Origin of the sequence: Streptomyces pyxinae (genome assembly GCF_024756275.1) — a bacterium.
GTDB lineage: Bacteria > Actinomycetota > Actinomycetes > Streptomycetales > Streptomycetaceae > Streptomyces > Streptomyces pyxinae.
This window is the reverse complement of record NZ_JANUGQ010000015.1, coordinates 57672-115342: the sequence shown is the minus strand read 5'-3', so window position 1 is coordinate 115342 and position 57671 is coordinate 57672. Positions and strand designations below refer to the sequence as shown.

Genomic DNA, 57671 nt, shown 5'->3' with positions numbered 1-57671 from the left:
CGGGCTCACCGCGCCCCGGCCCTGGCCGGACGGGGGCGGGACGCGCTCCCGGCTGGCCGTGGTGATCTCCCGGCTCGCCGCCCGCACCGGCCGGCCGACCGGCGCCGTGGCGGCCGAGTGGTTCCTGCGCTACCTGGACCACGTGGTGCGCCCCGTCCTCTGGCTGGACGGCCACGGAGGCGTGGCGCTGGAGGCCCACCAGCAGAACACCCTGGTGATCCTCGACCCCGAGGGCTGGCCGGCCGGCGGCCGGTACCGGGACAACCAGGGGTACTACTTCCGCGAGTCCCACCGGGCGGCCCTGGAGCGGCGGTTGCCGGGGATCGGCACCGTCAGCGACACCTTCGTCTCCGACGAGGTCACCGACGAACGGTTCGCCTACTACCTGGGGATCAACAACGTCCTCGGGCTGATCGGTGCCTTCGGGGCCCAGCGGCTCGCGGACGAGCGGGTGCTGCTGGCCGCCTTCCGCCGGTTCCTGACCGCCGCGACCGGCCTCGGCTCCCCGCTGCCCGCCCGGCTGCTCGACAGCCCGACCCTGCGCTGCAAGGCCAACATGCTGACCAGGCTGCACGGTCTGGACGAACTGGTCGGGCCGGTCGACACCCAGTCCGTGTACGTGACCCTGACCAATCCGCTCCAGCTCTGACCCCGCCCCGCCGGACGGGGCCGCCCTCCGCCGGGTGCGGCCCCGGTCCGCACGGATCCGTGCGGGGCCGTACGGGGCCGTACGGGTCCGTGCCCGCGACGGGCCGCCCCGCGCGGCCCGTCACCACCCCGGCACCCCGACGCACCACTCGTTCCACCCGCCGCACAGAGCGGCCGAACCGCTGAGAGGAGCGCGCCCCGTGCCTCCCACCGACACCGGCACCCCGACCGGCGGCCCCGCCGGCACCGGCGGCGGGCCCGGCCCCGCCCCCGGCACCGAGGACGTACCGGGCCCGCGACCGTCGGAGACCGGGGGCGGCACCTTCGACGCCACCCTGCTGGACGCGGTGGCCGACTGGCGCCCGGCCACCACCCGGCTGGGCGTCTTCCGGCTCGTCCCGGTCCGGCTGGAGCGCGACCTCGCCCAGCTCAGCCGGTGGATGAACGATCCGGCTGTGGCGGCCTTCTGGGAGCTGGCCGGCCCGCCGTCCGTGACCGAGGCCCATGTACGCGCCCAACTCGACGGCGACGGACGGAGCGTGCCCTGTCTCGGGGTGCTCGACGCCACGCCGATGAGCTACTTCGAGATCTACCGGGCCGATCTCGATCCGCTCGCCCGCCACTATCCGGCCCGCCCGGACGACACCGGTGTCCATCTGCTGATCGGCGGGGGCGCCGACCGGGGGCGCGGGGTCGGGGCCACCCTGCTGCGCGCGGTGACCGATCTCGTACTCGACCACCGTCCCGGCTGTGAACGGGTCGTCGCCGAGCCCGATCTGCGCAACACGCCGTCCGTGTCGGCCTTCCTGACCGCCGGCTTCCGGCTCTCGGCGGAGGTCGACCTGCCCGAGAAGCGAGCCGCTCTGATGATCCGCGACCGTGCCCTGCGACACCTGCTGTGAACGGCGTCCCGCCGGCCGTGCCCGTGGTGAACGGCGTCCCGCCGGCCGTGTCCGTCGTGCACGGTGTCCTGGTGGCCGCACACCGCTCCCAGCCCCGCGCCATCCGTAACCGGTCCATACCCGAGGAGCCCCGTGCCGAAGTTCCCCGCCAGCCATGACGCCACCGCCCTGCCCCCGGCCCAGCCGCCGCTGGCCGCCCCGCCCGAGCTGAACCCGCACACCTGGGAGCGGGTCTCCCGCCGGCTGCTCGCCAAGATGCTGGGCGAGTTCGCGTACGAGGAGATCATCGAGCCCGTACGAACCACCGGCTCCGACCCGGACCCGGACTCGGACCCGGACTCGGGCTCGGGGTCTGGCTCCGGCTCCGGCGCGGGCCCCGGTTCCGGCGCGGACCGGGGCTCCCGCTCCGGTTCCGTTCCGGACGCGGACTGTGGCTCGGACTCCGGCCCGGGCTCCGGCTCCGGGAGCGGGTCCGGCGCCGGGCCCGGGGCGGCGGCCGTGGCGGAGCGGGCGCCCGGGCGGTACGCCATCGAGCTGGACGACGGCTCCCGGCTCGCCTTCCACGCCCGCCGGGGCTGCTACGGGAGCTGGCGCGTCGCGGCCGACTCGATCACCCACGACGGACGGCCCTTCACCGATCCGCTGCGCTTTCTCGTCCTGGCCCGCCGCCTTCTCGCGCTGGACGGCGCCACCCTCGGCCATCTGGTCCGCGAGCTGACCACCACGCTCGCCGCCGACACCCGGCTCGACCACACGGTCCCCACCGCCGCCCGGCTGGCCGACCTCGACTACGCCGAGCTGGAGGGCCACCAGACCGGCCATCCGTGGATCGTCTTCAACAAGGGGCGGGTCGGCTTCTCCGCGACCGACGCCGACCGCTGGGCCCCCGAGGCGCGCCGCCCGGCCCGGCTGCCGTGGATCGCGGTCAGCACCGAACTCGCCGTCTACCGGGGGGCCACCGGTCTGGCGACCCCGGAGGACCTCTACGCGGGCGAGCTGGACCCGGATGTCCGCGCCGCCTTCGACGCCGAGCTGCGGGCCCGGGGCCTCGACCCGGCCGGGTACCTCTTCCTGCCCGTCCACCCCTGGCAGTGGGACGAGGTGCTGCTGCCGCTGTTCGCGCCCGCCATAGCGCAGAACGCCATCGTGCCGCTGCCCGCCGACAACGACCTCCGGCTGCCCCAGCAGTCGATCCGTACCTTCCTCAACACCAGCCGCCCCGAGCGGCACACCGTGAAGCTGCCGCTGTCGGTGCTCAACACGCTGGTCTGGCGCGGGCTCCCGACCGAGCGCACGCTGGCGGCGCCCGCCGTCACCTCCTGGGTGCACGCGGTGCGGGACGCCGACCCGTTCCTCCGCGACGAGTGCGGGGTGATCCTGCTGGGCGAGGTCGCGTCGGTCACCGTCGAGCACCCGCTCTACGACCAGTTGCCGGAGGTGCCGTACCAGTACAAGGAACTGCTGGGCGCCATCTGGCGGGAGCCGCTGCGGCTGCCGGCCGGTGAACGAGCCCGGACGCTCGCCTCGCTGCTGCACACCGACGCCGAGGGCCGGGCCTTCACCGCCGAGCTGGTGGCCCGCTCCGGGCTGGCGCCCGAGGTCTGGCTGAAGCACCTCTTCGCCGCCCTGCTGCCGCCGCTGCTGCGCTTCCTCTACCGGTACGGAACCGTCTTCTCGCCGCACGGGGAGAACGCCATCGTGGTCTTCGACGAGCAGGACGTGCCGGTCCGGCTGGCGATCAAGGACTTCGTGGACGACGTCAATGTGAGCGCCCGGACACTGCCCGAGCACAGCACCATGTCCGAGGAGGTCCGGGAGATCCTGCTCACCGAGGAGCCCTCCTTCCTCACCCAGTTCATCCACTCCGGCCTCTTCGTGGGGGTGTTCCGCTATCTCGCCCCGCTCTGCGAGGAACAACTCGGCGTCAGCGAGGATGACTTCTGGTCACTCGTCCGGGCGGAGATCGTGCGGCACCACACCCGCTTCCCCGAGCTGAAGGAGCGGTACGAACTCTTCGACCTGCTCACCCCCCGGATCGACCGGCTCTGCCTCAACCGCAACCGGCTCCATCTGGACGGCTACCGGGACCGCCCCGAGCGCCCGCACGCCGCCGTCCACGGCACGGTGCCCAACCCGCTGGCCTGAACCGGCCCGGCCCGTCCGGCGCCGAGGGCCGCGTGGCCGGGGCCCGGCGGCCCCGGAAGCCGGGCTCTGCCTGCCCCGCCGGCGCCCGGACCCGGGGTGGCTCCGGGGTCCTCGCGGGCTTCGGGAGCGGGCTGTCGGTGGTGCCCCGTAGGGTGGTCGGACCATGACGAAGCCATCCCTCCCCGAGCTCCTCCATGCCGCCGTCTCCGCTGTCGGCGGCATGGAGCGGCCAGGCCAGACCGCCATGGCCGAGGCCGTGGCCCAGGCGATCGACGACGGTTCCCACCTGCTGGTCCAGGCGGGCACCGGCACCGGCAAGTCGCTCGGCTATCTGGTGCCCGCCCTGGCCCAGGGGGAGCGGGTGGTGGTGGCGACGGCGACGCTCGCGCTCCAGCGGCAGCTGGTCGAGCGGGACCTGCCGCGCACGGTGGAGGCCCTGCACCCGAAGCTGCGCAGGCGGCCGGAGTTCGCCATGCTCAAGGGCCGCTCCAACTACCTCTGTCTGCACCGGCTCCACGAGGGCATGCCGCAGGACGAGGAGGACGGCCTCTTCGATCAGTTCGAGACCGCCGCGCCCACCAGCAAGCTCGGCCAGGACCTGTTGCGGATGCGCGACTGGGCGGACGAGACGGAGACCGGTGACCGGGACGACCTCACCCCGGGCGTCTCCGACCGGGCCTGGGCCCAGGTGTCGGTCACCTCGCGGGAGTGCCTGGGCGCCACCAAGTGCGCGTACGGCGCCGAGTGCTTCGCGGAGGCCGCGCGGGAGCGGGCCAAGCTGGCCGATGTGGTGGTGACCAACCACGCGCTGCTCGCCATCGACGCGATCGAGGGCGCCCCGGTGCTGCCGCAGCACGAGGTGCTGATCGTGGACGAGGCCCATGAACTGGTCTCCCGGGTGACCGGGGTGGCCACCGGGGAACTCACGCCCGGCCAGGTCAACCGTGCGGTGCGCCGGGCGGCCAAGCTGGTGAACGAGAAGGCGGCCGATCAGCTCCAGACGGCCGCCGAGGGGTTCGAGCGGCTGATGGAGCTGGCGCTGCCCGGCCGGCTGGAGGAGATCCCGGAGGACCTGGGATACGCCCTGATGGCGCTGCGGGACGCCGCCCGGGCGGTGATCTCGGCGCTGGGCGCCACCCGGGACCGCTCGGTGCAGGACGAGGACGCGGTGCGGAAGCAGGCGCTGGCCTCGGTGGAGAGCATCCACACGGTGGCGGAGCGGATCACCCAGGGCTCCGAGTGGGACGTGGTCTGGTACGAGCGCCACGACCGCTTCGGCGCCTCACTGCGGGTGGCTCCGCTCTCCGTCTCCGGGCTGCTGCGGGAGAAGCTCTTCGCCGAGCGGTCCGTGGTGCTCACCTCCGCCACGCTCAAGCTGGGCGGCGACTTCAACGGGGTGGGCGCCTCGCTGGGGCTGGCCCCGGAGGGTACGGCGGGCGAGGAGCTGCCGGTCTGGCGGGGCATCGATGTGGGCTCGCCGTTCGACTACCCGAAGCAGGGCATCCTCTATGTCGCCCGGCATCTGGCCACCCCGGGCCGGGAAGGCAGCCGCACCGACATGCTCGACGAGCTGGCGGAGCTGGTGGAGGCGGCCGGCGGGCGGACGCTCGGGCTGTTCTCCTCGATGCGGGCGGCCCAGGCCGCCGCGGAGGCACTGCGCGGCCGGTCCGAGAAGCCGATCCTGCTCCAGGGCGAGGACACCCTGGGCGAGCTGATCAAGACCTTCGCGGGCGACCCCGAGACCTGTCTCTTCGGCACCCTCTCGCTCTGGCAGGGCGTGGACGTGCCGGGGTCCAGCTGCCAGCTGGTGGTGATGGACCGGATTCCGTTCCCGCGCCCGGACGACCCGCTGATGAGCGCCCGGCAGAAGGCGGTGGAGGAGGCCGGCGGCAATGGCTTCATGGCGGTGGCGGCGACCCATGCCGCGCTGCTGATGGCCCAGGGCGCGGGCCGGCTGGTGCGGGCGACCGGGGATCGGGGTGTGGTCGCCGTGCTGGACCCCCGGCTCGCCACCGCCCGGTACGGGAGCTATCTGCGGGCCTCGCTGCCCGACTTCTGGTACACCACCGACCGCAACCAGGTGCGCCGCTCGCTGGCGGCGATCGACACGGCGGCCCGGGAGGCGGCCTCCTGAGCCGCCGGGGCGCCGTTTCCTCGGGCCGCCGGTTCCGTGGGACCGGTGCGCGGTGCTTCGGTCCGGGACCCGGCTCGCTGGTTCGCCGGTCCGGTGCGGGGGGTGCGCCGGTTCGCGCTCGCGAGGTCGCGGGGTCGATCGCGGTCCAGCGGGGAGAACCCGTCGCGGTGCCCGGCCGGGGGGTCCGGTGGCGGAGCCTGTCCGGGGGCCGGCGCGGCGCCCGGCCGGGGCCGGACAGGGCGCGACCCCGGAACCGGCTGGGCGGCCTCCGGGGTCGGCGCGGATGTGCGGAAGTAGGGGCCGGGGCTCACACCCGCCGCAGCACCGCCACCACCTTGCCCAGAATGGTGGCCTCATCGCCCGGGATGGGCTGGTACGCGGAGTTGTGCGGCAGCAGCCAGACATGGCCGTCCTCCCGCTTGAACCGCTTGACCGTCGCCTCGCCGTCCAGCATCGCGGCCACGATGTCACCGTTCTCCGCGACCGGCTGGCGGCGGACGGTGACCCAGTCGCCGTCGCAGATGGCGGCCTCGATCATGGAATCGCCCACGACCTTCAGCACGAACAGCTCGCCGTCGCCGACGAGCTGCCGGGGGAGGGGGAAGACGTCCTCGACCGACTCCTCGGCGAGGATGGGGCCACCGGCGGCGATCCGGCCGACCAGCGGCACATACGAGGCGGCGGGCTTGCCGGTGGTGTCGGCGGGCTGGCTGCTGGGCTGGTCCGAACCCCGCACCTCGTACGCCCGGGGGCGGTGCGGGTCGCGGCGCAGGAAGCCCTTCCGCTCCAGCGCCATCAGCTGATGGGCGACCGAGGAGGTGCTGGACAGGCCGACCGCCTGGCCGATCTCGCGCATCGACGGCGGGTATCCTCGCCGCTGGACCGAGTCACGGATGACCTCGATGACCCGCCGCTGCCGGTCGGTGAGCCCGGAGCTGTCCGCCCGGATGCCGGGGGGCCTGCCGGGCAGTGAACGGGTGGGCTTGGCGCCCTCCGCGTGCGTGTTCATCTCCGTCACCTCGGTCATGGCGTGCACCGGCTCGATTCGGCCCGGGGAGCGGTCCTGAGCGGTAATGGCGGCACTGTCTGCGGTGGTGGTCACGTCGGCCCCTCTCGAATGGTCTCCCTGGCTGGACAACGGTAGTTGCTTTCGAAAGGTTGCGCCAAACACACGTTCGAGTGAAAAAACTCGGAATGGCTTACGTGTGCGCCGAGCGGGGTGTATGTGCGACCCATATCGAGGAAAGCCGCTGGTCGGCTCCTTTGTCGCGGCGGCTTCCGGAGCTCGGCGCGGTGCCTGCCGGGGCCGGCCGCCCGGCGCCGGTGTCGGTCACACGTGCGACCGGGCCGGATCCCGGCCCGGGCCCGGTCCGCCCGGGGCCCGGCCCCCGCCCCGGCGGGCCCCGGTGCGGGCCGCGCTCGGCCGCGTACCGCCGGAAGGGCCGCGCGGTACCGCCGGGGCGGTACCGCCGCCGTACCGCCGGAATGGTCACGCCGCGACACGCGTCGGGCACGCAAATGAGCTATCGACCCCACATCTAGTGGTTCGATGGCTCCGGCCACCCAGAAGTTGTGGTGCCCCTGTCTTTCGGGGCCCGCGCGATCGCATATGCTGGGGGCTGCCCCAGGGCCCCGAACGGGTCCGCCGAGGCCATTCAGTCGTGCTGTGAAGGAGGGTTGGGAGCCATGCACTGCCCCTTCTGCAGGCACCCCGACAGCCGGGTCGTGGACAGTCGCACCACCGACGACGGGACGTCCATCCGGCGCCGTCGCCAGTGCCCCGACTGCACCCGCCGCTTCACCACGGTGGAGACCTGCTCCCTGATGGTCGTCAAGCGCAGTGGGGTCACCGAGCCCTTCAGTCGCGCCAAGGTCATCAACGGTGTGCGCAAGGCGTGCCAGGGCCGGCCGGTCACCGAGGACGCCCTCGCGCAGCTCGGCCAGCGGGTGGAGGAGGCGGTGCGCGCCACCGGCAGCGCCGAGCTGACCACGCACGACGTCGGCCTCGCCATACTCGGTCCGCTGCGGGAGCTCGACGTGGTCGCGTATCTGCGTTTCGCGTCCGTCTACCGGGCGTTCGACTCGCTGGAGGACTTCGAGGCCGCCATCGCGGAGCTGCGCGAACAGCGGCCCGTCCCGGCGGACGGCGGCGCCACCGGGACCTCCGGGGTCCCGGAGCCGGCCCGCGCCGCCGGCTGATCCGGCAGGGGCCGGGTCGGGTCGCGGGAGCCCGTACGGGCCCCGGCGGCCCCGTATGACATGCCCGGACGCCGTGCGCGGCGCCCGGGCGAGAAGAAGAGAGAGACAGCACCCTGGGAAGTTTTGGGTGCTGGTGGGTGTTTTGCCCGTATATGGGAGGCGGCATGACAGAGACGGCGAGCGGTCCGGCGGCACGTGGTTCCCGCGCCAAGGGCGCCAAGGCGGCGGTCAAGGGCTCCAGGGAACAGGGGCTGCGGATCGAGCGGATCCACACGACGCCCGGCGTGCACCCGTACGACGAGGTGGCCTGGGAGAGCCGTGACGTCGTCATGACCAACTGGCGCGACGGCTCGGTCAACTTCGAGCAGCGCGGCGTGGAGTTCCCCGACTTCTGGTCGGTGAACGCGGTCAACATCGTCACCAGCAAGTATTTCCGCGGCGCCGTCGGCACCCCGCAGCGCGAGACGGGCCTCAAGCAGCTCATCGACCGGATCGTGAAGACGTACCGGAAGGCCGGCGAGGACCACGGGTACTTCGCCTCGCCCGCCGACGCCGAGATCTTCGAGCACGAGCTGGCCTACGCCCTGCTCCACCAGATCTTCAGCTTCAACTCCCCGGTGTGGTTCAACGTCGGCACGCCGCAGCCCCAGCAGGTCTCCGCCTGCTTCATCCTCGCCGTGGACGACTCCATGGAGTCGATCCTCAACTGGTACAAGGAAGAGGGGATGATCTTCAAGGGCGGCTCCGGCGCCGGCCTGAACCTCTCCCGCATCCGTTCCTCCAAGGAACTGCTCTCCTCCGGCGGCAACGCCTCCGGGCCGGTCTCCTTCATGCGCGGCGCCGACGCCTCCGCCGGCACCATCAAGTCCGGCGGCGCCACCCGCCGGGCGGCCAAGATGGTCATCCTCGACGTCGACCACCCCGACATCGAGGACTTCATCGCCACCAAGGTGAAGGAGGAGGAGAAGATCCGCGCCCTGCGCGACGCGGGCTTCGACATGGACCTGGGCGGCGACGACATCACGTCCGTCCAGTACCAGAACGCCAACAACTCCGTCCGGGTGAACGGCGAGTTCATGCGGGCCGTGGAGAGCGGCGGCACCTTCGGCCTGCGCTCGCGGATGACCGGCGAGGTCATCGAGGAGGTCAAGGCCAAGGAGCTCTTCCGCAAGATGGCCGAGGCGGCCTGGGCCTGCGCCGACCCGGGCATCCAGTACGACGACACCATCAACCACTGGCACACCTGCCCGGAGTCGGGGCGGATCAACGGCTCCAACCCGTGCAGCGAGTACATGCACCTGGACAACACCTCGTGCAACCTCGCCTCGCTGAACCTGATGAAGTTCCTCAAGGACGACGGCGCGGGCAACCAGTCGTTCGAGGCGGAGCGCTTCGCCAAGGTCGTCGAGCTGGTCATCACCGCGATGGACATCTCCATCTGCTTCGCGGACTTCCCGACGCAGACCATCGGTGACAACACCCGGGCCTTCCGCCAGCTGGGCATCGGCTACGCCAACCTCGGCGCCCTGCTGATGGCCACCGGCCACGCGTACGACTCCGACGGCGGCCGCGCGCTCGCCGGCGCCATCACCTCCCTGATGACCGGCACCTCCTACCGGCGCTCGGCCGAACTGGCCGCGGTCGTCGGCCCGTACGACGGCTACGCCCGCAACGCCGAGCCGCACCGGCGCGTCATGAAGCAGCACGCCGACGCCAACACCGTGGCCGTGCGCATGGACGATCTGGACACCCCCGTCTGGGCCGCCGCCACCGAGGCCTGGCAGGACGTGCTCCGGCTCGGCGAGAAGAACGGTTTCCGCAACGCCCAGGCGTCGGTCATCGCCCCCACCGGCACCATCGGTCTCGCGATGTCCTGCGACACCACCGGCCTGGAGCCCGACCTCGCCCTGGTCAAGTTCAAGAAGCTGGTCGGTGGCGGCTCCATGCAGATCGTCAACGGCACCGTCCCGCAGGCCCTGCGCCGCCTCGGCTACCAGGAGGAGCAGATCGAGGCGGTCGTCGCGCACATCGCGGAGCACGGCAATGTGATCGACGCCCCGGGCCTGAAGACCGAACACTACGAGGTCTTCGACTGCGCCATGGGCGAGCGCTCCATCTCCGCCATGGGCCACGTCCGGATGATGGCCGCGATCCAGCCCTGGATCTCCGGCGCCCTCTCCAAGACGGTCAACCTGCCGGAGTCGGCCACCGTCGAGGACGTCGAGGAGGTCTACTTCGAGGCGTGGAAGATGGGCGTCAAGGCGCTCGCCATCTACCGCGACAACTGCAAGGTCGGTCAGCCCCTCTCCGCCAAGACGAAGGAGAAGGAGAAGGCCGAGGTCACCGAGAAGGCCGAGGAGACGATCCGGGCCGCGGTCGAGAAGGTCGTCGAGTACCGCCCGGTGCGCAAGCGCCTTCCCAAGGGCCGTCCCGGCATCACCACCTCCTTCACGGTGGGCGGCGCCGAGGGCTACATGACCGCCAACTCCTACCCGGACGACGGTCTGGGCGAGGTCTTCCTGAAGATGTCCAAGCAGGGTTCGACCCTCGCGGGCATGATGGACGCCTTCTCCATCGCCGTCTCGGTCGGCCTCCAGTACGGCGTGCCGCTGGAGACGTACGTCTCGAAGTTCACCAACATGCGCTTCGAGCCGGCCGGTATGACGGACGACCCGGACGTGCGGATGGCGCAGTCGATCGTCGACTACATCTTCCGCCGCCTGGCGCTCGACTTCCTCCCGTTCGAGACCCGCTCGGCGCTCGGCATCCACTCCGCCGAGGAGCGCCAGCGGCACCTGGAGACCGGCTCCTACGGGCAGTCGGACGACGAGGACGACGTGGACGTGGAGGGCCTGGCGCAGTCCGCGCCGCGCCAGGAGGCCCCCCGGCCGGCGCCCGTCACCACCACCCCGCAGGCGGCGGTTCCGGCCCCGAAGCAGGCGCACACCTCGGCCGAACTGGTCGAGATGCAGCTCGGCATCAGCGCCGACGCCCCGCTCTGCTTCTCCTGCGGCACCAAGATGCAGCGTGCCGGCTCCTGCTACATCTGCGAGGGCTGCGGCTCCACCAGCGGCTGCAGCTGAGCGGCCGGCAGGCCGGGACCCCGAGGGGCCGGTGACCGACGGGGCCGTCCCGGGCAGTGCGCCCGGGGCGGCCCCGTCCGGTGTGCCGGGACCGTCCGACGGGTTCCGGCGGATTCTGACGGATCTCTGATGGGTTCCTGCAAGATTTCTACGGATTTCCGATGGACACGGCCCGGGGGCCGGCCCTCGCGGGCGGGCAGGCCGGTGCCGGGTCAGGGGCGCGGGCCGCCCATCAGGGTGGTGAAGGACTGCGGGTCGGCGTCGAAGCCACGGATCGCCCGCCGGTACTCCCAGCCGCCGGTGGCGTCGCGGGTGAACTCCACGACGGTGGCCGCCGTCGCGCCGGCCACGTCGGTGAAGTCATGGCTCTCCAGCTCGTCGTAGCCCTCCTTCACCGTCACCCGGGTGTTCGCCACGTCGCCGAAGGCGATGCGGCTCTCGCGCTGCTGGACGGCGACGCCCACCACCACCCGCCCGTAGGCCGGTGCGAGGCGCTGGAGCTCCAGGGTCATCGACTCGTCCACGCCGAACCCCTGGCCGTTGCGGCTGTCGCGGTTGAGGGTGATCGTGCCGTCCGGGGAGCGACTGTCGAAGTGCACCAGATAGACCGGCGTTCCCTGCGGCTCCGCCACCGGGTAGACCGCGGCGATCAGATCCAGGTCGTGGTCCGGGGCGCCGGCCGGGCTCGGATCCCACTTGAGCGAGACCTCCACCTTGCCGACCCCCTTGTTGAGACTGCCCACCCGCATCCCCTCTCTCGTCTCTCGCGTCCCGCTCTTCCCTGACGCCGGTCTCCCGGGCCGCCCGGAGGGCCCGCTGGCGGAGCTCAACCGGCCGCGCGCCGGGGCCCGTTGTCCTATGGTGTCACGGAGCGTGCGCGAAGGTGCCGTTCCGGTGGCGCCCGGGCCCTCCGGCGGGCGTGACCCGCGCCACGCCGGGCGCCGTACGATGGCGCGGTGCTGGTCAAGTGGAGTCGCTGCACCGTGGTCGACCGTCGGGGGTTCGAACGGGGCCAGCGGAAGTGGGCGGGGCTCCTGGGCGAGCCGGGTTTCCGGGGGCAGGGCGGCGGCTGGAGCCGGGGGCGGCCCGGGGTGGCCCACACCTTCACCTTCTGGGAGAGCCGCCCCTTCTACGACTCCTTCATGGCCCGCTCGCACGACCGGCTGGCAGCCGCGCAGTCGGGGACGTACAGCGGACTTCGTACCAAGCTGTTCGAGTACCGGTTCGATGTGAAGACGGGGTTCGAGCCGCGCTTCACCGACGCCGATGTCGTACGGGTGGCACACAGCCGGGTCCGGGCCGAGCGGGTCGAGCACTTCGCGCTGATGCAGGAGAAGGTGTGGAACCCCGCCATGGCCGGGTCGCCCGGGATGGTGCGGGGGCTCTTCGGGGAGGCCCCGGGGCACGAGTTCCTGGTCCTGTCGATGTGGCGGGCGGCGGCGGAGCACGGCAAGTACCGGACCGAGCGGGTGGAGCGGCTCGCGCTGCGCGCCCAGTTCGCGGCGGACGTCGCGGGGCTGACCGGCGCTGTGGTGGACCTGGAGGCGGGCTGGACGGTGTGAGCGCCCGGCCAGGCATGTCCCCCGCACCCGCGCCAGAGTCCGTCGTCCGCGCCAGGGGCCCGTCGCCCGGTCCCGTGTCCGCCGTTTGCCCGGGGCTGCCGCCTGCCGGGGTCTGCCGTCTGCCCGTGTCCGTCGTCCACCGGGGCGGGTACCGGGGGCGGTTCCGGGGTCCCGGACGAGGTGCCCGGCGGTACGGCTCCGCCGGACGGCGGGGGCGTGATCGGCCCGGCCGGGCCCCGCGCGGACCGGCGGATTAGGGTCGTTCCATGGCACGACCACGGCGCATCGTCCTCGTCCGGCACGGCGAGTCGGAGGGCAATGCCGACGACACGGTGTACGAGCGCGAGCCCGACCACGCGCTCGGGCTGACCGAGCTGGGCTGGCGGCAGGCCGCCGAGACCGGTGACCGGCTGCGCGGGCTCTTCGGGGACGAGCGGGTCAGCGTCTATCTCTCGCCCTACCGCCGCACCCACGAGACCTTCCGCGCCTTCGGGCTGGACCCGGAGCTGATCCGGGTCCGTGAGGAGCCCCGGCTGCGCGAGCAGGACTGGGGGAACTGGCAGGATCGCGAGGACGTACGGCTCCAGAAGGCGTACCGGGACGCCTACGGTCACTTCTTCTACCGCTTCGCCCAGGGAGAGTCGGGCGCCGATGTCTACGACCGGGTGGGTGCCTTTCTGGAGAGCCTGCACCGCAGCTTCGAGGCGCCCGACTCACCGCCCAATGTCCTGCTGGTCACCCACGGGCTGACCATGCGGCTGTTCTGCATGCGGTGGTTCCACTGGACGGTCGCCGAGTTCGAGTCGCTCTCCAATCCGCGCAACGGGGAGACCCGCACCCTCGTCCTGGGCGAGAACGGGCGCTACCGGCTGGACCGGCCCTTCGAGCGCTGGCGGGCGCCGGAGCCGTACGGCGTCATCGGCAGGCCGGGGGCGGCGTGACACGAACGACGCCGGGTGGGCGTACATGAACGACGCCGGGGGCGGCGTGACACGGACGACAGCGCCCGGTGCGGTGCCGGCGGATAGAGTGGCCGGGCGATGACCGACTCTGCTCTCGACCGGCGCTTCGACCGCGCCCTGGCCGGCCTGCGTGGACTGGCCGTGGGAGACGCCCTGGGCTCCCAGTTCTTCGTACCCGCGAACTACCCGCTGCTGAAACGGCGCGAAGTGCCGCCCGGCCCCTGGCAGTGGACCGACGACACCGAGATGGCCTGCTCCGTGCTGGCCGTGCTCGCCGGACACGGCCGCGTCGACCAGGATGCCCTGGCCAGGTCCTTCGCCGAGCACCATGACTTCGACCGCGGCTACGGCCCCGCGGTGAACCGGATGCTCCGGCTGATCCGGGAGGGCGGCGACTGGCGGGAGCTGGCCGCCGCGCTCTTTCAGGGGCAGGGGTCCTGGGGCAATGGCGCGGCCATGCGGATCGCCCCGCTCGGCGCCTGGTACGCCGACGACCCCGAACAGGCCACCCACCAGGCCGAGATCTCCTCGTACACCACGCATCAGCACCGTGAGGCGGTGGTCGGCTGCATGGCCGTCGCCGCGGCCGCCGCGCTCGCCGCCGCCCCGTCCGGGCCGCCGGCCCCGGCGGAGCTGCTGGACGGCGTGGTCGCCCTCGTTCCACGCAGCGCCGTCGGTGCCGGGCTGCGCCGGGCCAGGGACATGCTCGACTACGGGAACGCCGGGACGGTCGCCGCGGTGCTCGGGTGCGGCCGGCGGACCAGCGCGCATGACACGGTGCCGTTCGCGCTGTGGTCCGCCGCGCGCGCCCTGGGCGACTACGAGCGGGCGTTCTGGACCACCGCGGGGGTCGGCGGCGACGTCGACACCACCTGCGCCATCGTGGGCGGAGTGGTCGCCGCGGCCGGTGCGGCGCCGCCCGCCGTCTGGCGGGAGCGGACCGAGGAACTGCCCGGCTGGCTGCCGGCCGGGGCGCGTCACTGAGCCTGCGCGCGGGGCGGTGTCCCCGGGGCGACCCGGGCGGGCGTCCGCGCGGGCCGCCGCCGGACGGGCGGGTGGTGGATCGACTGGTGCCGCCGGGCCGCCGGACCGCTGTCTGTGGCGCCGCTGGCACCGGTGCACCCGGGGCCGCCGGTCCATGGCGCCGTTGGGGCCGCTGAGTACGGGGTCGCCGGACCGCCGGGCTGTGGCGACGCCGGCATCGATGCATGTGGGCCCGCCGGACCGCCTGATCGATGGGCGCCGCCGCGCCGCCGATCCGCGGCGCGGCCACCCGGGTGTTCTCGCCGCCGCCGGCGGGGCGCTGTCGCTGTCGCCGGTGTCGTGGCCGAAGGGGGCCGCTGTGCTCGCGGACACTGGGAAAAACCTGTGTACACGCCGCTTCGGCCGGCCGTTCGCGATTGCGACTTCTCGGGGCTTGGCTCGTTGTCGTTGTCTTCTTCATCGCTCGTTCACCGTCTCAACGGTCGGCCCTGTGGGAGGAGTCGGTGGAGCCACCGGCGATTTCCGGCCGATCTGACGATCTCACTGATATGTGCAGATGCCAAGAGATCGTCCCGGCGCGAGTCCGGAACCGGGCGCTCCGGGCGCCGGACCGCAATCCGGGTGTCGCGGACGCCTATGGGCGGCGTAACCTGTCTGGCGCCATGCCGTACGAACCGCCCACCCACACCGTCGAACGCTCGCTCAGGGCGACCACCGGCGCCAAGATCATCGCCGGTGTCGACGAGGTCGGACGCGGAGCGTGGGCCGGGCCTGTCACGGTCTGCGCGGCCGTCACCGGTCTGCGCCGCCCGCCCGCCGGACTCACCGACTCCAAGCTCCTGACCCCGAAGCGCCGGTCCGAACTGGCGCTGGAACTGGCCGCCTGGGTCACGTCGCACGCCCTCGGGCACGCGTCGCCGGAAGAGATCGACGCGCTGGGCATGACCGCCGCGCTGCGCCTGGCCGCCGTCCGGGCCCTGGAGGCTCTGCCGGTGCGTCCCGACGCGGTGATCCTGGACGGGAACCACGACTATCTGGGCCTGCCCTGGAAGGTCCGTACGGTGATCAAGGGCGACCAGTCCTGCGTCGCGGTCGCCGCCGCCTCGGTCCTGGCCAAGGTGCGGCGGGACGCGATGATGGCCGAACTGGGGGAGGGGTCCGTGCACTGCGCGGCCTTCGGCTTCGACGCGAACGCGGGCTACCCCTCGCCCGTGCACAAGGCCGCGCTGGCGGAGTGGGGGCCCACCCCGCACCACCGGCTGAGCTGGTCGTATCTGGACGCCCTGCCCCGGTGGCGGCACCTCAAGAAGGTCCGCCTCCCCGCGCAGGTGACCGCCCCGGAAAGCGGAGGCCAGCTCGGCTTCGACTTCTGAACCGGTCGGCGGTGTCCGCCCGCCCGAATCGCACGGTGGCGGTTATGCGCCACCCGCCGGTGCTTCTCGCACCGGTGTTTGATAGACATCACCCATGCCTCTCATCCCCGAGGAGCCTCAGATTCACGAGAGTGCCCAGGGTTCGCGCGTCACACCGGCCGCAGGCCGCCCCGTGCCGACCCCTCGTCCCGTACCCGGTCCGCGTTCCGCGGCCTCTCCGCGCCCCGGCCGTCCGGTCCCGGGCCCGGCCCGGCCCGCCGCCCCGGCGCAGCGCCCGCACCCCGGTGCCGGGCAGTCCCCGTCCCGGCCGGAGAGCCGTTCCGACTCCGGGACCCAGCCGCAGATCCAGCTGATCCCCGCCCCGGTGAACGGGGCGCTCGACGCCGCCGAGGAGGCCGTCGACCTGCTGCTCGACACCGGTCGGGCGCCCGGCGACATCCTGGTGCTCACCACCGGGGAACAGCACCCGTGGGCGGCTCATGAGTCGTCCTTCGGTGAGGCGTCCTACTGGGCCCAGCACGATGCCCGGGAGGACGTGTTCTTCGCGGACGCCGCCGCCGTGGAGCGCGCCTCGTCGCGTCCCGTGGTGGTCGTGGCCGTCAACGGCGGCGGTGACCATGCCGTCGACGTGCTGCCCGCCGCGCTGGCGCGGGCGAACGCGCTGCTGATCGTCTGCGGCGACGCCGAGCGGATCAACTCCGTTCTCGCCACGGGCGTCTGACCCGCGCGGCCCGGCCGGCCGGGCGGCGGTACGGCTCCGAGCGCGGTGGCCGTGCGCGGCCCGGGGCGCACGACGCCCGGCGCGCGGTGCCGCCGCGGCGGTGCGTGCCGACCGGCGGCTCCGTGGCGATTCGCCGGCCGCCGCGCCGGACCCTCTGGTGGGGTGAGGTTCGCCTCCGCCCCGCACGGGCGGGCGGGTCCGGCCCGTCGGATGCTTCCGGGGGCCGACCGTGCACGGCGCCGGGCGCGGGTGCCGGGACGCCACGGCGCCGCAGCCGATCGGTACTTGACGTGTCCTCATGAGGGCGCGCGCACAGGGTGGTCGGCTTTACTTCTGGCTCCCGTACGACTCCGCCGCCGGTCCCACGGCCGGCGGGGCCGTACGGGAGCCGGCGTGGTTGTCGCGGCGGTCGGCCATGGCACGTCCGGGCCCATGGTCCGGACGTACCGTGGCCGGGGCCCCACCCCCTGGGGGAGTCTTCCGCCGGTCGCCGGAGCCGCGCGGCCCGGGCCGCCAGGCTCACCCGCCGATCCCGCCGATCCCGCCGATCCCGCCGATCCCGCCGATCCCGCCGATCCCGCCGATCCCGCCGATCCCGCCGATCCCGCCGATCCCGCCGATCCCGCCGTCGGCATCGCCTCGCCCGGTCCGGTTCCGTTCGCCGCCCCGTCAGCGGGCGGCGGTACGGCGCAGTGGCTCGGCGGCCCCGCTCGCGGTGCGCGGCGCCGGAACTCCTTCGCCAGGCACCAGTTCCGCGAGGTCCACCGGCTTGGAGCCAGCGTGCGGCCGGCGGCCGCCGTGCCCCTCTCCCAGCACCTGCCAACCGCCAGCGGTGAGCGTGATGTACGCGCCGCAGCGCAGACCGTGCAGGGTGCAGGCGTCGCGCAGGCCCCACATCCAGGCGCCGTCCTCCTCCGTCCACCGCTCGTCCCCCGCGCGGCAGTAGAGCAGCACGGCGGTACGGACCGGGGTGCGCAGGCGCAGGTCGTGCGGGATGATCCGGCGCAGCCGGGCCAGCAGCGCGTTGCGGAACTCCCAGCCGTCGGCGGCCGCCGCGCGGGGGACGAACGAGGCGCTGGCGGCCAGCCGTTCCTCGTGGTCGAGGACGGCGACGACGGCGGTGCCGGGTTCCGGCCCGTGCCGGGAGTGCAGCCCGTTGACCACCTCACGCGGGTCACGCGGCACCGGTATCCCCGCCGCCGCCCACTCGGCCGGCGCGAGCACCCGGGCGAGGCGGTTGGCGGAGTCGGCCGCCGACGCGAGCGAGCCGGTCGCGGACGGAGCGAATCCGAAGGTCACGGTCCTCCCTTCGCAAACGCGCCCACGGAGCGGGCAGGGTGAAGTGGGACGCACCGGCACAGCCCTGCGAGACCGCGAATGAGCGTGCGGGGAGCGGATTTCCAATTCTTCCTGCCCCGTGGGCGAGCGGCAACGAGCAATTGAGGTCGCCGCCGGGTATGGGGCGGTATGACACTCATATCCTGCCCCGCCGAGCACCCGGTGACGCCTTCGTCAGCCCTGAACTGCCAGGACCAGCGGAAACACCCCCTCCGCTCCCGCCCGTCGCAGCAGCCGGGCCGCCACGGCGAGCGTCCATCCGGTGTCCGACAGATCGTCGACCAGCAGTACGGGTCCCCCGGCCGCCGCCAGCTCTCCGGCGAGCTCCGGCGGCACGGTCAGCGCCCGGTGCAAACCCACCACCCGCTGCGCGCTGTTGGTCCGCGACAGCCGCGCCTCCGCCGCTTCGGGCACCTGGCCGACCGAGCCGAGCAGGGGCATCCGGCCCACCTCCGCGATGCGCCGGCCCAGCGACTCCACCAGCTGAGGACGGCTCCGTGAGGCGACCGTGACCACCCCGGCCGGGCGGCCGGGCGCGTCCGGCTCGCCCGAGGCCCAGCCTCCGGGGCCCCTGGCCCAGTCCGCGAGCACCCGCACCACCGCCTCCACCACGTCGTCGGGCACCGGAGCGTCCGGCGCGCCGGGCGACAGCAGCGGCCGGAGCCGGTTGCCCCAGCCGATGTCGGAGAGCCGCCCCAGGGCGCGGCCCGACCACGACAGTTCACCCGCCGGGATACGGCCCTTGAGGTCGACCCCCACCGCCGCGAGACCGGTGGGCCACATCCGGCGCGGCTCCACCTCCACACCGGGCCGCCCCAGTTCACCCCGCGCGGCGTCCAGCGCGGCGGCCGACACCTTGGCGTCGAAGCGGGGTCCCGCGCAGTTGTCGCAGCGCCCGCACGGGGCGGCGGCCTCGTCGTCCAGCCGACGGCGCAGAAACTCCATCCGGCAGCCGCCGGTCGTCGCGTAGTCACGCATCGCCTGCTGCTCCTCGGCCCGCTGCCGGGCCACCCACGCGTACCGCTCGGCGTCGTACGACCAGGGCTCACCGGTACTGACCCAGCCGCCCTTGACGCGTCGCACCGCACCGTCGACGTCCAGCACCTTGAGCATCGTCTCCAGGCGGCTGCGGCGCAGCTCGACCAGGGGTTCCAGGGCGGGCAGCGAGAGCGGTCGCCCCGCACCGGCGAGCACGTCGAGGGTGCGGCGGACCTGCTCCTCGGGCGGGAACGCGACCGAGGCGAAGTACTGCCAGATCGCCTCGTCCTCCCGGCCGGGCAGCAGCAGCACCTCGGCGTGCGCCACACCCCGGCCGGCCCGGCCGACCTGCTGGTAGTAGGCGATGGGTGAGGAGGGCGAACCGAGATGGACGACGAAGCCCAGGTCCGGCTTGTCGAAGCCCATGCCGAGCGCGGAGGTGGCGATCAGTGCCTTGACCCGGTTGGCGAGCAGATCCTCCTCGGCCTGCCGGCGGTCGGCGTCCTCCGTGCGGCCGGTGTAGGAGGCGACGGTGTGGCCGCACCGGCGGAGGTGCGCGGCCACCTCCTCGGCCGCCGCGACGGTCAGGGTGTAGATGATCCCCGAGCCGGGGAGCTCCCCGAGGTGGTCACCGAGCCAGCCCAGCCGGTGCGCGGCGTCCGGCAGCCGCAGCACCCCCAGGCTCAGGCTCTCGCGGTCCAGCGGTCCGCGCAGTACCAGGGCGTCGGAGCCGGCGCCGGTGCCGAGCTGCTCGGCCACGTCAGCCGTCACCCGGGCGTTGGCCGTCGCGGTGGTGGCGAGCACCGGGACCCCGGCGGGCAACTCCGCCAGCATGGTGCGCAGCCGGCGGTAGTCGGGCCGGAAGTCGTGGCCCCAGTCGGAGATGCAGTGTGCCTCGTCCACCACCAGCAGTCCGGTGGCGGCGGCGAGCCGGGGCAGCACCTGATCGCGGAAGTCGGGGTTGTTGAGGCGTTCCGGGCTGACGAGCAGCACGTCCACCCGGCCGTCGGCGATCTCCTGCTGGATCTCGTCCCACTCCTCGGTGTTGGCCGAGTTGATCGAGCGGGCGTGGACACCCGCCCGGGCCGCCGCCTCCACCTGGTTGCGCATCAGCGCGAGCAGCGGCGAGACGATGACGGTGGGACCGCTGCCCCGCTCGCGCAGCAGCGAGGTCGCGACGAAGTACACCGCGGACTTGCCCCAGCCGGTGCGCTGCACCACCAGGGCCCGTCGCCGGTGTTCGACCAGCGCCTCGATCGCCCGCCACTGGTCCTCGCGCAGCCGCGCCGAACCGGCGGGGGCGCCGACCAGCCGGGCGAGGACCGCGTCGGCGGATGCGCGGAGAGTGCCGGGTCCTGCGTCGCTCGTGTCGTTCATGGCTCCATGCAACAGCACGCCTCCGACATCGACCACGGCGGTCGTCCAGTCTGTGGAAATCCCCGGGCGCGGAGGTTTTCCACAGGGGTCGACGGTCCGGCGGGGTCTGCGGCAGCGTCTTGGGCATGACCAATCACCACGACGGCATCCGTCCCGGCGATCACCCCGGCGCTCTCCCGTCCGAGACACCGAAGTCGCCCGAGCCGCCCGAGCCGCCCGAGCCGCCCGCGCGGCCCGAGCTGTCCGGCCTGCCCGGGCCGACCGACCCGGTCGGCGGCCCCGGCCTCCTCCGCCTGCCCGGGTGCGAGCCGGAGGGCCCGCCCGGCCGTCCTTCCGGCCGCGGAGCGGAGGACCGGGCACCCGCAGCCCTCGGCCCGGAGGGTGCGCCGGTCCCGTCCGCCCTGTCGGGAGCGGTGGGCTCGCCCGGTCCGGCGGCCCCCAGTGACCCGGAGGGCGCGCGGTGGTCGGCGGTGGCCGGCGACGACCTGGCGGCCCTCGACGACATGGCCGTCCCGGGCATCCCGGCGGACCCGGCCGACGAGCCCGGCCGGGGTGATCCGGGGCGTCCGGGCCACTCGCCGGGCCCGTTCGGCGTGGACCATGCGGCGGACTCGGCCGTCGCGGACCACCTGCTGGACCCGGCCACCCTGAAGAACCCGGCCGTTCCCGTGGGGCAGGCCGATCCGGCCGGCGAGGTGGATCCGGCCGCTCCGGTGTACGCGGCCGGCCCGGCGGAGGAGCAGCGGATCACCCTCCGGGGGCCCGGCGAACTGGCCGACGCGCTGCCGTATCTGCTGGGCTTCCGCCCCGACGACTCGATCGTGCTCGTCGCCCTGCACGGCGAGCGGGGGCGCTTCGGCGGCCGGGTCCGGCTCGACATCCCGCCCTCGCCGGGGGAGTGGCCCGAGGCGGCCCGGCAGCTCGCGGAGGGCCTGGTGCACGGAAGCGCCCGGCGAGGCGGTGGACCCGACGGGATCGTGGTCTTCCTCTGCCAGGACCCCGCCGGGGACGGCACGGCGGCGGACACCATCGAACGACTCCGCCCGCTCGCCCAGGAGTTGCGGACGGCCTGCGGGGCGCTGGACGTGCCGGTGTACGAGGCGCTCTGTCTCTCCGGCGGCCGGTATCACTCCTACTGCTGCCCCGACGCCTCCTGCTGCCCGCCCGGCGGCAGGCCGCTTCCGCCGCCCGGCGCCTCGGTGATGGCGGCGTCCGCCGCGTACGCGGGCATCCGGGTGCGCGGCTCGCTGCGGGACATGGAGGCCCGGCTTCTGCCCCCGGCGCCGGCCGGGGAGCCGGCGCGGGTACCGCCGAGCGCACCGGCGCGGGCGCTGGACGCTGCCACCGCCGAGTTGCTGCCCCGGATGCTCGCCGAGGAGAGCCGGGCGGCGGTGCGCACCGAGACCCGGGTCATGGCGCGCTGCCTGGTGATGCGGCTCGCCGGCCGGCCGCCCGTCCCGGACGAGCGCGAGGCCGACCGGCGGGACGACGCGCTGATCGGTGACGACGAGGCCGCGCGGGTGATCCTCGGTCTTCAGGACCGGGACACCAGGGACCGGCTCGCCCTCTGGGCGGAGGGGCCGGGGGCGGATGCCGTCCTGCGGCTGTGGCGGGCGCTGGCCAGGCGGTGCGCGGGCCGCTACGCCGAGTACGCCGCGCCGCCGCTCACCCTGGCCGGCTGGGTGGCCTGGTCGACGGGGGACGAGCCGGCCGGCCGGGTGGCGCTGAGCCTGGCACTGCGGGCCGACCCGGGATACCTCTTCGCCCGGCTGCTCCACCAGGCGTGCAACGAGGGCCTGGACCCGGAGGAGGTGCTGCACTGCCTGCGCGAGGGCGCCGCGCCGGGAACCCCGCCGGCCGAAGCACCCGGCCCGCACGACCGCCCGGCCGCCTCGGCCGGTGCCGGGGACGGCGGTGTCGCCGGGCGGGCCCTGTCCCGGCCCCGCGCGGCCGACCGGCCCGCTCGGGCCGGCTCCGGCGGCTTCGGCCCGCTGCCGGGTGCCGGTTCCGCCGGACCCCTGAAGTCTCCCGGCGCGTCCGAGGAGGAGGGGGTGCCGCGGGGCGGCGGGGCCAGGCGGCGAGTGCGCGCTCCCCGGGCCGCCCGGGCCCGGCTGATGCGCACCATCACGGCCCCGCGCGGCAGCACCGGACCGGGCGCCGGCGGTCGCCCCGGCACGGTCACCGGGCCGGGCGGCGGCGTCCGACCGGGCGCGAGCAGTACGTCCCGAGCCGTCACCGGACCGGGCGCCGTCACCGGGCCGGGCAGCAGCACCGGACCGGGGTCCGGCATTGGGCCGGGCCGGAGCACCACGTCGCGAGCCGCCGACGGACCGGGGGACGGCACAGGAGCGGGCCCGGTGGCTGACAGGGCGCGCGGTGGCACCGGACACGGCAGCGGCACCCGACCGGGCGCGGACGCCGTGCCGCGAGCCGCCGGCGGACCGGGTGACGGCTCTGGACCCGGGGGCGCCACCGGGCTGGGCCCCGCCACTGGGCCGGGCCCCGCCACCGGGTCGGGTAGGAATACCTGGTCGGGAGCCGTCCCAGGGCCTGGTGGAAGCACCGCGCCGCGAGCCGTCGACGGACCGGGCGGCACCGCCGGGCCGGGGGACGGCACCGGAGTGGGCCCGGTGACTGACGGCGCGCGCGGTGGCACCGGACACGGCAGCGGCAGTCGAACGGGTGGGAATGCCATGCCGCGAGCGGGTACCGGACCGGGCGCCGTCACCGGACCGGGGTCCGTCACCGGGCCGGGCCGGAGCACCACGCCGCGAGCCGCCGGCGGACCGGGTGACGGCTCTGGACCTGGGGGCGCCACCGGGTCGGGCCCCGCCACTGGGCCGGGCGGAAGCGCCGGGCCGCGAGCCGCCACCGGAATGGGTGCCGTGACCGGTCCGGGCGGGAGTACCGGGTCGGGTAGGGACACCTGGTCGGGAGTCGTCCCTGGGGCCGGGGGCGGCACCGGGCCGGGTCCGGTGGACGGCGGGGCGCGGGGTGTACCGGGGTCCGGCGGTGGCGGGGAGCTGGGGCCTGTGCCGGAGGACGGTGCCGCCGCCGTGCGGGCCCGGGCGGCGATGCGGACACGGCCGGCCCGGCCCGGCGGGGGCCGGTCGGGCGGTCCCGGGCGAGGCCGACCGTGACCCGCGCGCCGGTGCGGCCGTTCACCTGGGTGGCGGAGTCGGACGGCCAGTGCCGTCGTCCCTCCGGCGGCCCACCGGAGCGCACGGAAGGCTCAGCAGACCACCCATGGATTCCACCGTTCCCGTCCGGGCCGTCACCGGGCAGCCCCGGCGTCCGGCCGTCGCCGGCCGCGTCCCGCCCGTCGCCGGCGGCGGGCGCGGGCTCCCGCCGGTGCACGAGACGCTCATCTGTGTCGCCCTTCCGTGCCTGGCGCTCTCGGCGGCCCACGGCCAGCTCACCGGAGAGGGTGTGGAGGGCGTCTACCGCTCGGGACGCCGGGTGCTGGCCGTCAGCCGGCTCCGGATCGCCGGTGGCGACCCGGTCCCGGTACTGGGCCGGATGGTGTCCGCCGGCCTGGCCAGGTTCATGGCGGTGGCGCGCACCCCGGCGGACATCGGTCCCGACCCGGGTGTGGCGGTGGAGCGCACCCGGGACGCCGAGGGCACGGAGCGGATCACCTTCCGGAGCGCGCTCCGCCAGCCGGTCCGGCTCCCCGTCGAGCTGGAGCTGGGCACGGATCTGGCGGAGCTGGGGGCCGTGGCCACCGGCACGGCGGGCCCCGGGCTTCCCGCCTCGGTGCACGGCTCCGGGCTGCGCTGGACCGCTCCGGACGGCCGCCACTCCACCGTCAGCGCCGTTCCCGCGCCCAAGGACGCGCTGGCCCTGGCCTCGGCCGGACTGCTCCGGTGGGAGCTGGAGCTTCCGCCGGGCGCGGCCCGGACCATCGAACTGCGGGTCGGCGACGGCCGCCCGACTCGCCCGGCCGGCCGGGCCGGGGCCGGCCCGCTGGCCGAGGCGCGGGTGGAGGGCGACGATCCCCGGGTGGAGCGGTTCCTCGGCGCCGCGCAGGACGATCTGCGGGCCCTCCTGGTGCGGGACCCGGCCCGCCCCGCCGACCTCCACGCCGTCGCCGGGGCACCCTGGCGGTGCGGCCTCGCCCCGGCCGAGGCCCTCTGGGCGGCCAGGATGGCGCTCCCGCTCGGCACCCGGCTCGCCGCCGCCACCCTGCGGGTCCTCGCGCGCGCCCGGCGCGCCGGCTCGGGCGCCGACGAGGGCCGCATCCCCGGGCCGCTCCGGGACGCCGGCCCCCATCTGCCGCCCGGCTGCACCGGGGCGGAGGCCACCCTCGCCTTCCCAGCGGTGCTCGCGGAGGCCCGCCGCTGGGGCATGCCCGAACAGGAGGTCGCGGAGCTGCTCCCGGCCGCCGAGGGGTGCCTGCGCTGGCTTCGCTCGGCCACCGACGCCACCGGCCTGGTCCGGGACCCGGGCGCGACCGGGCTCCGGCGAGCCGAGACCCAGGCCCACGCCCACCGGGCCCTGCTCCTCGGCGCCGCGCTGCTGGCCGAGTGCGGTCGGCCGGACGCCACCGAGTGGCAGGACCGGGCCGGTGCGCTGCGGGCGCGTTTCCGGGAGGAGTTCTGGCTCGACGACCCGTCGGGAGGCCGGCCCGCCGCCGCCCTCACGGACGGCGGCAGACCGCTGCCGCACCTCGGCGGAGCCGCCGCCCATCTGCTGGACACCGGGCTGCTCGGGGGCGGACGCCTCGCCGACGGCCTGCTGGACGAGGCGCGGACCGGCCTGCTCGCCCGGCTGCTCGGCGCCCCCGCGCTCGACTCGGGGTGGGGGCTGCGCGGCCTCGGCACCCAGGAGCCCGGGCACAGTCCGTTCGGTCACCGCGCGGGCGCCGTACGGGTGCACGAGACGGCGGTGGCCGTCACGGGCCTCGCCGCCGCCGGGCACGATCGGTCGGCCGCCTCCCTGGCGCGGGGGCTGCTCGACGCGGCCGAGGTGTTCGGCTACCGGCTGCCCGAGATGTACGCGGGGGAGCAGCGAGCCGCCGGGAGCGTTCCGGTGCCGCACCCGGCCGCCTGCCGCCCCGCCGCCGTGGCCTCGGCCGCCGCCGTGCAGATCCTGGTGGCGCTCGCCGGGGTGCGCCCCGACGCCCCGGCCCGGACGGTCGCCCTCCAGCCGGTGCCCGGCGCCCCGCTCGGCGCGTTCCGGCTCGCCGGCCTCCGGGTGGCGGGGGAGCCCTTCGCCGTCCGGGTCACCCGGCAGGGGCTCGGCATGATCGAGGAGGCCGCCGATGGCCTTCAGTTGGGGGTATGACCGGTGCGTACCATCGGTACGGACGCGGCCGCTTCCGGGCCGGCGGAGCCCGCGCGGGAGCGTGCTTATCGTCAGGAAGACGACTATGATCACGGCATGTCTCCCTACGACCCGTCGGCCTTCCCGCCCTTCGCCGTGACCGTCGATCTGGTCGTGCTCACCGTGCGCCGCCACGCCCTGTGCACCTTGGTGGTCCGCCGCGGCGAGCCGCCGTTCCAGGGGCGCTGGGCGCTGCCCGGCGGATTCGTCCGGGCGGACGAGGACCTCGGGGCCGCCGCCGCCCGGGAGCTGTCCGAGGAGACCGGGCTCGCCGCCCACGACCCGGCCTCCGCCCCCGACCCGGCCTCCGCGCCGCCCGCCGACGGCAACGGCGCCCATCTCGAACAGCTGGCCACCTACGGCGATCCCGCGCGCGACCCCCGGATGCGGGTCGTCAGCGTCGCCCATCTCGCGCTGGCGCCCGACCTGCCCGCACCGCGCGCCGGTGGGGACGCCGACAGCGCCCGCTGGGCGCCCGTGGAGTCGCTGCTCGGCCGACTGGACGGGGACGGCCGGGAGGACGGCGAACAGCCGGCGCCGCTCGCCTTCGACCACGCGCGGATCCTGGCCGACGGGGTCGAGCGGGCACGCTCCAAGATCGAGTACTCCTCGCTGGCCACCGCCTTCTGTCCGCCCGAGTTCACCGTGGGCGAGCTGCGGCGGGTCTACGAGGCGGTGTGGGGTGTCGCTCTGGACCCCCGCAACTTCCACCGGAAGGTGACCGGTACGCCGGGCTTCCTGGTGCCCTCGGGCGGGACCACCACCCGCCAGGGCGGCCGCCCCGCCCAGCTGTTCCGGGCCGGCGGCGCCACCCTGCTCAATCCGCCGATGCTCCGCCCCGAGGCCTGATCCCGCGCGGCCCGGGGAGACCGGGCAAGCCGGGGAGACCGGGAGGCCCTCCGCCCGGACCGGTGGTCCGCCCGCCGCGCGAGGCCCGTCGGCCGCCGTCCGCAACCGCGCCGAGCCCGGGTCGGCACCGGGCCGACACCCGGGGTGACGCTCGGCCGTTGCGCCGAAAGTCCGGAATGTCGCGTTATCTTGCTGCGGTACCCGACCTGCCGCCGAGCGGTCTCATCTACCGCGGGAGAAGCGATGCTCCAGGCAATCGGACTCACCAGCACACCACTCCGCGACCGCCCGCCCGCCGTGCGGGACCTCAGCTTCGAAGCACGCCCCGGGAGCGTCACCGCGCTGCTCGGCGCCCGGGGCGCGGGAAAGACCACGGCCCTGCGGCTGATGCTGGAACTCGAACCCGGCCGTGGGGTCACCCACTTCCGGGGGCGGCCCCTCCATCACATCGCCCACCCCGCCCGGGAGGTCGGCGTCCTGCTCGGCGCGGTGCCCGGCCATCCGGCGCGCACCGCGCGGGGACAACTGCGGATGCTCTGCGCCGCCGCCGGAATGCCCGCCGCGCGCGCCGACGAACTGCTCGACATCGTGGGACTCGGCGGCCTCGGGGACCACCGTCTCGGTGCGCTCTCCCTCGGCATGGACCGCCGACTCGGCATCGCGGTCGCCCTGTTGGGCGACCCGCACACCCTGCTCCTCGACCAGCCGGCCGCCGGTCTGTCCCCCCGGGAAGCCGGCTGGCTGCACCGGCTGCTCCGGGTCCACGCCGACCACGGCGGCACCGTCCTGTACGCCACCGACGACCCCAAGGAGGCCGCCCGTACCGCGGACCGGGTCGTCACCGTGGCCGGCGGGCGGCTCGTCGCGGACCAGGACGGCGGCGCCTTCGCGCGCACCCGGCTCCGTCCGCGCGTCGCCGTGCGCACCCCGCACGCCGCCCGGCTCGCGGAGTTGCTCGTCCGCGAGGGCCGGGCGGCCCGGCGCTCCGTGGAGGCGGTCACCGAACAGGGCAACCGGCTCAGTGTCTACGGCAGCGACTGCGCCCGGGTCGGGGAGACCGCCCACCGGCACGGGATCCCGCTGCACCGGCTCGCCGAGGAGACGGGCGACACCGGCCCCGGAGCGGACCGGAAACCCGTCCCGGGCCAGGGGCGCGCCCCGGAGCCCGCCGGTTCCCCGCCCGGCCGGGGTCCGGGTCCCGGCCCGGACACCGGGACCGCGCCGGTGTCGCCCGCCCGGCCGGTGCGCGGCCCGCTGCGCCCGGTCCGTTACGAGCTGCGCAGGCTCACCGGGGTGCCCGCGGCCGCGCTCACCGGTGCCGCCGTGCTCGTCGCCTCCGCCCTCGTCGCCGTGCTGCTCGCACGCACCGGGCGGACCCCGCTGCCCACGGCCCTGGCCGCCTGGCCCGGACTTTTCCCGCTGCCCCCCGCCGCGTTCGGCGCCGGACTGCTCGGCGCGCTCTCGTTCGGGGACGAGTACCGCTACCCGGCGCTCGCCGCCGGCCGGGGCGCCGTGCCGCGCCGCCTCGGCCTGCTGCTCGCCAAACTGGCGGTGACCGCCGCCACCGCCCTGCTCCTCGCACTGCTCGTCGCCGGGGCCGACTTCGGCGTCCTCCGCCTCGTCTACGGCGGTGAGCTGGTCTCCGTACCCGCCAACTGGGAGCGACTGGCCGGAAGTTGGGCAGCTCTCGTGGTCGGCTGCGGCTGGGCCGGACTGCTGGGCGCCGGGGTGTTCCGGGCGGCGGCCGCCGGGGTGGCCGCCGTACTGGCCGTGCCGGTGCTGATCACACCCCTGGTGGGGAGGGTACTCGCCGGTCCGTCGGTGGGCTCGCTCGCCCGGCTCCCGGCCCGGCTGCGGGAGCTGTCCTGGACCCAGTGGCCCGGCCAGGCCGACCGCTGGCTGCTCGGGGCGGCCCGGGTGGTTGCCCAACCGGTCGGCGCCGCACTGGTGTTGTCGCTCTCGGCGCTGCTCTGCGCCTATCTGTTCACCGGCTTCCGGCAGCGGGCCCGCTGGTGACCGACCGCGCTCCGCGCGACGGCCTTCGGTCGTGACTTCCGCGCAACTCCCTTGGAAAATGCCCGTTTCCTTCCGAAAAGGCGTCAATTGAGGGGCGAGCGCCGATCACCCTTTCGTGTGCTTTTCACCAAAGACCTCAAGGGCCGTGGAAGCAGAGCCGACAAAGGATGCGTGAGTACCCTTGCGCACACCATGATGACCGCCGCCCGCGCCGCCGAGAACGGCCTCGCCCCGGGCGGTCTCGACCGTTATTCCTACGGGGAGACGCCCGCCGCCGACCGCGTCGGACCACCCGCCTGGGACGCCGCGGACACCGATCTGGGCCGCGTCGGCCGCCGGGCGGCGGGCAGCCGGGGCCGCGGTCTGCACGGCCAACTGGTCCAGCAGCTCGGCCAGATGATCGTCTCCGGCGATCTGGGCGCCGACCGGCCGCTGGTGCCCGAGGAGATCGGCCAGCGGTTCGAGGTCTCCCGCACCGTCGTCCGGGAGTCCCTCCGGGTCCTGGAGGCCAAGGGCCTCGTCAGCGCCCGCCCCAATGTCGGCACCCGGGTCCGGCCCGTCAGCGACTGGAATCTCCTCGATCCGGACATCATCGAATGGCGCGCCTTCGGGCCGCAGCGCGACGACCAGCGCCGGGAGCTGGCCGAGCTCCGCTGGACGATCGAGCCGCTGGCCGCCCGGCTCGCCGCCGGGCACGGCCGGGAGGACGTACAGCAGCGCCTCTCCGACATGGTCGAGATCATGGGGCACGCCCTGGCCCAGGGCGACGCCGTCACGTTCTCGCGGGCCGACACCGAATTCCACTCCCTGCTGATCCAGCTCGCCGGGAACCGGATGCTGGAGCACCTCTCGGGCATCGTCGCGGCCGCCCTCCAGGTCTCCGGGGCCCCCGCGATCAGCTGCGACCGCCCCGGCGAGTCCTGCCTGGCCCATCACGCGCGGATCGTCGAGGCCCTCGCCGCCGGGGACGCCCCGGCCGCCGAGGCGGCCATGCGGCAACTGCTCACGGTCCACCCGGAGGTGGAGCGCGTCGTGCCCGCGCCGCGCGAGCACTGACCGGCCGGGTCGCCGGCGCGGCCCTCCGCCCAGGTGTGTCGCCGGGCCTCCGGGGTACGCGTCCGGTGCCCGGCGATACGGCCTCGGGCCGATCTCGCCCACTATGGGGCGCTTCGCCGCGTATGGGGTGTGACTCGGGCCACGCGAATTGGGCGTAACGCTCCTCGGAACACCGCGATGACCTAAGAGGTGACAGCCGAGGAGGGAATACAGCCGCCGGTCACGGCGCTGTCCAGCTCCGAGGTTCCGCCCGCGTCGTCGGCACATCCCCAGCCGGCGGTCGTCGGCTCCGGCCCGGTCACGGGCGGGGCCGGAAGCCGTTTCCATCGTTCCGAGAGGTTGTTCGTGTCGGCCAGCACATCCCGTACGCTCCCGCCGGAGATCGCCGAGTCCGAGTCTGTGATGGCGCTCATCGAGCGGGGAAAGGCTGATGGGCAGATTGCCGGCGATGACGTGCGTCGGGCCTTCGAGGCTGACCAGATTCCGCCAACCCAGTGGAAGAATGTTCTGCGCAGCCTCAATCAGATCCTCGAGGAAGAGGGTGTGACGCTGATGGTCAGTGCAGCGGAGTCGCCGAAGCGCGCCCGCAAGAGCGTCGCAGCGAAGAGCCCGGCCAAGCGCACCGCCACCAAGCCGGTCACCGCCAGGACGGCCGTGACGAAGACCGTCGCCGCTTCCGCGGCCCCGGCGGGCCCGGGCGCGGACGACCCGGCCGATGAGGCCGGTGCCCCGGCCAAGAAGGCGGCGGCGAAGAAGACCGCGGCCAAGAAGACGGCGGTGAAGAAGACCGCCGCCAAGAAGACCACCGCGAAGAAGACGGCGGCCAAGAAGGACGCCGACGAGCTCATCGAGGGCGAGGAACTGCTCGAGGACGTCGCGCCCGGCAAGGGCGAGGACGAGGAGGCCGAGGGCGAGAACAAGGGCTTCGTGCTCTCGGACGAGGACGAGGACGACGCCCCCGCCCAGCAGGTCGCCGTGGCCGGTGCCACCGCCGACCCGGTCAAGGACTACCTGAAGCAGATCGGCAAGGTCCCGCTCCTCAACGCGGAGCAGGAGGTCGAGCTCGCCAAGCGCATCGAGGCCGGCCTCTTCGCGGAGGACAAGCTGGCCAACGCCGACAAGCTGGCCCCGAAGCTCAAACGCGAGCTGGAGATCATCGCCGAGGACGGCCGCCGGGCCAAGAACCACCTGCTGGAGGCCAACCTCCGGCTGGTCGTCTCGCTGGCCAAGCGCTACACCGGGCGCGGCATGCTCTTCCTGGACCTGATCCAGGAGGGCAACCTGGGCCTCATCCGGGCGGTCGAGAAGTTCGACTACACCAAGGGCTACAAGTTCTCCACGTACGCCACGTGGTGGATCCGGCAGGCGATCACCCGGGCCATGGCCGACCAGGCGCGCACCATCCGTATCCCGGTGCACATGGTCGAGGTCATCAACAAGCTGGCCCGGGTCCAGCGCCAGATGCTCCAGGACCTGGGCCGCGAGCCCACCCCGGAGGAGCTGGCCAAGGAGCTCGACATGACCCCGGAGAAGGTCATCGAGGTCCAGAAGTACGGCCGCGAGCCGATCTCGCTGCACACCCCGCTGGGCGAGGACGGCGACAGCGAGTTCGGTGACCTGATCGAGGACTCCGAGGCGGTCGTCCCGGCCGACGCGGTCAGCTTCACGCTCCTCCAGGAGCAGCTGCACTCGGTCCTCGACACCCTCTCGGAGCGCGAGGCCGGTGTGGTTTCCATGCGCTTCGGCCTCACCGACGGCCAGCCGAAGACGCTGGACGAGATCGGCAAGGTCTACGGGGTGACCCGTGAGCGGATCCGCCAGATCGAGTCCAAGACCATGTCGAAGCTGCGCCACCCGTCGCGCTCCCAGGTGCTGCGCGACTACCTCGACTGATACGGATTGACGGACGTCGTCGGCCGGAGGGCCCGGTTCCCCTGACGGGGGGCCGGGCCCTCCGGCTTTTCCGGCGAGCGCGGCCGGGCCGGGCACGGGTGGGCGGCGCGGCCCGGCGGACATCACCGGACCGGGGGATCCCGGGACCATTCCGCCGCGCGGTGCGGGTGCGCTGTGCTCCAATCGAGGTGACCCTGAGTGAATCCCGTTCACCGGAGAGTCAGGAGGCCTCATGCGTCGTCGTCCCATCAGCCGGACATGGACCGGAGCCGCCCTGCTGGGCGCCGTGGCGGCGGTGGCGCCGCTGCTCGTACCACCACCGGCGGCCGCCGACGGCGTCGTGGTGGGCGGTGAGCCGGTGCGGGCCGAGGACAGCCCCTGGGCGGTGGCGCTGACCAGTCGTGACCGGTTCGGGGGCAGCCGGGCGGGCCAGTTCTGCGGGGGTGTCGTGGTGGCACCGACGAAGGTCGCCACGGTGGCCCACTGCCTGTCGGCCGAGGTGCTCGGCACGGGCACCGGCCGCCCGGCGGACCTGAAGGTGGTCGCCGGGCGCACCCGGCTCAGCGGCGCCGGCGGCCAGGAGGTGCCGGTGGCGGGGTCCTGGGTCAATCCGGAGTACGACCCGGTCACCAACGCCGGCGACCTGGCCGTCCTCACCCTGGCGAGTCCGCTGCCGCAGTCGTACGTCCTCCCGCTCGCCGGCCGGGGCGACCCGGCGTACCGCCCCGGCACCGCGGCGGCCGTCTACGGCTGGGGTGACACCACGGGATTCGGCACCTACGCGTACGGGCTGCGCTCGGCGCGGGTCCGGGTACTGCCGGACGAGACCTGCGCGCGGGCGTACGTGAGCGGCGAGGGCGGCCTCTACGACCCCGTGACCATGCTCTGCGCCGGCGAGCCGGAAGGGGGGCGGGACGCCTGCCAGGGGGACAGCGGCGGGCCGCTGGTGGCCCAGGGGAAGCTGATCGGACTGGTCTCCTGGGGCAACGGCTGCGGAGAGCCCGGCAGCCCCGGGGTCTACACCCGGGTGGCGGCGGCGCTGCCCCAGTAGGCGTCAGTCGCCGGCGGTCCCGAAGCGCCCGGAGACCCGGAGACCGCCGAAGGCCCCGGTCGGCCGCCGGCGGTCCCCGGGCCCTGGCGGCCCCTGTGGCGTACGGGGCGGGCGAGGGTGGCCGGCGAGGCCGGGGCCACCGGTTTCGGGCCTTCGGCGGGTGGCTGCGGCCCTCCGGGCGGGTTCCAGGAGCCGGGGCGGCCCCGCCCCGGCGGCGGGAGCCGGGTGGGCGCGCCGCCGGCCGCGGGTGCCGCGTACCCGGGTCACGGCCCGCGCCGGGTCCCCGGGGCCCCGGGACGTCGTCCGTCGCCACCCGGGCGGCCCGCCGAGGGCGTTGCCCGGCCGGGGGTACGAGAACGGGCGGCCACCCCTGGAAAGGGTGGCCGCCCGTCGGCCGGTCCTGGACCGGTCCCTGGCTCGTCGTGGGACGCCGAGAGTCAGCGCTCGTCGTCGACTGCACCGGCCGGCACGTCGGTGAGCCGGTCCGTCTCATCCTGTATTTCCGCGGCGATCTTCTTGAGTTCCGGCTCGAACTTGCGCCCGTGGTGGGCGCAGAAGAGCAGTTCACCACCGCTGGTCAGCACGACGCGCAGATACGCCTGGGCGCCGCAACGGTCGCAGCGGTCGGCCGCGGTCAGCGGGCTCGCGGGGGTCAGAACAGTAGTCACGTCGCCTCTTCTCTAGCTCGACGAGCTGTCGTACCAGGGTCAACATCCAACCAGGCCGAAAACGTTCCCGCTCGTGGCTTTTCCTCGAAAGTTCTTCCAGGAAGGCTGTCTGCTACCGGTGTGGGGCGAAGGAACCGTATTGCTGGGCTCTACGGGTTTCGCGTTGCAGTGTCTCACTTGTCCTCCCGGCTGGGTTGCCGGTTGTTCATGAGGACGTGCCCGGAGCCTAAATGGTTCATGCCTCGAAGGGAACGTGATGTGCACGTCACGCGGCGCGGCCATCGAACACACATGCGATGATGGAGGGGCGCACATTTTCCCGAGGGTGGCGTAACAGCCGCTCTACCAGGGCTCTGTACCCTCGGACCGGCTACAGTCGCCGGGCCTTACCCCATGGGGCCGGATCTCAAATTCAGCGAGGAGCGAACCGCGTGACCGCCCAATCGTCCGTGCCGTCGAGTGCGCTGCTGACCGCAGACCGTGACGGTTCCAACTACACCGCGCGGCACCTGCTCGTCCTCGAAGGGCTGGAAGCGGTTCGCAAGCGTCCCGGTATGTACATCGGGTCGACGGACAGTCGCGGTCTGATGCACTGCCTCTGGGAGATCATCGACAACTCGGTGGACGAGGCCCTCGGCGGCTACTGCGACCACATCGAGGTGGTGCTGCACGACGACGGCTCCGTGGAGGTGCGGGACAACGGCCGTGGCATCCCGGTCGACGTGGAGCCCAAGACCGGGCTCTCCGGTGTCGAGGTCGTCATGACCAAGCTGCACGCCGGCGGCAAGTTCGGCGGCGGCTCCTACGCCGCGTCCGGCGGCCTGCACGGAGTGGGCGCCTCGGTGGTCAACGCCCTGTCGGCGCGGCTCGACGTGGAGGTGGACCGCAACAGCGCCACCCACTCGATCAGCTTCCGGCGCGGTGTCCCGGGCATCTTCACCGAGTCGGGCCCGGACGCGCCGTTCGACCCCGGCAACGGGCTGCGCAAGGGCAAGCGGGTGGCCAAGACCCGTACCGGCACGCGGGTGCGGTACTGGTCGGACCGGCAGATCTTCCTCAAGGACGCCCGGCTGTCGCTGGAGACGCTCTACCAGCGCGCCCGGCAGACCGCCTTCCTGGTGCCCGGACTCACCATCGTCGTACGGGACGAGCGCGGTCTCGACGGCGAGGGCAAGACTGAGGAGACCTTCCGTTTCGACGGCGGCATCAGCGAGTTCTGCGAGTACCTGGCGCAGGACAAGGCCGTCTGCGACGTGCTGCGGCTCAGCGGACAGGGCACCTTCAAGGAGACCGTGCCGGTCCTGGACGACCGCGGCCACATGACCCCGACCGAGGTCACCCGGGAACTGGGCGTGGACGTGGCGCTGCGCTGGGGCACCGGGTACGACACCACGCTCAAGTCCTTCGTGAACATCATCGCCACCCCCAAGGGCGGCACCCATGTCACCGGCTTCGAGCGCTCGGTGACCAAGACCGTCAACGAGGTGCTGCGCTCGGCCAAGCTGCTGCGCGTCGCCGAGGACGACATCGTCAAGGACGACGCCCTGGAGGGCCTCACCGCGGTGGTGACGGTGCGGCTCGCGGAGCCGCAGTTCGAGGGCCAGACCAAGGAGGTGCTGGGCACCTCGGCGGCCAACCGGATCGTCGCCAATGTGATCGCCAAGGAGCTCAAGGCGTTCCTCACCTCCACCAAGCGGGACGCCAAGGCGCAGGCCCGGGCGGTGCTGGAGAAGGCCGTGGCGGCCGCCCGCACCCGGATCGCCGCCCGGCAGCACAAGGAGGCGCAGCGCCGCAAGACGGCCCTGGAGTCCTCCTCGCTCCCGGCCAAGCTGGCCGACTGCCGCAGCGACGACGTGGAGCGCAGCGAACTGTTCATCGTGGAGGGCGACTCCGCGCTGGGCACCGCCAAACTCGCCCGGAACAGCGAGTTCCAGGCGCTGCTGCCGATCCGGGGCAAGATCCTCAACGTTCAGAAGTCGTCCGTCTCGGACATGCTGAAGAACGCCGAGTGCGGGGCCATCATCCAGGTCATAGGAGCCGGTTCGGGCCGCACCTTCGACATCGACGCGGCCCGCTACGGAAAGATCGTCCTGCTGGTCGACGCCGATGTGGACGGTGCCCACATCCGCTGTCTGCTGCTGACGCTCTTCCAGCGGTACATGCGGCCGATGGTGGAGGCGGGCCGGGTCTTCGCCGCCGTGCCGCCGCTGCACCGGATCGAGCTGATCCAGCCCAAGAAGGGCCAGGACAAGTACGTCTACACGTACTCGGACAACGAACTCCGCCAGACCCTGCTGGAGTTCCAGCGCAAGGGCGTCCGGTACAAGGACTCGATCCAGCGGTACAAGGGTCTGGGCGAGATGGACGCCGACCAGCTCGCGGAGACCACCATGGATCCGCGCCACCGGACCCTGCGCCGGATCAACATCGGGGACCTGGAGTCCTCCGAGCGGGTCTTCGACCTGCTGATGGGCAATGAGGTGGCGCCGCGCAAGGAGTTCATCACCGGCTCGGCGGCGACCCTGGACCGGACCAAGATCGACGTCTGAGCCGTCCGCCCCGGTGACCGGGCGCCCCGGGCGGGGTCCGCCGGATCCCGTCCGGGGCCACCCGGTGCCGATGCCACGGCCCCCGAAGCCGGCACGTGTGTGCCGCTTCGGGGGCCGGTCCCTTGCCGGACCACTCGATGGGATGAAGATCCGGCGAGAGGAATCCGGGAACCGCCCGATCTGCCCATCCTTGGCACGCGGCCGAACGGTTCGCTGACCGCTGCTCGCCACCGAGCTGGGCGGGGGCCCGGGGTCGACCGGGGGCACGATTCTCTTCGCGGTGGTCGCCGCCGTCGCCTTCGCCACCATCCTGGCCGTGGTCGCCGGGATCACCCTTGCCTCCTCGGCCTCGGTCGCCCACGATCTGTACGCCTCCCTCCGGCGGCCCTCCGCGCCGCCCCGCCGCGAGGTGACCGTGGCCCGGCCGGTCGCCGCCGGGATCGGGGCGGTGGCGGTCGCGCTCGGTCTGCCGGCCCGCTATCTGAATGTGGCCTTCCTGGTCGGTCTCGCCTTCGCGGTGGCCGCGTCGGCCAATCTGCCGGTGCTGCTCCACTCGCTCTTCCCGGACCTGGACTTCCAGCTCTTCCCGCTTCAGAACCCGGGCCTGGTCTCCGTTCCGCTGGGCCTTCTGGCGGGCTGGCCGGGGACGGTCACCTCGTCCGAGCGCCCGGACCCGGCCCGGCACGCGGAGACCGAGGTGCGGGCCCTGACGGGGGCGGGCGCGGTGCAGGGCGCCGCGGGGGTACGGGGCCGGGGGCGAACGCCCGTGTCCCGACGGGACGCCGGGCCGCAGGGGCCCCGGTGCGTCAGCCGGCGCCGGTCCAGGCGTACCGGTGCTCGGGGCGGCCGGTCTCGCCGTACCGCAGCGACAGCCGGACCCGGCCCGTCCGCTCCAGCAGCTTCAGATACCGCTGGGCGGTCTGGCGGCTGATCCCGGCGCGCTCCGCGAGCTCCTGGGCGGAGAGCGGGCCGTCCGCCGCGAGCAGCGCCCGCCGCACCACCTCGGCCGTCGTGGGGGAGTGGCCCTTGGGCAGCCCGGGCGCGCCGGTGGGGGCCGAGAGGGCGCCGAAGATCCGGTCCACCTCGGCCTGCTCCGCCTCGCCGCCGCCCGCCAGGGTGGTCCGCAGCCGGGCGTACGCCTCCAGCTTGGGGCGCAGGCCCGCGAAGGAGAACGGCTTCACCAGGTACTGGAGCGCCCCGTGGCGCTGGGCGGCCTGCACGGTGGCGACGTCCCGGGCGGCCGTCACCATGATCACGTCCGCCTGGTGGCCGCGCCGGCGCAGCTCGGCGACGACCCCCAGCCCGGTGCCGTCCGGCAGATAGTGGTCGAGCAGGATCAGATCGACCGGCAGCTCTCCGGCCCTGGCCAGTGCCCCGGCCGCCGAATGCGCCCGGGCCACCACCCGGAAGCCCGGCACCTTCGCCACATAGGCGGCGTTGATCTCCGCGACCCGGGGGTCGTCGTCCACCACGAGTACGCCGATCACCGCGCCGCTCCTCCCGTCGCCGCCCCGCCGGTCCGGGCGCCCGGCGCACCGCCCGGCGGCCGATGGCCCTCCGGGCCCGGGCCGGGGGCCGAACCGGGGTCCGCGAGCGGGTCCGGGGCCGTGCCCGGGGTCAGTGGGGCGGCCGGGTCTGCGCCGGGGGGCGGTGGGGCGGCCGGGCCCGGGTCCGGGGCCGGTGGGGCGAGGGCCTCGGGGAGGACGACGGTGAACTCGGCCCCCCGGCCGCCGGAGCCCGGCTCCCCGGTGTCGCGCGCCGGGCCCACCGCTCCATGTCCGCCGGAGCAGGTCGCGGCGCCCGGGCCCACCGGGCCGCGAAGGCCCCCGGCCGTGGCCTGGTCCCCCGCCATGGCCAGCTCCGCCGGGGCCGCTCCGTCCCGGCCCTCGGTCTTCGGTCCGTCCCCGCCCGGGACCGCCGGGGCCGGGGCCGGGATCGCCGCACCGGGGGTCGTCGCACCCGGGGCCGCCGTGGTCAGGTCCGCCGGGGCCGGGCCCGTGGACTCCGGCCGGTTCCCGCTGGAGGCCGCCGGGTCCAGGTCTGCGGAGTCCGGCCGGCCCCCGCCCGGGACCGCCGTGGCCGGGCGCCCGGGGACACCGGCCACCCGGGCGGTGCCGCCCCGGCGCTCGGCCAGCCGGCGGACCAGTGCCAGGCCGAGGCCCCGGCCGGCGCCATGGGCGGGGCCCGCCTTGGTCGACCAGCCCTCGGTGAAGACCCGTTCGCGCAGCTCCTCGGGGACTCCCGGCCCGCTGTCCGTCACCCGCAGCACCACCGTCCGCCCCTCGGCGCGCAGCTCCACCTCCACCAGCGGCGCGTCCGACCCGGCGGCCGCGTCCAGCGCGTTGTCGACCAGGTTGCCCACCACCGTCACCAGCTCGGCCGGGTCCACCAGCCGGTCCGGCAGCAGGGTGTCCGGGGCCAGCCGCAGCGCCACCCCGCGCTCGGCCGCCACCGTCGCCTTGCCGACCAGCAGCGCGGCGACCAGCGGGTCGCGCACCTTCTCGGTGACCTCCTCGGCCGTCGCCCGCCGGCCGCCCACGACCTCGGTGAGGAACTCCACCGCCTCCTGGTGCAGCTCAAGATCCAGCAGTCCGAGCAGGGTGTGCAGCCGGTTGGCGTGCTCGTGGTCCTGGGCCCGCAGGGCGTCGATCAGCCCGTGCGTGGAGTCCAGTTCGCGCCCCAGCCGCTCCAGTTCGGTGCGGTCGCGCAGGGTGGCGACGGCGCCCCCGTCGTCGGTGGGCATCCGGTTGGCGACCAGCACCCGCCGCCCCCGCACCGCCACCAGGTCCTCGCCCGCCACCCGGCCGGTCAGCACCTCGGCCGTCCGGCTCGGCCCCAGCACCTCGTCCAGCGGGCGGCCGGTGGCCTCCGGGCCGAGCCCCAGGAGCCGCTGGGCCTCGTCGTTGAGGAGCCGTATCCGGCCGGCGGCGTCCAGCGCCACCACCCCCTCCCGGATGCCGTGCAGCATCGCCTCCCGCTCGGCCAGCAGCGCCGAGATGTCGGAGAAGGCCAGGTCATGGGTGCGGCGCCGGAAGCGGCGGGAGAGCAGCAGGGCGGCGAGCGCCCCGACGGCGAGCGCCCCGCCCGCGCAGGCGAGCAGTCCGGGGAGCGCCGCGAGCAGCCGGGCGCGCACGCTCTCGTACTCGATGCCGACCGAGACCGCGCCGACGATCCGGCCGTCCGCCGCGCGCAGCGGGACCTTGCCCCGCGCCGAGCGGCCGAGGGTGCCGTCGGCGATCTCCATCACCTCCCGGCCGGCCAGCGCGTCGCTCGGGTCGGTGGAGACCAGCCGGCCGATCTGCCCGGGGTCGGTGTGGGACCAGCGCACCCCGTGGCGGTCCATGACCACCACGTACTCGGCGCCGGTGGTCCGCCGGATCCGCTCGGCCGCCCGCTGCACCGGGCCGCCGGGCTCCGGCCGGGAGCCGAGCAGCCCGGCGGCGACCTCCGGGGACGCGGCGGTGCCGGCGATGGCCAGCGCGCGCCGCATCGCCTGGTCGTCCAGCTGGTTCCCGAGCGGTGCCAGGAACAGGCCGGTGACCAGCACCGTCACCCCGGTGACGACGGTCAGCTGCATCAGCAGCGCCTGCGCGAAGACACGCTGCGGCCAGCCGGGGCGCGTCCGTCGGCCGGACGCGCGCGGCGGCGCGGATCCCGGCGCGGCGGTCATGGGACGACGGTACGGGTCCCCGGCCACCGGCGAAACGCCGGGCACCGCACCGGCCGCCCAGTCCCCGCGAGCCGCCGTCCGGCACGCGACCGTCCCTCCCCGCGAGCCCGCGTCCGGGGCACGACCGGTCATGTGAGCCCGGTGGACTTCCGGCCGACTCCCCGTGGGCACCCGGTGGACGGCCGACCGCACGGTCCTGGCGGGCGACCGGCCCGCAGGGCCCCGGCGCACGACCCGCCGCCGCCCGCGCGTCCCCCGGCGGACGACCGGGTGCCCGGCCCCGGGCGGGCGGCCCGGGGCACGACCGGCTCCTGCCCGGCGGAATGCCGGCCGAGCGGTCCGGCGCGCGACCGGCCCGAGCCCGGCGGGTGACCGGGCGGGCGGTTCCGGCGGGGGCCGGCGGCGTGCGATTCTGGGGGTTCGTCCACGACCGAGAGAGGGCCGTCCTTGAGCGCGCAGCAGATCCCCGTCGTCGTCCTCGCGGGCTTTCTGGGGTCGGGCAAGACCACGCTGCTCAACCAGTTGCTGCGGAGCGCGCGTGGCACCCGTATCGGTGTCATGGTCAATGACTTCGGCTCCATCGAGGTGGACGCCATGACCGTGGCCGGGCAGGTCGGTTCGACCGTCTCGCTGGGCAACGGCTGTCTGTGCTGTGCCGTGGACGCGAGTGAGCTGGACACCTATCTGGAGACGCTCACCCGCCCCGCCGCCCGGCTGGACGTGATCGTCATCGAGGCGAGCGGGCTCGCGGAGCCGCAGGAGCTGGTCCGGATGATCCTGGCCAGCGACAACGACCGGATCCTGTACGGGGGTCTGGTCCAGGTGATCGACGCGGCCGAGTTCGACGCCACCCGGGAACGCCATCCGGAGACCGACCGCCATCTGGCCATCGCGGACCTGGTGGTCGTCAACAAGGCGGACCGGGTGTCCGCCGAGGAACTGCGGCGGGTACGGGGAGCCGTCACCGGTCTCGCCGGACGGGCCGCCGTGACCGAGGCGGTGTACGGACGGGTCGATCCCGAGCTGCTCTTCGACCGGGTGGTCCGGGAGGACGACGGGGGCGCGCGGCAGCTCTCCTTCGAGGACCTGGACGAGGTGTACGCGGTCGCCGAGCCGCACGCGCACGCGGCGTACGAGACGGTCTCCTTCACCGCGCCCGGTCCACTGCACCCGCGCCGGCTGCTGGAGTTCCTGGACTCGCGCCCCCAGGGGCTCTACCGGATCAAGGGCTTCGTGGACTTCGGTGCCGCCGACCCCGGCAACCGGTACGCGATCCACGCGGTCGGCCGCTTTCTGCGCTTCCGCCCCGAACCCTGGCCGCCCGGCGCCGACCGGCTCACCCAGCTGGTGCTGATCGGCTCCGGCACCGACGGCGAGGCACTGCTCAAGGCCCTGGACGGCTGCCGGGTGACCGGCCCGGCCGACGCCCCGGACGAGCACGCGATGTGGGGGGTGCTGCGGTACGCCCCCGAGGGCACCGCCGGGGAGGAGCCCCCGCCCCCGGCCGATGCCGAATTCTGACCTGACGGCCACGCCTCCCCGGTGAGTTCATAAGATCACCCCTGTGGAAACGGGGATACCGGGGACGACGGGACAGCGGGGGCAACGGGAATGACAGCGGCGCGGGGGACAACGGCGGAGGGGCCGGCGGCGCCGGGATCCGGGGCTCCGCCGGGAGCACCGGGGGCGTCAGGAGCAGCGGGGGCACCGGGAACGCCGTTCGCGCCCACCGCGATCGAACAGCGGTTGTACGAAGCCTCCCTCGGCGGCGATCCGGCGGCGCTGCCGGCCGCCCTGGCCGGTGTCCGGCTCTTTCTGCCGCTGGACCGGCTGGCGGCCGACACCCCGGGCTTCACCGCCCCGCTCACCCCGGTGCGGGACCCGGCGACCGGCAAGCGGAGCATCGCCGTCCACACCGCAGGATCGCTCCCGCCCTGGCACCCCGAGCAGGTGCACCGCGCCCTCACCCTGGGCGAGCTGGCGGACAGCTGGCCGGGCGGCCGGCTGCGGCTGGCCGTCAACCCCGGTACCCCCTGGGCGGTCAGCACCGGGGCGCGCCCCGCCGACCGGGCCGGCTGGCGCCGTGCCGCCACCGCCACCGGTGGCCCCCCGCGCGGCCTGCTGCTCACCCACGCCGGGCAGCCGCGCGACGGCGCCCTGGCGCACGGACTGGGCTGCGGCGCCCATCTGTCGGTGCACAACAGCATGGCCTGGAACGACCTCGGCGCCACCTGCTTCGGCTACGCCGAGGACGCGGCCAGGCTCCGGCGGACCTGGGGCGTCACCCACCGGGCCGGATTCGCCGAGGCCCTGGCCGCCCTGCACGGGGCGCGGCTCTGCGGCCGGGAGGAGGCGCTCGCGCTCACCACCCGTACCGCTCTGGCCCGCCGGCTGGGCCGGGAGCCGTCCCCGGACGAGTGGCAGAAGGAGACCGGGCGGGCGCTGGACCGGCGCCGGGCCGGCGCGGACACCCGGGCGGAGCTCCGTACCGTCGTCGAGCGGATCACCGGCTACGAGGCGGCGTTCCGCCGGGACGGGCTGCTCGCCGCCGGGGAACGCGTCGACTCCCTGGCCGCGTTCGACTACGGCCGGGTGGTCTGCCTGGTGCGGCTCGGGCTCGGCGCCCGGCTCTGTGACCCGGGCCGGGCCGAGGAGGCGGTGCTGACGGCCGGCCGGCTCAGCCGGGAGACGTACGGATCCTGGGCGGCCTTCTCGGCGGCGTACGCCCTGGCCCGGGTCCTCGCCTTCGACGAGGGCGCGTTCGGCCTGACGTACCAGGAGTCCGTCGCCCAGCACCGCGTGCTGACCGGCGATCCGGCGAGCCCCTTCCGGAGCCTGCCGTGGTCATGAACTGGACCCCGCCCACCGTGATCGAGCGGGAGCTGTACGAGGCCGGGCTGCGCGGCGACGTGGCGGCGCAACTGCGGGTGCTCGCCGCCGAGGAGCTCTACATCGGGCAGTACCGGCACGAGGTGGACGCCGAACCGGACATGGTCACCTGGCGGGCCGTGCAGGACCCGGCCACCGGCTGGCTCTGCAAGCCGCTGCTGACCCGGGGCATGCTGCCGCCCTGGCACCCCGACTGGGTGTTCCACGGCGTCAGCCTGGACTGGGTGGCCCGGTTCGACTGGTCCGGCCCCCAGCAGTTCCTGGTGGTCAACGGCGGCACCCCGGCCGCCGTCAGTCTTCCGGCGACCCCTGAGCACCGGGCGGTCTGGCGCCGCCACTACGCGGAGAACGAGCGCACCACCCGGCCCCGGCTGCTGGCGCTGCACACCGGGCCGCTGCACGGTCCGCTCGCCTTCGGCCTCGCCTGCGGGGCGCATCTGGCGGTCCGCGACGGGGTGCCGTGGAACGAGGCCGGCACGGTCTACGACGACTACCCCGGGCAGCGCCGCGCCATGGAGCGCGACTGGGGCCTCACCGACCACGCGGGCTGGCAGACCCAGGTCTCCGCCCTGCTGGAGTACCGCAACAGCCCGGCCGCGCCCGAGTTCGCCCTGCGGGTGCGCGAGCAACTGCGCCGGGGTCTCGGCGAGTCGCCGCCCGCCGATCTGTGGCGGGAGACCGCCGCCGGGACCCTGCACGACGAGGGCGCCCCGCCGGACGTGGTCGCGGACATGGAGGAGCTGGTCCGCCGGATCATGCGGTACGAGGCCCGGTTCCGGGCGGACGGGCTGCTGCCCGGCGACGGCCGGGTGACCACGGCCGCCGCGTACGACTACGGGCGGGCCGCCTGCCTGGCCCGCTGGGGGCTGGCCGCCCGGCTCTGCGATCCGTACCAGGCGGAGCGGACCATCGTGCACGCCGGGGCGCTGAGCAAGGCCGCGTACCGATCCTGGGAGGACTTCTCGGCCGGCTATGTCCTGGGCCGGGCACTGCGCTTCGACGACGAGGAGTACGGCCCGTACTACGAGGACGCGCTCGTCTCGCACCGGCTGCTGCTGGCGGACGCGGGCAGCCCCTGGCGGAACATCCCCTGGTGAAGTCGCCCGGTGGATCCGGCCGGTGACGGGCGGCCTCGGCGCCCAGGAACCGGCGCACGACGGGCGCAAAGAGAAAGGCAAGGAGTTCGCCCACTCCTTGCCACTCTCAAGGTATAGCGCACAGGGGGCCTTGCGGCAAGGCCCCCGTCCTCCCGCAGAATCACCGGCCGAAGCACGATTCCGGGGGAGTGGGAATGATTGATGTGATCGTGGCCGGCGGCGGGCCGGTGGGCCTGATGCTCGCCGCCGAACTGCGGCTGCACGGGGCGCGGACGGTCGTGCTGGAGCGGCTGGCGGAGCCGGCCGGGGAGTCCCGGGCGCTCGGCCTGCACGCGCGCAGCGTGGAGGTACTGGACCAGCGCGGTCTGGCGGACCGGTTCCTCGCGCTCGGCCGGCGGTCCGCGGGCGGCGGCTTCGCCGCCATCGACAAGCCGTGGCCCGACCGGCTGGACACCACGCACGCGTATGTCCTCGGCATCCCGCAGGCCCTCACCGAGCGCCTGCTGGGTGAACGCGCCGTCGAACTGGGCGCCGAGATCCGGCGCGGGAGCGAACTGACCGGACTGAGCCAGGACGAGCACGGGGTCACCGCCGAACTGGCCGACGGTACGCGGCTGCGCTCGCGCCATCTGGTCGGCTGCGACGGCGGCCGCAGCACGGTGCGGAAGCTGCTCGGCACCGGCTTCCCGGGCGAGCCGAGCAGCACCGAGACGCTGCTGGCCGAGGCGGAACTGGACGTGGACCCGGAGACGCTGACCGCCGTGATGGCCGAGGTCCGCAGGACCCAGCTGCGGTTCGGCGCCATGCCGCTCGGGGACGGCCTGTACCGGATCATCGTGCCCGCGGAGGGGGTGGCCCCGGACCGCGCGGTCCCGCCCACCCTGGAGGAGCTGCGGCGGCAGCTGCGCGCGTACGGCGGCACCGACTTCGGGGTGCACTCGCCGCGCCGGATCTCCCGCTTCGGTGACGCCACCCGGCTGGCCGAGCGTTACCGGACGGGGCGGGTGCTGCTCGCCGGCGACGCGGCGCACATCCATCCGCCGACCGGTGGGCAGGGCCTCAACCTCGGCATCCAGGACGCGTTCAACCTGGGCTGGAAGCTGGCCGCCGAGATCGACGGCTGGGCGCCCGAGGGGCTGTTGGACAGCTATCACACCGAACGCCACCCGGTGGCCGCCGACGTGCTGGACAACACCCGTGCGCAGATGGAACTGCTGTCCGCCGCCCCGGGGCCCCGGGCGGTGCGCCGACTGCTGGCGGAACTGATGGACTTCGAGGAGGTGAACCGGTACCTGATCGAGAAGATCACCGCGATCGGGGTCCGCTACGACTTCGGCGAGGGCCATGAACTGCTCGGCCGGCGCCTGCGGGACGTACGGCTGACGCGGGGGCGGCGCCTCTACGAGCTGACGCACGGCGGCAAGGGCCTGCTGCTCGACCGGACCGGCCGGCTCTCGGCGGCGGGCTGGGCGGACCGGGTCGACCATGTCGTCGACGGCAGCGAGGAACTGGACGTGCCCGCCGTGCTGCTGCGGCCGGACGGGCATGTGGCCTGGGCCGGCGAGGACCAGCGGGAGCTGCTCGGCGCGCTGCCGAAGTGGTTCGGCGCCGCCGCGAGCTGAGCCCGCCGGGGCCGCGGGGCGGGGAGCGCCCGCGCCCGCTTCGGCGGCACCCGCGCCCGGTTCCGCGACACGAACGCCGCACCTCGGCGCGCGGACCCGCACCGGCGCATGCGGTCTCCGGCCCCGGGCCCCCGGTGATCCGGCGGCCCGGTGCGCGGCGCCGGACCGGCCGGACGGGGCGTACGACTCCGGCGGGGCGGTCCACCGGCGCCGTACGGCACGGCACAAGCGCCCGGGTTCACGGCGGCCGGTACGACCCGGCGGCCCGGTCCGGGCCCGGGAGGCACCCGGGCCGGGTTCCGGGGCCCGGGCTCACGGCGGCCAGGGCGCCCGGTGAGGCCCGGTCGGCCGGCGTACGGGTCCCGGAGGGACGACCCACTGGCGCCGTACGGTGCGGGGCGGGCGCACCACGCGGGCCCCGCACCGCACGGCGGCCGGGGGCCCCCGGTGAGGCCCGGCGGCCCGGTGCGCGGCGCCGGACCGGCCGGCCGGGGCGTACGACTCCGGCGGGGCGGTCCACCGGCGCCGTACGGCCCGGCACAAGCGCCCAGGTTCACGGCGGCCGGTACGACCCGGCGGCCCGGTCCGGGCCCGGGAGGCACCCGGTCCGGGACCGCGCCCGGGCCGGGCCCGCGCCAGGACCGGGCCCGCGCCAGGACCGGGCCCGCGCCAGGACCGGGCCCGCGCCAGGACCGGGACCGCGCCAGGACCGGGACCGCGCCAGGGCCGGGACCGCGCCAGGGCCGGGACCGCGCCGGGGTCGGTTCGCCGGGCGGCGCTCGTCAGACCACCGCGCTCGCCACCACCGCGACCGGCGCGGACAGCGGCGCGCCCGAGCCGTCCCGGCGGGGGTCCCGCTCCGGAAGCTCCACCGGGGCGCCGGTCTTCTGGGCCGCCAGGGCCGGGGCGGCGCCCGCCCAGGCCAGCACCAGCCGGTCCTCGCCCCGCAGGAACCGCTGGCAGCGCACCCCGCCGGTGGCCCGGCCCTTGCGCGGATACTGGTCGAAGGGGGTCAGCTTCGCGGACGTACCCGCCGCCCCGTCCAGCGTCCCGCCGGCACCGGCGACCGTGAACACCACCGCGTCCGCCGCCGGGTCCACCGCCGTGAAGGAGATCACCTCGGCGTCCGCGCCCAGCTTGACGCCCGCCATGCCGCCGGCCGGCCGGCCCTGCGGACGCACCTGGGCGGCCGGGAAGCGCAGCAACTGGGCCTCGGAGGTGATGAACACCAGGTCCTCGTCGCCGGTGCGCAGCTCGACCGCGCCCACGATCCGGTCGCCCTCCCGCAGCGAGATCACCTCCAGCTCCTCCTTGTTGGCCGGGTAGTCCGGCACGACCCGCTTCACCACGCCCAGCCGGGTGCCCAGCGCCAGTCCGGGCGAGGCGTCGGCCAGCGTGGTCAGGCAGACCACCGTCTCGTCCGGCTCCAGGGAGAGGAACTCCGAGATCTGCGCCCCGCCCGACAGCGTGGGCGCGGCGGCGGTGTCCGGCAGCTGGGGCAGGTCGATCACGGAGAGCCGCAGCAACCGCCCGGCGGAGGTCACCGCGCCCACCTCGCCGCGCTGGGTGGCGGCCACCTCGGAGACGATCACGTCGTGCCTGGCCCGCCGGCCGCCCCCGGCGAACGGCTCGGCGGTCACCGTCCGGGCCAGCAGCCCGGTGGACGACAGCAGCACCCGGCACGGGTCGTCGGCCACCTGGAGCGCCGTCGTCATCACCGGGGCGCCCGCCGACTCCAGCAGGACCGTGCGCCGGTCGGTGCCGAACTTCTTCGCCACGGCGGCCAGTTCCGAGGAGACCAGCTTGCGCAGCTCGGCGTCGGACTCCAGGATCCGGGTCAGCTCCGCGATCTCGCCGGTGAGCCGGTCCCGCTCGCTCTCCAGCTCGATCCGGTCGAACTTGGTCAGCCGGCGGAGCGGGGTGTCCAGGATGTACTGGGTCTGCGTCTCGGAGAGCGAGAAGCGCTCCATCAGCCGCTCCTTGGCCTGCGCCGAGTTCTCGCTGGAGCGGATCAGCCGGATGACCTCGTCGATGTCGACCAGCGCCACCAGCAGGCCCTCGACCAGGTGCAGCCGGTCACGCTTCTTGCCGCGCCGGAACTCGCTGCGGCGGCGCACCACGTCGAAGCGGTGGTCGAGATAGACCTCCAGCAGCTCCTTCAGGCCCAGGGTGAGCGGCTGGCCGTCGACCAGCGCCACGTTGTTGATGCCGAAGGACTCCTCCATCGGCGTCAGCTTGTAGAGCTGCTCCAGCACCGCCTCGGGGACGAAGCCGTTCTTGATCTCGATGACCAGCCGCAGCCCGTGCGCCCGGTCGGTGAGGTCCTTGACGTCCGCGATGCCCTGGAGCTTCTTGGCGCCCACCAGGTCCTTGATCTTGGCGACCACCTTCTCCGGGCCGACCGTGAAGGGCAGTTCGGTGACGACCAGGCCCTTGCGGCGGGCGGTGACGTTCTCCACCGCCACGGTCGCCCGGATGCGGAAGCTGCCGCGCCCGGTGGCGTAGGCGTCCTTGATGCCGGCCAGCCCGACGATCCGGCCGCCGGTCGGCAGGTCGGGCCCGGGGACGTACCGCATCAGGGTTTCCAGATCGGCGTTCGGGTGCCGGATCAGGTGCCGGGCGGCGGCGATGACCTCGCCCAGGTTGTGCGGGGGCATATTGGTTGCCATGCCGACCGCGATCCCGGAGGCGCCGTTGACCAGCAGGTTCGGATAGGCCGCCGGGAGGGTGACCGGCTCCCGCTCCTGGCCGTCGTAGTTGGGCGCGAAGTCGACCGTGTCCTCGTCGATGGACTCGGTCATCAGCGAGGTGGCGTCCGCCATCCGGCACTCGGTGTACCGCATCGCGGCCGGCGGGTCGTCGTTGCCCAGCGAGCCGAAGTTGCCGTGGCCGTCGACCAGCGGCAGCCGCATGGAGAACGGCTGCGCCATCCGCACCAGGGCGTCGTAGATCGACGCGTCGCCGTGCGGGTGCAGCTTGCCCATCACCTCACCGACGACCCGGGCGCACTTCACGAAGCCCCGGTCGGGGCGCAGCCCCATCTCGTTCATCTGGTAGACGATCCGGCGGTGCACCGGCTTCATCCCGTCCCGGGCGTCCGGCAGGGCCCGGGAGTAGATCACCGAGTAGGCGTACTCGAGGAAGGAGCCCTGCATCTCGTCCACGACGTCGATGTCGAGGATCCGCTCCTCGTAGTCGTCGTCGGGCTGCGTGGTCTTCGTGCTGCGGCGGGCCATCGCGGCTGCGGCTCCTTCACCAACAAGGCTGATCTGACGCGGACCATTGTGGACCGTCCCACCGACAACGCCGACCGCGACCCGGAAGAGGGACGCCGTGGCGGAACGGGAACTTCGCCAGGTCGCGGTCCGCTTGCATAGGGTGGCAGGACTCTGTGCACAAGCTAGCCACCCACATCCGACTCGCGATCGAAGGGACGTACATGCCCATGGGTCACACGGCCACCGCCCAGGCCGGCTCCGGCGGGCTGACGGCGACCGAACACCGGCTCTCCAATGGCCTGCGCGTGGTGCTCTCGGAGGACCACCTGACCCCGGTCGCCGCGGTCTGCCTCTGGTACGACGTCGGCTCCCGCCACGAGGTCAAGGGCCGCACCGGGCTCGCCCACCTCTTCGAGCACCTGATGTTCCAGGGCTCCGAGCAGGTCCACGGAAACGGACACTTCGAACTGGTGCAGGGGGCCGGCGGCTCCCTCAACGGCACCACCAGCTTCGAGCGCACCAACTACTTCGAGACCATGCCCGCCCACCAGCTGGAGCTGGCGCTCTGGCTGGAGGCGGACCGGATGGGCTCACTGCTGTCCGCCCTGGACGAGGAGTCCATGGAGAACCAGCGGGACGTGGTCAAGAACGAGCGCCGCCAGCGCTACGACAACGTCCCCTACGGCACCGCCTTCGAGCGGCTCACCGCCCTCTCCTACCCGGCCGGGCACCCGTACCACCACACGCCCATCGGCTCGATGGCCGACCTGGACGCGGCCACCCTGGAGGACGCGCGGAACTTCTTCCGCACGTACTACGCGCCCAACAACGCGGTCCTCTCGGTGGTCGGGGACATCGACCCCGAGCGGACGCTCGGCTGGATCGAGAAGTACTTCGGCTCCATCCCCGGGCACGACGGCAAGCAGCCGCCCCGCGACGGCTCGCTCCCCGACATCATCGGCGAGCAGCTCCGCGAGGTGGTCCGCGAGGAGGTGCCGGCCCGCGCGCTGATGGCCGCCTACCGGCTGCCGCACGACGGCACCCGGGAGTCCGACGCCGCCGACCTGGCGCTCACCGTCCTCGGCGGCGGCGAGTCCTCCCGGCTGCACAACCGGCTGGTCCGCCGCGACCGTACCGCCGTCGGCGCGGGCTTCGGCCTGCTGCGGCTGGCCGGGGCGCCCTCGCTCGGCTGGCTGGATGTGAAGACCTCCAGCGGCGTCGAGGTGCCGGTGATCGAGGCGGCCGTCGACGAGGAGCTGGCCCGGTTCGCCGCCGAGGGGCCGACCCCCGAGGAGATGGAGCGCGCCCAGGCCCAGCTGGAGCGCGAGTGGCTGGACCGGCTCGGCACCGTGGCCGGCCGGGCCGACGAACTCTGCCGGTTCGCCGTGCTCTTCGGCGACCCGCAGCTCGCCCTGACCGCCGTCGACCGGGTGCTCGACGTGACGGCCGAGGAGGTCCGGGCGGTCGCGGCGGCCCGGCTGCGGCCGGACAACCGGGCGGTGCTGGTCTACGAGCCGGTCACCCCGGAGGCGGCCGAGCAGAGCGCCGGAACCGGGCAGACGGACCGGGCGGACGAGACCGAGCAGACCGAGCAGACGGGCCGCGCCGGCGAGGCCGGCCAGGAAGTGGGGGCGGACCGGTGAGCGAGACCGCCGAGACCCTGACGTCGATGGAGTTCCACCCGCAGCCCCAGCCGGGCACGGCCACCCCCTGGGACTTCCCCGCGCCCGAGCGCGGCACCCTGGAGAACGGGCTGACCGTGCTGCGCTGCCACCGGCCCGGCCAGCAGGTGGTGGCCGTGGAGGTCTTCCTCGCGGCCCCGCTGGACGCCGAGCCCGAGGGGCTGGACGGCGTCGCCACCATCATGGCCCGCGCCCTGTCGGAGGGCACCGACAAGCACGCCGCCGAGGAGTTCGCGGCCGAGCTGGAGCGGTGCGGCGCCACCCTGGACGCGCACGCCGACCACCCGGGCGTACGGGTCTCCCTTGAGGTCCCGGTCTCCCGGCTGCCCAAGGCGCTGGGCCTGCTGGCCGAGGCGCTGCGGGCGCCCGCCTTCCCGGAGGGCGAGATCGAGCGGCTGGTGCGCAACCGGCTGGACGAGATCCCGCACGAGACGGCCAACCCGGGCCGCCGCGCCGCCAAGCAGCTCTCCAAGGAGCTGTTCCCGGCCGCCTCCCGGATGTCCCGGCCGCGCCAGGGCACCGAGGAGACGGTGGCCGCCATCGACGCCGTGGCCGTCCGCGCCTTCTACGAGGCGCACGTCCGGCCCGCGACCGCCACCGCCGTGGTGGTGGGCGACCTGACCGGCGTGGACCTGGACGCGGTGCTCGCCGACACCCTGGGCGACTGGACCGGCGACTCCGCCGAGCCGCGCCCGGTGCCCGCGATCACCGCCGACGACACCGGCCGGGTGGTCATCGTGGACCGGCCCGGTGCCGTCCAGACCCAGCTGCTGATCGGGCGGATCGGCCCGGACCGGCACGACCCCGTCTGGGCGGCACAGGTGCTCGGCACGTACTGCCTGGGCGGCACCCTGACCTCCCGGCTGGACCGGGTGCTGCGGGAGGAGAAGGGCTACACCTACGGCGTACGCGCCTTCGGCCAGGTGCTCCGCTCCGGTGCGCAGACGCCGGTCGGCGGCGCGTCCGGCGCGGCGATGCTGGCGATCAGCGGCTCGGTGGACACCCCCAACACCGGCCCGGCGCTGGAGGACCTGTGGAAGGTCCTCCGCACCCTGGCCGCCGAGGGACTGACCGACGCCGAACGCGACGTGGCCGTGCAGAACCTGGTCGGGGTGGCGCCGCTGAAGTACGAGACGGCCGCCTCGGTCGCCGCGACCCTCGCCGATCAGGTGGAGCAGCACCTGCCGGACGACTACCAGGCGCAGATGTACGCCCGGCTGGCCGAGACCGGCACCGTCGAGGCGACGGCGGCCGTGGTGAGCGCCTTCCCGGTCGACCGCCTGGTCACCGTGCTGGTCGGGGACGCCTCCCAGATCGAGGAGCCGGTCGCGGCGCTCGGCATCGGTGAGGTGACGGTGGTCACCGGCTGAGCGGTGCCCCTCCCCGCCCCGGCCGCCGGGGTGCTCTCCAGGCCCCGGCCGCCGGGCCGTTGAGCGAGCCCCGGCGCCCGGCCGGGGACCCGCGGTGGCCCTTGTGGTGGCTTTTGTGGTGGCCCTCGCGTCCCGGACGCGAGGGCCACCACCGGGTGTGCCCTGTGTCTCCCTGCCGCTCCCTCTGATCGTTCCCTCCGAGTTCCCTTCTCCGGGCCCCGAGTGCCCGTCAGGCCCCGGGGCGGGTGGGACCTGACGGGCTGCCCTGCGGGGGGCTCCCTGTCCGCCCGGGGGGATCGGTGGATGCCGGCGGGCCGTCCATCTGCGTCCGGTGGCCGCCCGTCCGGTGGCTCGCCGCCCCTCTCCGCCGGTGGGCCGCCGGCGGGCCGCACCGGCCGGCCGCAGGGTGGCCGCCGGGCGGCCTTCGGGTGGCTGCGGCTTCCGGCCGGTTGGCCGGAAGGAACCCGGGGGCGTACCCCCGATCGATCCGTCGAATGTCCGGTTTGCCATGGAGAGAAGCCGTCTGCGCTGTGGCGTGCGCTACAAAAGGCCGCGTTCGTTTGCCGCCGGAATGATCTCCCGCTTAGCGTCTTCTGCGCTGTCCGCTCTTCGCAAGCGCCGCAACCGTGGCATCGGGCAGCGATCGCCGAGTCCCCGTCAGGCGCGAGCCCCGGGGAGCCGGGGACCCACCAGTCCCCTGGGGTGAATCGGACGCCTTCGCCACCGCGCGGAGGGGCCCGTAGGAGACCTTCCTGCTCCGAACCCGTCAGCTAACCCGGTAGGCGAGAGGGAAGGAAAGGATCAGCCCCTACATGGCGTTCACCCGTGCTGCCGGGAAGCACCGTGCCCCGAGCCGTATGAGCCGCAAGAGCGCTCACGTCGCCGGCGTCGCGGCCATCGCCACCACCGGAGTCATCGGCACCCTCGCCACCCCGGCGCTCGCCGCCGACGTGGAGAGCACCCCCTCGCCCGAGGAGACCGGGCTGAGCCAGGTGATCAGCACCGAGACGCTCGCGGACCAGGTCGGCGCCCAGGCCGAGGCCCAGGGCGAGGAGGCCAGTGAGGCCGCCGCCCTCGCCGAGGCGCAGGCCAAGGCCGAGGCCGCGGCGAAGCGGAACGCCGAGATCCGTCTCCGGGCCGCCAAGGACGCCAAGGAGCGCGCCGACCGCGAGGCCGAGCGCAAGCGCCTCAACTCCTTCCAGGCCCCGGTCGACGGCAGCTACGTCAGCACCGGATGGCACACCGGTGGCTCCATGTGGTCCTCCGGCAGCCACACCGGCATCGACTTCCACGCCGCCTCCGGCACCGAGGTCGTCGCCGTGGGCCGGGGCACCGTCGTGGAGGCCGGCTGGGGCGGCGCGTACGGCAACAACGTCGTCATCCGCATGCACGACGGCACCTACACCCAGTACGGCCACCTGTCGTCCATCAACGTGCAGGTCGGCCAGGACGTGCTCCCCGGCCAGCAGATCGGCCTCTCCGGCTCGACCGGCAACTCCAGCGGCCCGCACCTCCACTTCGAGGCCCGCACCGGTGCCGACTACGGCTCCGACATCGACCCGATCGCCTATCTGCGCTCGCACGGCGTCACCGTCTGACCCGCGCCACGCGCCCGGTCCGCGAACCGGACCCACGGCCCCGGCCCCCGCGAGGGAGACCGGGGCCTTCGTGCGTCCTGGCCGCCGTACCCCGCCGCGCCCATTTCCGGGTGGCGGTCCGGAAGAAGTCCGAGGATTCCCGGTGGGTATCGGAAATTCCGCCGCCCTGCCATAGAGTTCCGTAGAGTCCCGAACGGCGTGCGGAGTTCCGTACGGCGGGGGAGTTCCGTCGGGTACGTGAGGGGCCGCGGAGAGACCGCCGGCGGAATGGGCCGGGGAAATCCGCTTCCCCTCCCCGGGAACACGCGGCCGGGGGCGGGCGGACCGGACGGACGGAACGGATCGAGGCGGGAGGTTCGATATGCGGGTGCCCGCGCACGCGGTGTGCACGGCGATCCGTGACGACATCGTCTCCGGTGTCTTCGAACGGGGTGGCCGGCTGACGGAGGAACAGCTCGCCCGCCGGTACGGCGTCTCCCGCGTCCCGGTCCGCGAGGCGCTGCGCACCCTGGAGTCGGAGGGGTTCGTCACCACCCGGCGGCACGCCGGAGCCTGTGTCGCCGAACCCACCGAGCAGGAGGCGGCCGACCTGCTGGAGGCCCGTTCGCTGCTGGAGCCGCTGGGCGCGGCGCGGGCCGCCCAGCGGCGGTCGGAGGCCCATCTCAAGGTGCTGCGCGGCCTGGTGCGGCTGGGGCAGGAGCGTGCCCGGCACGGCCTGGACGAGGATCTGCGGCCGCTCGGCGGCTGGTTCCACGAGACGCTGGCCCAGGCGTCCGGCAGCCCCTCGCTCGCCGCGCTCCTCACTCAGCTGCGGCAGAAGATCGCCTGGATGTACGTGGTCGACCCGGCCGGCCGGCCGGTGGAGACCTGGGCCGAACACGGTGCCATCGTGGACGCGGTGGCCCGCCGGGACGCCGAACGCGCCCGTGCCCTCACCGCCCTGCACGCCGAACGCTCGCTCGGCGCCCACCGGCTGCGCCGCTCCGGCCGGCCGGGACGCCCGGCGGACCGGTTGCCCGGTCCGCAACATGCCGTACACACGACGAGCGGCCCCAGTTAACACGGGGGCCGTATACAAAGGGGAGCGCCCGGCGTCCGGCCGCCGTCGCGCCGTGCACCGTCGCAGGCTTTTCCCCCGGCGGAATGGCCGGGCGGCGGTATTCCAGGGTGTATTCCGGAGTGCGGCGCCACCGGCGCTTCCGGCGGCTCCGGCGTTTCCTGATTTCCGCACTCCGGGGCGTTTCATTTTCGGGGGTCCCTTTTCCGGCTCTCCGGTCCGCCGGGTTTCCGGTTCCCGGGGCCTTGTCCTTCCCGGCGGGTCACGGAGGACGGCCGACCCGTGCCGGAACGACGACGAGGCCGCACGCCCCGGAGGAACGGGACATGCGGCCTCGTCGTGCGCACCGTCCCGCCGTGGTGCGGGAGCGGAGGAGGAATGGGGGGAGCCTCAGACGGTCTCGGGGAGCTCGTCCAGGCCCTCGGAGACCAGCTTGGCCAGGCGGTCCAGGGCGGCGTCCGCGCCCTCGGCGTCCGACGCCAGCACGATCTCCTCGCCGCCCTGCGCGCCCAGGCCGAGCACCGCGAGCATCGACGCGGCGTTGACCGGGTCGCCACCGGCCTTGGCGATGGTCACCGGGACGCCGGAGGCCGTGGCGGCACGGACGAAGATGGAGGCGGGGCGGGCGTGCAGGCCCTCGGCCCAGCCGACATTGACGCGGCGCTCTGCCATGGTGTTGCCCTTCACGTGCTGGTGGGTTGTCTAGACCAGTCTCTCATGGGTGGCGGAGTGCTCCCGCTGAGCCCGGCCGGCGGCCGGACCCGCCGGTCACCGGGCCGGTCGGTGGCCGCACTCCGCCGGTCACCGGGCCGACCGGTGGACGTGCCGGGCCGGCCGCCGTGGCCGGCCGGCCGCTCCGGCCGCCCCGCCGCGACCCCGGTCCGGTCCCCGTACTCTAGGGCCCATGCGGACCCCGCCGGAGCCTGAGCCCGAGCAGCCGGGCGACCCAGCCCATCACCTCTACCCCGACCACTGGGAAGCCGATGTGGTGCTGCGGGACGGTGGCACCGCGCGGATCCGGCCGATCACCACGGAGGACGCGGACCGGCTGGTCAGCTTCTACGAGCAGGTGTCGGACGAGTCGAAGTACTACCGCTTCTTCGCGCCCTACCCCCGGCTCTCCGCCAAGGACGTGCACCGCTTCACCCACCACGACTATGTGGACCGGGCGGGGCTCGCGGCCACCGTGGGCGGCGAGTTCATCGCCACCGTCCGCTACGACCGGATCGACGCCCGCGGCCTGCCCGCGAGCGCCCCCGCCGACGCGGCGGAGGTGGCCTTCCTGGTCCAGGACGCCCACCAGGGCCGGGGCGTCGCCTCGGCGCTCCTCGAGCACATCGCCGCCGTGGCCCGGGAGCGGGGCATCCGCCGCTTCATCGCGGAGGTGCTGCCCGCCAACACCAAGATGATCAAGGTGTTCACGGACGCCGGCTACACCCAGAAGCGGAGCTTCGCCGACGGGGCCGTACGGCTCCAGCTCGATCTGGAGCCCACCGACCGCTCGCTCGCCGTGCAGCACGCCCGGGAGCAGCGCGCCGAGGCCCGTTCCGTGCAGCGGCTCCTCGCCCCCGGTTCGGTCGCCGTCATCGGGGCGGGCCGCACCCCGGGCGGGGTCGGGCGTACGGTGCTGCGCGATCTGGTGGCCGCCGGGTTCACCGGCCGGGTCCACGCCGTGAACCGGGCGCTCGGCGCCACCACCACGCTGGACGGCGTCCCCGCGCACCCCTCGGTCGCCGGGATCGGGGAGCCGGTGGACCTGGCCGTCGTGGCCGTCCCGGCCGATCAGGTCCCGGCCGTCGTCGCGGAGTGCGGCGAGCACGGGGTGCGGGGCCTGGTGGTGCTCTCGGCCGGCTATGCCGAGAGCGGGGCCGACGGCCGGGAACGCCAGCGCGAACTGGTCCGGCTGGCCCGCTCGTACGGTATGCGGATCATCGGGCCCAACGCCTTCGGGGTGATCAACAACGCGCCGGCCGTGCGGCTCAACGCCTCGCTCGCCCCGCACCCGCCGGCCACCGGCCGCATCGGACTCTTCACCCAGTCCGGGGCCATCGGCATCGCGCTCCTCGCCGGACTGCACCGGCGTGGCGCCGGTCTCTCGTCCTTCATCTCGGCCGGCAACCGGGCGGACGTCTCGGGCAACGACATCCTCCAGTACTGCTACGACGACCCGGACACCGATGTCGTGCTGCTCTATCTGGAGTCCATCGGCAACCCCCGGAAGTTCACCCGGCTCGCCCGGCGCACCGCCGCGCTGAAGCCGGTGGTGGTGGTCAAGGGCGCCCGGCACACCGGCAGCGCCCCGCCCGGCCACGCCGTGCCCACCACCCGCGTCCCGTACGCCACCGTCTCCGCGCTGCTCCGCCAGGCCGGGGTGATCCGGGTGGACACGGTCACCGAACTGGTCGACGCCGGGCTGCTGCTCGCCGGGCAGCCGCTCCCGGCCGGCCCCCGGGTCGCCATCCTCGGCAACTCCGAGTCGCTGGGGCTGCTCACCTATGACGCCTGTCTGACCGAGGGGCTCCGGCCGCTCCGGCCCCGTGATCTGACCACGGCCGCCACCCCCGGGGACTTCCGCGCCGCGCTGGAACGGGCGCTGCGCGACGACACCTGCGACGCGGTGGTGGTCACCGTGATCCCCTGGGTGAACGAGGGCGCGGGCGAGGAGCAGCGGGGCGAGGGGCAGGGGGCCGGGGAACAGGGGGCCCGGGCCGCCGGCCGGGAGGCCGGGGCCGGCGGGTACGGCTCCGGCGACGGCGAGACCCTGGCGGCGGCCCTGCGCGAGGCGGCGGCCGGCTCACCCGCCAAGCCGGTGCTGGTGGTCCAGGTGGAGATGGGCGATCTCGCCGAGTCCCTGGCGACCGCCGGCCGGTCGGCGCCCCCGGCCCCGGAGGCCCCGGTCCCGCCGGCCCCGCCCGCCTCCGTGCCCGGACCGGCGGGCACCGGTCCGGGGCCCGCCTCCGCGCGGCCGGACACCGGTACCGGTGCGGCTCCCCTGCCGGGGCCGGCCGCCGGCGCGGCGTCCGTGCCGGGAGCGCCGGGCGCCGGGCCCGTCTCCGCGCCGGCTTCGGCCGCTGGTGCCGGTGCCGTGCCGGGGCCGGCCGTCGGTCCGGGAGCCGGCTCCGCGCCGAGAGCCACGGGCACCGGTCCGGGGGCCGCGCCCGCGCCGACGGCCGCCGGTGCCGCTGCCGTCGCCCCGCCCGGGCGGCCCGTGGACCCGCGCGACCCGGACCGATACCGCATCCCCGCCTATCCGGCGGCCGAGCGGGCCGTCCGCGCCCTGGCCGAGGCGGTCGGGTACGCGAAATGGCGGCGGCAGGCGGCCGAGCCCGGCCGGGTGCCCGAGTGGCTCGACGCCACCATCGACGAGCCGGGCGCGGCGGAGCTCATCCGGCGAGCCCTCGCCCCGGAGGCGGCCGCGGGCGGGCTCACCCTCGACGCCGGGACGGCCCGTGAGCTGCTCGGCCGGTACGGGATCGACGTACGCCCCACCCTGCCCGCGCCCGACCCGGACGCCGCCGTCCTGGCCGCCGGGCGCCTGGGCTACCCGGTGGCGCTCAAGACCACCGCGCCGCATCTGCGCCACCGGGCCGACCTCGGCGGCGTACGCCTCGACCTCACCGGTGAACAGCGGCTGCGCGGCGCGTACGCGGAACTG

The 57671-nt window shown here is 74.6% G+C and carries 36 protein-coding genes, 2 pseudogenes and 1 riboswitch (2 of these 39 cut by a window edge); of the genes and pseudogenes, 29 read left to right on the top strand and 9 right to left on the bottom strand.

Annotated elements, in window-relative coordinates; translation table 11 throughout:
* From NX801_RS18590 to NX801_RS18575, 4 genes are all read left to right on the top strand, one after another.
* A protein-coding gene (locus tag NX801_RS18590; RefSeq protein ID WP_258788879.1) for an IucA/IucC family protein crosses the window boundary here: on the top strand, window positions 1-649 show its end. 1220 nt of this gene lie to the left of the window's left edge; the window shows 649 of its 1869 coding nt (coding positions 1221-1869); its start codon lies off the left edge, out of view; the stop codon is at window positions 647-649.
* A 199-nt stretch (window positions 650-848) separates the two neighbouring features.
* A complete protein-coding gene (locus NX801_RS18585) occupies window positions 849-1550 on the top strand; it encodes a GNAT family N-acetyltransferase (protein ID WP_309505855.1) in 702 nt (233 codons plus the stop codon).
* Window positions 1551-1682: 132 nt separating this feature from the next.
* Window positions 1683-3695 carry an IucA/IucC family protein gene (locus NX801_RS18580; protein ID WP_258788878.1) on the top strand — a complete coding sequence of 671 codons (2013 nt, stop codon included), beginning with the start codon at window positions 1683-1685 and terminating at the stop codon, window positions 3693-3695.
* A gap of 163 nt (window positions 3696-3858) precedes the next feature.
* Window positions 3859-5829, top strand: coding sequence for an ATP-dependent DNA helicase (locus tag NX801_RS18575; protein ID WP_258788877.1), 1971 nt, complete (start codon window positions 3859-3861; stop codon window positions 5827-5829).
* A 307-nt stretch (window positions 5830-6136) separates the two neighbouring features.
* On the opposite strand, the gene lexA is transcribed toward NX801_RS18575, so the two are convergent.
* The gene (lexA, locus tag NX801_RS18570) at window positions 6137-6931 is read right to left on the bottom strand and encodes a transcriptional repressor LexA (protein ID WP_258788876.1); all 795 of its coding nucleotides are present in this window, start codon (window positions 6929-6931) and stop codon (window positions 6137-6139) included.
* Between the two features lie 584 nt (window positions 6932-7515).
* On the opposite strand from lexA, the gene nrdR reads away from it, so the two are divergent.
* Both nrdR and NX801_RS18560 read left to right on the top strand, forming a co-directional pair.
* On the top strand, window positions 7516-8028 hold the full coding sequence (gene nrdR, locus NX801_RS18565) for a transcriptional regulator NrdR (protein WP_258788875.1): 513 nt from the start codon (window positions 7516-7518) through the stop codon (window positions 8026-8028).
* A gap of 164 nt (window positions 8029-8192) precedes the next feature.
* Entirely contained in the window at window positions 8193-11111 is a 2919-nt protein-coding gene (locus NX801_RS18560) for a vitamin B12-dependent ribonucleotide reductase (protein ID WP_258788874.1), read from the top strand.
* Window positions 11112-11323: 212 nt separating this feature from the next.
* Here NX801_RS18560 and NX801_RS18555 read toward each other — a convergent pair whose 3' ends face one another.
* The gene (locus tag NX801_RS18555; RefSeq protein ID WP_258788873.1) at window positions 11324-11854 is read right to left on the bottom strand and encodes a TerD family protein; all 531 of its coding nucleotides are present in this window, start codon (window positions 11852-11854) and stop codon (window positions 11324-11326) included.
* Between the two features lie 213 nt (window positions 11855-12067).
* Here NX801_RS18555 and NX801_RS18550 point away from each other — a divergent pair, with 213 nt between their 5' ends.
* From NX801_RS18550 to NX801_RS18530, 5 genes are all read left to right on the top strand, one after another.
* Entirely contained in the window at window positions 12068-12673 is a 606-nt protein-coding gene (locus NX801_RS18550; protein WP_258788872.1) for a YdbC family protein, read from the top strand.
* A 266-nt stretch (window positions 12674-12939) separates the two neighbouring features.
* A complete protein-coding gene (locus tag NX801_RS18545) occupies window positions 12940-13614 on the top strand; it encodes a histidine phosphatase family protein (protein WP_258788871.1) in 675 nt (224 codons plus the stop codon).
* Window positions 13615-13713: 99 nt separating this feature from the next.
* Window positions 13714-14619 carry an ADP-ribosylglycohydrolase family protein gene (locus NX801_RS18540; RefSeq protein WP_258788870.1) on the top strand — a complete coding sequence of 302 codons (906 nt, stop codon included), beginning with the start codon at window positions 13714-13716 and terminating at the stop codon, window positions 14617-14619.
* A 662-nt stretch (window positions 14620-15281) separates the two neighbouring features.
* Window positions 15282-15992 carry a ribonuclease HII gene (gene rnhB, locus NX801_RS18535; RefSeq protein ID WP_258788869.1) on the top strand — a complete coding sequence of 237 codons (711 nt, stop codon included), beginning with the start codon at window positions 15282-15284 and terminating at the stop codon, window positions 15990-15992.
* A 94-nt stretch (window positions 15993-16086) separates the two neighbouring features.
* Complete coding sequence (locus NX801_RS18530) at window positions 16087-16713, top strand: hypothetical protein (RefSeq protein ID WP_258788868.1); 627 nt, start codon at window positions 16087-16089, stop codon at window positions 16711-16713.
* A 669-nt stretch (window positions 16714-17382) separates the two neighbouring features.
* Here the strand turns inward: NX801_RS18530 and NX801_RS18525 are convergent.
* Window positions 17383-18012, bottom strand: a complete 630-nt coding sequence (locus NX801_RS18525) for a hypothetical protein (RefSeq protein WP_258788867.1) — start codon at window positions 18010-18012, stop codon at window positions 17383-17385.
* Window positions 18013-18225: 213 nt separating this feature from the next.
* On the bottom strand, window positions 18226-20406 hold the full coding sequence (locus NX801_RS18520) for a RecQ family ATP-dependent DNA helicase (RefSeq protein WP_258788866.1): 2181 nt from the start codon (window positions 20404-20406) through the stop codon (window positions 18226-18228).
* A gap of 125 nt (window positions 20407-20531) precedes the next feature.
* On the opposite strand from NX801_RS18520, the gene NX801_RS31025 reads away from it, so the two are divergent.
* The 7 genes from NX801_RS31025 to NX801_RS18485 all read left to right on the top strand — a co-directional run bounded on the left by NX801_RS31025 (window position 20532) and on the right by NX801_RS18485 (window position 32596).
* Complete coding sequence (locus tag NX801_RS31025; RefSeq protein ID WP_258788865.1) at window positions 20532-23546, top strand: DUF4192 family protein; 3015 nt, start codon at window positions 20532-20534, stop codon at window positions 23544-23546.
* 106 nt (window positions 23547-23652) lie between these two features.
* Window positions 23653-25692, top strand: coding sequence for a glycogen debranching N-terminal domain-containing protein (locus NX801_RS18510; protein ID WP_258788864.1), 2040 nt, complete (start codon window positions 23653-23655; stop codon window positions 25690-25692).
* A gap of 96 nt (window positions 25693-25788) precedes the next feature.
* Window positions 25789-26580, top strand: a complete 792-nt coding sequence (locus NX801_RS18505) for an NUDIX hydrolase (RefSeq protein WP_258788863.1) — start codon at window positions 25789-25791, stop codon at window positions 26578-26580.
* A gap of 243 nt (window positions 26581-26823) precedes the next feature.
* Window positions 26824-28596, top strand: coding sequence for an ATP-binding cassette domain-containing protein (locus NX801_RS18500; protein WP_258788862.1), 1773 nt, complete (start codon window positions 26824-26826; stop codon window positions 28594-28596).
* 171 nt (window positions 28597-28767) lie between these two features.
* The gene (locus NX801_RS18495) at window positions 28768-29652 is read left to right on the top strand and encodes a FadR/GntR family transcriptional regulator (protein WP_258788861.1); all 885 of its coding nucleotides are present in this window, start codon (window positions 28768-28770) and stop codon (window positions 29650-29652) included.
* 345 nt (window positions 29653-29997) lie between these two features.
* Window positions 29998-31545, top strand: coding sequence for an RNA polymerase sigma factor (locus tag NX801_RS18490; protein WP_258788860.1), 1548 nt, complete (start codon window positions 29998-30000; stop codon window positions 31543-31545).
* A 232-nt stretch (window positions 31546-31777) separates the two neighbouring features.
* Window positions 31778-32596: a S1 family peptidase gene (locus NX801_RS18485; protein WP_258788859.1), complete on the top strand. Its 819-nt coding sequence runs from the start codon at window positions 31778-31780 to the stop codon at window positions 32594-32596.
* A gap of 437 nt (window positions 32597-33033) precedes the next feature.
* Here NX801_RS18485 and NX801_RS18480 read toward each other — a convergent pair whose 3' ends face one another.
* Window positions 33034-33264 carry a DUF7455 domain-containing protein gene (locus tag NX801_RS18480; protein ID WP_258788858.1) on the bottom strand — a complete coding sequence of 77 codons (231 nt, stop codon included), beginning with the start codon at window positions 33262-33264 and terminating at the stop codon, window positions 33034-33036.
* A gap of 431 nt (window positions 33265-33695) precedes the next feature.
* Here NX801_RS18480 and NX801_RS18475 point away from each other — a divergent pair, with 431 nt between their 5' ends.
* Both NX801_RS18475 and NX801_RS18470 read left to right on the top strand, forming a co-directional pair.
* Window positions 33696-35813, top strand: coding sequence for a DNA gyrase/topoisomerase IV subunit B (locus NX801_RS18475; protein ID WP_258788857.1), 2118 nt, complete (start codon window positions 33696-33698; stop codon window positions 35811-35813).
* A 217-nt stretch (window positions 35814-36030) separates the two neighbouring features.
* Window positions 36031-36540: pseudogene (locus NX801_RS18470) on the top strand (sodium:solute symporter family transporter); the annotation flags it as partial.
* A 79-nt stretch (window positions 36541-36619) separates the two neighbouring features.
* On the opposite strand, the gene NX801_RS18465 reads toward NX801_RS18470, so the two are convergent.
* Both NX801_RS18465 and NX801_RS18460 read right to left on the bottom strand, forming a co-directional pair.
* Entirely contained in the window at window positions 36620-37300 is a 681-nt protein-coding gene (locus NX801_RS18465) for a response regulator (protein ID WP_258788856.1), read from the bottom strand.
* A 500-nt stretch (window positions 37301-37800) separates the two neighbouring features.
* Window positions 37801-39483: pseudogene (locus tag NX801_RS18460) on the bottom strand (sensor histidine kinase); the annotation flags it as partial.
* 447 nt (window positions 39484-39930) lie between these two features.
* Here NX801_RS18460 and NX801_RS18455 point away from each other — a divergent pair.
* The 4 genes from NX801_RS18455 to rox all read left to right on the top strand — a co-directional run bounded on the left by NX801_RS18455 (window position 39931) and on the right by rox (window position 45091).
* On the top strand, window positions 39931-41004 hold the full coding sequence (locus NX801_RS18455) for a CobW family GTP-binding protein (RefSeq protein WP_258788855.1): 1074 nt from the start codon (window positions 39931-39933) through the stop codon (window positions 41002-41004).
* Window positions 41005-41229: 225 nt separating this feature from the next.
* Window positions 41230-42333, top strand: coding sequence for a DUF1266 domain-containing protein (locus NX801_RS18450; protein ID WP_258788854.1), 1104 nt, complete (start codon window positions 41230-41232; stop codon window positions 42331-42333).
* The gene (locus tag NX801_RS18445; RefSeq protein WP_258788853.1) at window positions 42330-43469 is read left to right on the top strand and encodes a DUF1266 domain-containing protein; all 1140 of its coding nucleotides are present in this window, start codon (window positions 42330-42332) and stop codon (window positions 43467-43469) included. The genes NX801_RS18450 and NX801_RS18445 overlap by 4 nt, the downstream gene beginning before the upstream one ends.
* 194 nt (window positions 43470-43663) lie before the next feature.
* Window positions 43664-45091 (top strand): rifampin monooxygenase, encoded by a 1428-nt coding sequence (gene rox / locus NX801_RS18440; RefSeq protein ID WP_258788852.1) that lies wholly within the window; start codon window positions 43664-43666, stop codon window positions 45089-45091.
* Window positions 45092-45873: 782 nt separating this feature from the next.
* Here the strand turns inward: rox and NX801_RS18435 are convergent.
* Entirely contained in the window at window positions 45874-48327 is a 2454-nt protein-coding gene (locus NX801_RS18435; protein ID WP_258788851.1) for a DNA gyrase/topoisomerase IV subunit A, read from the bottom strand.
* A gap of 209 nt (window positions 48328-48536) precedes the next feature.
* On the opposite strand from NX801_RS18435, the gene NX801_RS18430 reads away from it, so the two are divergent.
* From NX801_RS18430 to NX801_RS18415, 4 genes are all read left to right on the top strand, one after another.
* Complete coding sequence (locus NX801_RS18430) at window positions 48537-49952, top strand: M16 family metallopeptidase (protein WP_258788938.1); 1416 nt, start codon at window positions 48537-48539, stop codon at window positions 49950-49952.
* A gap of 26 nt (window positions 49953-49978) precedes the next feature.
* The gene (locus NX801_RS18425) at window positions 49979-51361 is read left to right on the top strand and encodes a M16 family metallopeptidase (RefSeq protein WP_258788937.1); all 1383 of its coding nucleotides are present in this window, start codon (window positions 49979-49981) and stop codon (window positions 51359-51361) included.
* Between the two features lie 634 nt (window positions 51362-51995).
* A riboswitch (cyclic di-AMP (ydaO/yuaA leader) is annotated at window positions 51996-52161 on the top strand.
* 12 nt (window positions 52162-52173) lie between these two features.
* Window positions 52174-52959 carry a M23 family metallopeptidase gene (locus tag NX801_RS18420; RefSeq protein ID WP_258788850.1) on the top strand — a complete coding sequence of 262 codons (786 nt, stop codon included), beginning with the start codon at window positions 52174-52176 and terminating at the stop codon, window positions 52957-52959.
* 361 nt (window positions 52960-53320) lie between these two features.
* Window positions 53321-54019 (top strand): GntR family transcriptional regulator, encoded by a 699-nt coding sequence (locus NX801_RS18415; RefSeq protein ID WP_258788849.1) that lies wholly within the window; start codon window positions 53321-53323, stop codon window positions 54017-54019.
* A 387-nt stretch (window positions 54020-54406) separates the two neighbouring features.
* Here NX801_RS18415 and NX801_RS18410 read toward each other — a convergent pair whose 3' ends face one another.
* On the bottom strand, window positions 54407-54688 hold the full coding sequence (locus tag NX801_RS18410; protein ID WP_258788848.1) for an HPr family phosphocarrier protein: 282 nt from the start codon (window positions 54686-54688) through the stop codon (window positions 54407-54409).
* 232 nt (window positions 54689-54920) lie between these two features.
* Here NX801_RS18410 and NX801_RS18405 point away from each other — a divergent pair, with 232 nt between their 5' ends.
* Window positions 54921-57671, top strand: the 5' portion of a protein-coding gene (locus tag NX801_RS18405; protein ID WP_258788847.1) for a bifunctional acetate--CoA ligase family protein/GNAT family N-acetyltransferase. The gene runs 453 nt beyond the window's last position; only the first 2751 of its 3204 coding nucleotides appear in the window; the start codon lies at window positions 54921-54923; its stop codon lies beyond the right edge, outside the window.

Bases quoted from the DNA above. Each gene is read 5' to 3' on its own strand.
- NX801_RS18560 (WP_258788874.1), top strand. From the start codon at position 8,193: ATGACAGAGACGGCGAGCGGTCCGGCGGCACGTGGTTCCCGCGCCAAG.
- NX801_RS18575 (WP_258788877.1), top strand. From the start codon at position 3,859: ATGACGAAGCCATCCCTCCCCGAGCTCCTCCATGCCGCCGTCTCCGCT.
- nrdR (WP_258788875.1), top strand. From the start codon at position 7,516: ATGCACTGCCCCTTCTGCAGGCACCCCGACAGCCGGGTCGTGGACAGT.
- NX801_RS18420 (WP_258788850.1), top strand. From the start codon at position 52,174: ATGGCGTTCACCCGTGCTGCCGGGAAGCACCGTGCCCCGAGCCGTATG.
- rox (WP_258788852.1), top strand. From the start codon at position 43,664: ATGATTGATGTGATCGTGGCCGGCGGCGGGCCGGTGGGCCTGATGCTC.
- NX801_RS18505 (WP_258788863.1), top strand. From the start codon at position 25,789: ATGTCTCCCTACGACCCGTCGGCCTTCCCGCCCTTCGCCGTGACCGTC.
- NX801_RS18430 (WP_258788938.1), top strand. From the start codon at position 48,537: ATGGGTCACACGGCCACCGCCCAGGCCGGCTCCGGCGGGCTGACGGCG.
- NX801_RS18445 (WP_258788853.1), top strand. From the start codon at position 42,330: ATGAACTGGACCCCGCCCACCGTGATCGAGCGGGAGCTGTACGAGGCC.
- NX801_RS18410 (WP_258788848.1), bottom strand. From the start codon at position 54,688: ATGGCAGAGCGCCGCGTCAATGTCGGCTGGGCCGAGGGCCTGCACGCC.
- NX801_RS18500 (WP_258788862.1), top strand. From the start codon at position 26,824: ATGCTCCAGGCAATCGGACTCACCAGCACACCACTCCGCGACCGCCCG.
- NX801_RS18520 (WP_258788866.1), bottom strand. From the start codon at position 20,406: ATGAACGACACGAGCGACGCAGGACCCGGCACTCTCCGCGCATCCGCC.
- NX801_RS31025 (WP_258788865.1), top strand. From the start codon at position 20,532: ATGACCAATCACCACGACGGCATCCGTCCCGGCGATCACCCCGGCGCT.
- rnhB (WP_258788869.1), top strand. From the start codon at position 15,282: ATGCCGTACGAACCGCCCACCCACACCGTCGAACGCTCGCTCAGGGCG.
- NX801_RS18425 (WP_258788937.1), top strand. From the start codon at position 49,979: ATGGAGTTCCACCCGCAGCCCCAGCCGGGCACGGCCACCCCCTGGGAC.
- NX801_RS18545 (WP_258788871.1), top strand. From the start codon at position 12,940: ATGGCACGACCACGGCGCATCGTCCTCGTCCGGCACGGCGAGTCGGAG.
- NX801_RS18530 (WP_258788868.1), top strand. From the start codon at position 16,087: ATGCCTCTCATCCCCGAGGAGCCTCAGATTCACGAGAGTGCCCAGGGT.
- NX801_RS18540 (WP_258788870.1), top strand. From the start codon at position 13,714: ATGACCGACTCTGCTCTCGACCGGCGCTTCGACCGCGCCCTGGCCGGC.
- NX801_RS18485 (WP_258788859.1), top strand. From the start codon at position 31,778: ATGCGTCGTCGTCCCATCAGCCGGACATGGACCGGAGCCGCCCTGCTG.
- NX801_RS18510 (WP_258788864.1), top strand. From the start codon at position 23,653: ATGGATTCCACCGTTCCCGTCCGGGCCGTCACCGGGCAGCCCCGGCGT.
- NX801_RS18435 (WP_258788851.1), bottom strand. From the start codon at position 48,327: ATGGCCCGCCGCAGCACGAAGACCACGCAGCCCGACGACGACTACGAG.
- NX801_RS18415 (WP_258788849.1), top strand. From the start codon at position 53,321: ATGCGGGTGCCCGCGCACGCGGTGTGCACGGCGATCCGTGACGACATC.